Origin of the sequence: Campylobacter sp. CNRCH_2016_3089, assembly GCF_025772505.1 — a bacterium.
Classification (GTDB): Bacteria; Campylobacterota; Campylobacteria; order Campylobacterales; family Campylobacteraceae; genus Campylobacter_D; species Campylobacter_D lari_D.
Genome location: NZ_JAKMSF010000001.1, coordinates 1 through 57114 on the forward strand (window position 1 = coordinate 1; position 57114 = coordinate 57114).

Below are 57114 nucleotides of genomic sequence, written 5' to 3' on the forward strand. Positions count from 1 at the left end.
GTTAACATTTTAATTTTTTTATAATGTTATCTAACTTTTTACTATTTCCATCTTTTAAATCTTCTAAAGCTTCTATGGCTGGAGCAAAGTCTTCTATTTCATCAAGATAATTTTCCAAAGCATTGCGTAAAATTTCAGCTTTTTTCTTTTTAGAAAATTTCGCAGTTTGATTTAAGCGTTCATAAAGCTCTAATGGAATAGTTAAGGTGTAGCGTTTGTTCATTTTATAGCCTTTGTTTTAGTTTGATAGCTTCTTGACAAGTTTTACATTTGTAACTTGCATTGTTTAATTGAATTTTTTGGTGAATTTCGCAAGGAACTTTGTGAATTTTATTTACACAAGAGCAAATATATTCATAAATTTCTTGAGTTTCTTGAAAAGTTATAGTATTGGCATTTTTATTTAGTTGTGCTTGATGCCATTTTTCTATCTTCATATCTTCTCTTAAAATATGTTCTAAAAGCCATTTAGATGCAATGACATTAAGTTTTTCTTTTAAATCATTGGTGCTTTTGAGATTTTGAATTAAATCAATCATAGATTGGATGATACTTTTGTGAATTTTTTGATGGTTAGAAAGTTCAGGATAACCTATTTTTGCCATGTATTTTTCTTCTTCGGCAAAATGCTCTTTCATATAATTAAAAAAATCTGCAAGTAAAAATTTAATTTGTCCTTTATGGACAGGTTTATCTGAAATCATCTCGACATTTGCAGCAAGTTCAAAAAGTTTTTTATGCTGTCTGTCAATTTCTTCATTATGGATACTATATTTACTACACCATTTTGGTAGCATGTTAGCTCCTTGTTTATATTTAGAAGAGTTTTGTAAGCATTATAGTTTACTATATTTTAAATTATTATTAATTTTTATTAGATTTCTATTTTTTCTTTGTATTGTATTAAATTCGCAGAGCATTCTTTACATTTAAACTGCACTTTAGAATATTGCATTTTTAAATGAATATCATAAGGAACCTTGTGTGTTTTTCCTTCGCATTGACATTGATATAAGAATTTTTTTGGTTTTGGAGCTTCTTCTTCGAAAGTATCTGAAGAATTCTTTGCTTGGGTGTTTTGACGCCAATGTTCTATCATCATATCATGCTGAATGATGTGTTCTATCAACCATGAATTAACTACTATATATAATTTTTCTTTTAAATCATTTGTACTTTTTATACTTTGTATGAGTTTTATCATGGATTTTGTGATTTGTTTATGCATGAGTTTGTGTTGATTTAGATAAGGGTAATTAATCTCAGCCATATAGGATTCTTCATCTTGAAAATGAATTTTAATATAGTGAAAAAATTCAGCAACTATCTTTTTAAGCTCGACTTGATAAACTGGCCTATCTGAAATTTCTTCCACTTTGGCAGCAAGTTCAAAAAGTTTTTTATGTTGTTCGTCAATTTTTTCATTATTAATACTATATTTTTGATCCCAATTTGGCAACATAATAAAATCCTAAATTCAATAAAATAGTTAATATTTTATAAATACTTGCCTTTAAATATGCTAAATTCACACTAAATTTACATAAAAAAAATATAATAATCTAAATTAAAATAGCATATAAAGGCTTAAAATGGCTACGCAAATTCTTTTACTAGAAGATGATATTAACTTAGGGGAAATTGTTAGTGAGTTTTTAGAAGAAGAAGGCTTTGAAGTGATTTTGGTGGATAATGCTCAAGATGCACAAGATAAAGCTTATGAGAAAAATTTTGATTTATGGATTTTTGATGTAAAAGTCCCTTTAGGAAATGGTTTTAGTGTGCTTAAAAATTTAAGAGAAGCAGGTAGATATACCCCAGCTATTTTTATGACCTCTTTAAATACTACTATGGATTTACAACAAGGATTTGAATGTGGTTGTGATGATTATATCAAAAAGCCTTTTGAGTTGCAGGAGTTAAAAATAAGGATTAATGCTATTTTAAAGCGTTCTTTTGCGCATAAAAATGAAGATTATGAGGACTTGGGAAATGGTTTTAAATTTGCTTTTATATCGCAAACTTTATATCAAAACGATAAGCCATTGTCTTTACCTTTGAAAGAATTAAAACTTTTATCATTACTTTTGAAAAATAAAGGTAAATTTATAGATACTGCTTATATTTTTGAAGAAATTTGGGAATATGACCAAGAGCCAAGTGAGCTTAGTTTGAGAGCTTATGTGAAAAATTTACGAAAAATTTTAGGAAAAGAAAGCATTATCAATCAAAGAGGAAGAGGGTATTGTTATGCATGAAGCCAAGCGCGTTGCATGGCAAATTCTTTCTTTGTATTTAGTAAGTATAGGAAGTATTCTTATAGTGCTTTTTGGTATATGGTATGCTAAGTTAATAGAAGATTTAATAAGCGAATATAGCATAAAGCTAAGACAAGAACATCGTTTTGTGATTTTGCAAATGGAAAAATCGCGTTTTGAACCCATAGAAAAAAGTGCTAAGAAAATAGCTCAAATTTCTAATATAAAATTTGCAATATTTGATAGAACTAAGGTTTATTTTTCTAATCTTGATTTACCCGCTCAAACAACTTTTTTTAAATCAAATAATGCGAATATTTATAACAATAACACTTTGATTTATGTAGCTGATATAAATTTAAATAGCTTGTTACTTGCTGATAATCAAAATCAAAGTGCTTTAGAAATATTAGGAGATGTAAATCGTTTAAGAGTTTTAATACAAGGTGATGATATTTCTAAAGAACTTGGATTTATAAGATTTAAAGTTGCTTTAGCTATGGTACTTTCTTTGATTTTTGTTAGTTTGGTAGGATATTTAATACTTAAATTTGCACTCAAGCCTTTAGAAGCAAGAATAAGGTTTTTAAATAATTTTATAAAAGATACCACTCATGAGATTAACACCCCAATTAGTGCAATATTAATGAGTGTAGAGAGTTTAGAAAGAAAAAAGAATTTTGAAGAAATTAAGGCTTTAAAGCGTGTAAAAATAGCTGCTTTGACTTTGAGTCATTTGTATTCAGATTTAACTTTTTTAAATTTTTCTCAAGCTTATGAGGCTAAAAAGGATTGGATATTTTTAAAAGACTTGATTAAAGAAAGAATGGAGTATTTCAAGATATTTTTAGAGCAAAAAAATATCGACTTAGAGCTTAGCTTGGAAAATGATGGAAAAATTTATGCTAATAAAGAGCAATTTTTTAAAATGTTTGATAATCTTGTTAATAACGCTATAAAATATAATATAAAAAATGGACATATTAAAATAGCACTTTTAGAGCAAAAACTTATAATAGCAGATAGTGGTTGTGGCATAGCAAAGGAAAATTTGGCTAATATTTTTGAGCGTTATTCAAGATTTAATGAAAATCAAGGTGGTTTTGGTATAGGACTTTCTTTGGTAGATAAAATTTGTAAAGAACATAATATAAAAATAAAAGTAGAAAGTGAGTTAAAGAAAGGAACAAAATTTATTTTAACTTGGAAAAATTAAAATTATTTATTGCTCATTTTAGCTTTTTCTTTGGCATTTATAAGCGTTGTGATAAATTCATTTAAATTTTTAGTATCGTTTTGATTTAGAGTTTGTGGGGTATGATTTAGCATTTGAGTGATTAAAAGTTCATTGCTTAAGTCATTATCACCAAATTCTCTAGCTTTTTGTAGAATTTTTAAAGCAAGTAGATTTTTTACTTCATACATTTTAATCCTTTAAAAAAATCACGCTAACAATGCGCTTTGGAGTTTGATTTTTTCTATAAGAAAAAAATCTCTCATCATCAAAGGTGCAAAGATTGATATCAAAAATATCATTAATACCTAATTCTTTTGCTTGAAATTTAACTAATGCTTTTAAATCAAGCTTATTTTTATGTAAAAAATGTGCAAAATTTTCTTTGCTGTGGTTTAAAACCTCGCCATTAATTTCATAATTTTTAGCACAAATTCCTGCTGAAATGATGAGTTTTAAATTCTTGGTTTGAGTGTTAAAACTTTCTTGCATTTTCAAAACAGCTTCTTTTAAGATATTTTCAAAACAACCTTTTCTGCCTGAATGCAAAGCTGCTATGGTTTTATTTTTATCATCATATAAAAGCAAAGGCAAGCAATCAGCACTTAAAATACACAAAGCTATATTTTTTTCATTGCTAATCATCCCATCGGCGTTAAAATGAAAATTTTTATTATACTGAGTGATGATATTAGAATGAATTTGATTTAAAAATACGCACTTTTTTATAGAATTTTCCCGAGGAAAAATATTATTACAAATTTTTGCTCTAAAAATATTATAATCTTGATCAAAGGCTACAAAAGCTTTTGCGAAATCATTTTCTAATAAAGTGATGTAATCTTGTCTATTTGTTGCCATGAAATTTCTTTTTTATAATTTAATTGTCTGTGTATATATCTTGCTAAAAGATCACTTTCTATATTGACGCGTCTTCCTATGGTGTAATTTTTAAACAAGGTTTCATTAAAGGTTATAGGAATAATAGTCAAACGAATACTATCTTTTAAAACTTCATTGATAGTTAAACTTACTCCATCTATAGCTACGCTTGCTTTATTTGCCATATAAATTTGTATATTATCAGGGCATTTAATATAAAAATCAACTCCGTTTTCTTTTTTAGAAATATTAGTAATTTCACCAATACCATCAATGTGTCCTTGCATTAAATGCCCATCTATTCTATCGCCATAAGCTAATGCAGGTTCAATATGCACATAGTCTTTTAAATTTTCAATAGCTATGTGAGTTCTTGTTTCATAAGAAAGTTCAAGATTAAAGCTATCATCAAAAAGTTTTGTTACGCTCAAGCACGCACCATTAACTGCTATACTATCGCCTAGTTTTGGTTTGTAACTTGCTTTTAATCTTAAAGTGTTGTTTTGATATGATTTGACAAAGGCTAATTCGCGGATTAATCCATTAAACATTCAATACCTTTAATTTTTATGAGATTTTATCTAAAACTTTTAAATTTCAAAAAGTATTTTTAGTGTTTTATTTTAAAAAATATTATATAATTTTTGCCTTTTTTATAAAAATGAGGTCAAAATATGTATGATATAATCGTAATAGGTGGCGGGCATGCTGGAGTTGAGGCTAGTGCTGCTGCCGCTAGAATGGGCAAAAAAACTTTACTTTTAACTACTTTAATCGAGCAAATTGGTGCTGCAAGTTGTAATCCTGCTATAGGCGGCTTAGCAAAAGGACATTTGGTAAAAGAGCTTGATGCTATGGGCGGACTTATGGGACAAATTACCGATGAGGCTGGAATTCAATTTAGAATTTTAAATGAAAGCAAAGGTGTTGCAGTGCGTGGAAGTAGAGCGCAAATTGATATGGACGCTTATAGAATTTGTGCTAGAAATAAGCTTTTAAAACTTGAAAATTTAGAAATCTCTCAAGAGCAAGCTTTGTCTTTACTTATAGAAAATGACGAGGTTAAGGGCGTTAAAACTAATTTAGAAAATACATATTTTGCTAAAAAAATCATACTTACAACAGGAACTTTTTTAAATGGACTTATCCATATAGGTGAAACTAAGCTTCAAGCAGGTAGGGTAGGTGAGCTTGCGTCTGTAAATTTGGGTGAGTATTTAAAACAAAGTGGTTTAAAAGTAGGGAGGTTAAAAACAGGAACTTGTCCAAGAGTAGATGCTAAAAGTATTGATTTTAGTGTTTTAGAAATTCAACCTGGAGATGAAAACCCTAAGGCCTTTAGTTTTAAAACAAAAAACTTCAAGCCTAATCAACTTCCATGTTATATAGCAAGAACAAATTTAAAAACACATGAGATTATAAAAAGTAACTTTTACCGCGCTCCGCTTTTTACAGGACAAATTGAAGGTATAGGTCCAAGATATTGTCCTTCCATAGAAGATAAGATTAATCGTTTTGGTGATAAAGAAAGTCATCATTTATTTATAGAGCCACAAACTAAAGATGCTACTGAATATTATATTAATGGCTTTTCTACTTCACTTCCTTATGAAGTGCAAATTGCGATGTTAAGAAGTATAAAAGGTTTTGAAAATGCTAAAATCACGCGTTTTGGTTATGCCATAGAGTATGATTATATTGATCCAACGGAGTTAAAACATACTTTAGAAACTAAAAAGATTAAAAATTTGTATTGTGCTGGGCAAATTAACGGAACTACTGGTTATGAAGAAGCAGCTGCACAAGGTTTTATGGCAGGAGTGAACGCGGTTTTAGCAATTGATGAAAAAGAGCCTTTTGTATTAAGACGCGATGAGGCTTATATAGGGGTATTAATCGATGATTTAGTAATGAAAGGCACAAAAGAGCCTTATAGAATGTTTACTTCAAGAGCTGAATATAGACTGCTCTTAAGAGAAGAAAATGCTATTTTAAGACTTGGAGAATATGGACATAATTTTAAACTTTTAAGTCAAGAGGACTATGCATATATTGAGAATATAAAGCAAAATGTTAGGAAAGGACTTGAGTTTTTACTTCAAACTACATGGACACCAAGCAATCAAAATAATGAATTTTTACAAAGCATTAAAGAAGAAAAAATTACCTCAATAGTAAGTTTGCAAAAAATTGTTGCAAGAGCGAGTTTTAATATAGAAAAATTAAAAGCTCTAGATGAAATGTTTGCAAAAATGGATGAGTATTCTTTAAATGAAATTTTAAATGAAGCAAAATATTATCATTATATAGCAATGCAAAAAGCACAAATAGAAAAAATGAAAAACTTAAATGACTTAAAAATTCCTGAAAATTTTGACTTTAAAAGTGTAAGTGGTTTGAGTAATGAAGTGGTGGAAAAACTGCAAAAATTTAATCCGCCAACTATTTTTGCTGCTTCGCAAATTAGTGGTATCACCCCTGCTGCTTTAGATATTTTGCATATTTATATCAAAATGAAAAACAATAGATGATATTAACTTATCTATTGTTTTGATTTGAAAATAAATACACTTCTGTTATTTTAAATAAATACTTGCATATCTTAAATAAAGCTTTTTTATATAAAGAAAAAATTTATTATTTTTTAGATAAACTGCTATACTTTACAACAAATAAATCAAAACAAAGGAAGTAAAATGGCTACATCTGAAAGTAGACGAAGCTTTATGGGCTTTGCCTTTGGAACGGTAGCTGCTGTGGGTGGTGCTTTTTCATTAGTTGCAATGAAAAAAACATGGGATCCGCTCCCAAGTGTAAAAGCAGCAGGTATTACTACCGTAGATCTTTCTGGTATGAAAGAAGGCGAATTAAGAACAATCGAGTGGCGTAAAAAGCCTATATTTATCTTAAAAAAAGATGCGGATATGGCAAAAGATAGCAGTAGGGATGTTATTGTAGGTGATGTTGCATATACTGTAGTTATTGGTCTTTGCACGCATTTAGGCTGTATTCCAGCTTATGCTCCAAGTGAGAAATTGTTTAAGTGCGCATGCCACGGTGGCGAATTTGACACTAGTGGTAAAAATGTATTTGGTCCTCCTCCAAGACCTTTGGACATTCCTCCTTTTAGAATTGATGGAACTAAATTAGTGTTAGGTGAAGAAGGTCCAGAATATAAAAAAATGATTGCGGAGGCTTGATATGGCACAGATAAAAAAAGCTAGTGGTATTATAGATTGGCTTGATCAAAGATTAGCTGTAAATAAGCTTTTTAATGTTTTAATGGCTCAGTATTGGATACCAAAACAAATTAACTTCTTATGGGCAATGGGTGTTATCTTGACAACTCTTTTTGCTATTTTATTTATTTCAGGTCTATTTTTAGTAATGTATTATAAGCCAGATGTGGCTTTGGCTTTTGATAGTGTTAATAAAACTATCATGCAAGAAGTAGAGTATGGTTGGCTTTGGCGTCATATGCATGGTGTGGCTGCTTCAGTTGTGTTTTTAATCATATATATCCATATGTTAACGGGAATTTATTATGGCTCTTATAAAAAGGGTCGTGAGATGATTTGGATTAGCGGTATGCTTTTGTTTGTTGTATTTTCAGCAGAAGCATTTAGTGGGTATATGTTACCTTGGGGACAGATGAGTTTTTGGGCTGCTCAAGTTATTACTCAGCTTTTTGGCGGAATTCCTTTTATAGGTGATGCATTAGTTATTTGGATAAGAGGAGATTTTGCAGTATCAGATCCAACTTTAACTAGATTTTTTATGCTGCATGTGTGTTTATTACCTATTGTAATTTTAGCAATTATTGCATTCCACTTTTATTCTTTAAGAATTCCTCATGTAAATAATGAAATTTCAGAAGAAATTGATTTTGATTTGGAAGCTGAAAAATATTTAGCAGGTGATACAAAAGGTTCTAAAGTTATTCCTTTTTGGCCAGGATTTTTAGCTAAAGATTTTATGTATATTGCGTTATTTATGATTTTCTTCTTCTATTTGGTGTGTTTTAAATTTAATTTCGCAATGGATCCAATTAACTTTGACCCAGCAAATTCTTTAAAAACACCTCCTCATATTTATCCTGAGTGGTATTTCTTATGGAGTTATGAAGTTTTAAGAGGATTTTTCTTTGATGTTGGAAGCATTAAAGCTTTTGATATAGGTCTTGCAGCGTTTGGTATAGCACAAATTATTTTCTTCTTGTTACCTTGGCTTGATAGAAGTGATGTTGTAAAACCAGCACACGAAAGACCAATGTTTTTTGTATGGTTTTGGGTGTTATTGATAGATTTAATTGTACTAACAGTTTATGGAAAGCTTCCTCCAACGGGAATTAATGCTTGGATAGGATTTTATGCTTCTATGGTATTTTTACTATTATTGTTAGTAGTCTTACCAATTATTACTATCATGGAAAGAAAAAGGGGCTAATAATGAGAGAATTAAAAATATTTTTTGTAGTTGTCTTTTTCACAGGTTTAGTTTATTGGGGGGTTGAGCCTTATGCACATTCAGTGATGAATCCTCCTTCAACTCCGGTTAATTTTGACTTTGCAAAAGCTGATGTAGAATTTACCAAAGGCGAAGTTGCTTTAAAAGAAAAAGCTGCAATAGATGCTAATGCTTCAGGAAGTGAAAAAGCTATAGCTAATGCTCAAAAAGCACTAGAGCTTGCTAAAAGCCAAGAAGAAGCTACCAAGCAATTATGGGAAAAAATCGCAAAAATTGATTTTAGTAAAGGTAATGCACAAAAAGGAAAAGAGCTTTTTGAAGGAAATTGTATTGCATGTCATGGTGTGAAAGCCGTCGGAATTCCTGCTACTATTACAGATTCTTCTTTAGGTGTAACACCTCCTGATTTAAGTGATGCGGGTGCTATTTATGATGAGAAATTTTTAGCAGCACTGATTGTTGATCCAGTTAAGGCTTTGCAAATTTCACATAAATTTAATGATGAAAATCCATTCTTAATGCCTGCTTATCCTTTAAGTGGTGATGAAGCACAAGATAATCAAGATTTAGCAGATTTAATTGCATTCTTTAAAAATACAGCTAGTGAGTATGAGAAGGAATTTGATACAAAATTAAAAGCAGATTTAGAAGAAAAATATGCTAAAAACCAAGAGCTTTCAGAGCAAGCAAAAACGGCTTTAATTGCAAAAGAATTTGATTTTGCTAAAAACAAACATACATTTGAAAATGCTTGCGGAAGATGCCATGATGTAAAGTATGATGGTTTTGTTTCAAGTTCAAATATGAGTGATTTAAAAAATTATCTTGGTATGACGCCTCCGGATTTATCTATGATGATTCGTTCTAAAGGCGCGCATTATCTTGAAATCTTTATCAATGAACCTCAAAAGAAAATTCATGGAACTGCTATGCCAAGAGTTGGTCTAAATGAAAAAGCACAAACTCAAGTTATTAGTTATCTTGAAAAAGTTGGTGATAGTAAAAAAGAAGAAAGAGAACAAACAGGAATTTATATTATGATATTCTTTGCTATCTTAAGTATTTTTGCTATAGGTTGGAAAAGATCAGTTTGGTCTAAACTACACTAATTTACTCAAAGAACGCCTTGTGGCGTTCTTTTTCTTCAATAATAAGCTAAATATAAAATAAAATTTGATATAATATTTTTTCATTTCACACGCATTAATTTCCTTATTAGGTTGCTTATGGGTTAAAGAATGCGGAGGAATAAACCTAATTATTTTATTTCAAGGAGAATTTCATGGTAAGCATGAGAGATTTGTTAGAGTGTGGTGTACACTTTGGACACCAAACAAGAAGATGGAATCCAAAAATGAAAAAATTTATTTTTGGTGAAAGAAAAGGTATTTATGTAATTGATTTGCAAAAAACGCTTAGATATTTTAGATATACATATAACATTGTTCGTGACGCTGCAGCAGAAGGTAAGACAATTTTATTTGTTGGAACTAAAAAACAAGCAGGTGGAGCGATTAAAGAATACGCTGAAAAATGTGGTATGCCTTATGTAAATCACAGATGGCTTGGTGGTATGATGACAAATTTTGGAACTATCCGCCAATCAATTAGAAAATTAGAAGTTATAGAAAAAATGGAAGAAGATGGAAGTATTAAACTTTTAACTAAAAAAGAAGCATTAATGCTTACTAGAAAAAAAGAAAAATTACTAGCATATCTTGGTGGTATTAGATATATGAAAACTCAACCTGATATGATTTTTGTTATTGATACTGTTAAAGAAAAAATTGCAGTACAAGAAGCTAATAGATTAAAAATCCCTGTAGTTGCTCCACTAGATACAAACTGCGATCCTGATTTAGTTGATTTCCCAATTCCAGGAAATGATGATGCAATTCGTTCGGTTCAACTTTTCTGTCAAGAAATGGCTGAAGCAATCAATGAAGGTAAAGCATTAAGAGAGCAAGATGGTGAAGTTAGCGAAGAACAGCCTATTTCTGAAGAAGAGAAAAAAGAAGTTTTAGAAGAAGCTATGAGTGAAGAAGATTTTGAAGGAGATAAAGAGTAATGGCTGAAATCACTGCACAAATGGTAAAAGAACTGCGCGAGAGTACTGGCGCAGGTATGATGGATTGTAAAAATGCTTTAAAAGATACAGATGGTGATTTTGAAAAAGCAGTGCAACTTTTAAGAGAAAAAGGACTTGGAAAAGCTGATAAAAAAGCTGATCGTTTGGCTGCTGAAGGTTTAGTAAGTGTAAAAGTAAGTGATGATTTTAAATGTGCAACTGTAAGTGAAATTAACTCAGAAACAGATTTTGTTGCTAAAAATGAACAATTTATTGCTTTAACAAAAGATACAACAGCACATATTCAAGCTAAGAGTCTTCAAAATGTTGAAGAATTACATTCAAGTGAGATTAATGGTGTTAAATTTGAAGAGTACTTAAAAAGCCAAATTGCAACTATTGGTGAAAATTTAGTTGTTAGAAGATTTGCTACTTTAAAAGCAGGTGCTAATGGCATAGTAAATGGTTATATTCACACTAATGGTCGTGTTGGTGTAGTTATTGCTGCAGCTTGTGATAGTGAAGCTACGGCTAGCAAGTGTGGAGAATTTTTAAAACATATTTGTATGCATATTGCTGCAATGAAGCCAAGTTATTTATCTTATGAAGAGCTTGATATGGATTTTGTAGAAAATGAGTATAAAGCTTTAGTTGCTGAGTTAGAAAAAGAAAATGAAGAAAGAAGAAGATTAAAAGATCCTAATAAACCAGAGCATAAAATTCCAAAATATGCAAGCAGAAAACAATTAACTCAAGAGGTAATTCAAGCAGCTGAAGAAGCTATTAAGGCTGAACTTCAAGCACAAGGTAAGCCAGAAAAAATTTGGCCTAATATTATCCCAGGTAAGTTGAATAGTTTTATAGCAGATAACTCTCAACTTGATAGCAGACTTACTTTAATGGGTCAGTTTTATGTAATGGATGATAAAAAAACTATCGAACAAGTAATTGCTGATAAAGAAAAGGAACTAGGTGGAACTATCAAAATAGTCGAATTTATTCGTTTTGAAGTAGGTGAGGGCCTAGAAAAGAAAACTGAAGATTTTGCTGCTGAAGTTGCTGCACAAATTGGTTAAAAATGGAACTTTTAAAAGCGGAAAATTTAAACCATAGTTTTGATATTCCGCTTTTTGAAAATTTAAATTTTACTTTAAATACAAAAGATTGTATTGCAGTATGTGGAAGCAGTGGATGTGGTAAATCTACTCTTTTGCATATTTTATCTACCTTATTAAAACCTCAATCGGGAAAAGTTTTTTATAATAATCAAGATTTATACGACTTAGATGATGAAGCTTTGCTAGAAATTCGTAGAAAAGATTTTGGTATTATTTTTCAAATGCATTATTTATTTAAAGGTTTTTTGGCTTTTGAAAATATAGAACTTGCGAGTGTTTTAAGTGGGCAGAATATTGATTATGAATTATTAAAAAAACTTGATATTGCAGATTTAATGAATCAAAAAATCACAAAACTAAGCGGTGGACAACAGCAAAGAGTAAGTATAGCTAGGGTTTTAAGCAAGAAGCCAAAAATTATTTTTGCAGATGAGGCTACCGGAAATTTAGATTTTAAAAATGCTTTAAATGTAATGGATATTTTGATTGATTATATCAAAGAAAATAATGCAGCTTTAATTTTTGTTACGCATGATCAAGAGCTTGCTAAAAAATGTGATAAGGTTTTTCACTTAAACAACCATGGAATTTGTTAAATATTTAGGTGATGAAAATGTAGTTATTTTCATGCTTTTGTTTGCTAGAATGAGTGGGTTGATAGTTTTTTTCCCTTTTTTTTCTCATAATAGTATTCCCTTGGTGGTAAAAACAACTTTGGTAATGTTTTTAACAATGTTTTTATACCCTTTAGCTAAACTTGAAAATAATACACCTGATTCTTTTTTTATTCTATATCTTTTAAGTGAAGTTATTTTTGGGATGATAGCAGGAATGATTTTGCAAATGACTTTTGCCATTTTGCAAATGGCAGGTGAGCAGATTTCTTTTACTATGGGTTTTTCAATGGCTAGTGTTATGGATCCCACAACAGGTGCAAATACTCCTGTAATTTCACAAGTTTTAAATTTATTAGCTTTGCTTGTATTTTTAGCTTTTGATGGACATCATTTGATTTTGCTTTTTATATCTAATTCATTGGAATATATTAGTTTAGGTGGATTTTATCCACATGAAAATTTAATGCTTTATTTAAATAAAGCTATGGTAAATATTTTTGTGCTTGGTTTTTCTATGGCTTTTCCTGTTTTAGCTATTTCTTTGCTATCAGATGTGATTTTTGGCATGCTTATGAAAACTATGCCGCAATTTAATCTTTTAGTGGTTGGTTATCCTATCAAGATATTTTTGTCTTTCGCGGTTCTTATTGCTATTTTACTTATTATGATGCAATATTTTAAAAATTTAATAGTAAAAAGTTTTGAGCATATGGAGTTGTTATTTTTTAATATATAAGCATTAAATAATTAAAAATGTTTTAAAATAATGTATTTTTTATTCTTGGGAGATGATAATGAGGGTTTTGCTAATAAATTCCAATATAGCTGTTTCAAAATTAATTAGTTTGGGGGTTCAAAAATTAGGTTATGATTTTGAGGAGCTCAAGGATATTGAGGAGCTTGAGGGATTTTATGATGTAATTATTATAGATCATGATATTGAGGCTGATTTAGATGATTTAAAAAGTAAATGTGATAGATTGATTTATTTGTTACCTAGAAACCTAGAACAAAAAGAAGGTATAGAGTGTTTGTATAAACCGTTTTTACCTACCGATTTTATAAATCTTCTAAGTGGAGATGGGATTTTGGATGATATTCAAAAAGATGCTTTGAGCGAAGATGAACTAAATTTTGATGATGAGGAAGTTGTTGGTAAAGATATGCCTTTGGATGGAAATGAACTTTTAGAAGGTATTGATTTGTCTGAACATGAAGAAAATTTGAGTGAAGATGATTTAAATTTACAAGAAGATTTTTTTGAAGAGAATTTAGGTGATGGATTAAAAAATGATGATATGTTTGATGCAACAAGTGAGTTAATAGATGAAGAGAAAACAGAAGATGATTTAGTTTTTTCAGATAGTTTAGATAAAGAAAATATAGAAGAAAATATAGAAGAAAATATAGAAGAAAATATAGAAGAAAATATAGAAGAAAATATAGAAGAAAATATAGAAGAAAATATAGAAGAAAATATAGAAGAAAATATAGAAGAAAATATAGAAGAAACCCCTGTTGAATTTGATTCTTTTGATACACTACCTATGGTTGAAGAGATAGGTGAAAAAGAAATGAGCTTTGATGATTTACCTGAAGATGCTCAATTTATTGGTGAGGAAAAAGAAGAAAAAATGGCTTTAGAAGAAAATGAGCCTATGGTTGAAGAAATATTTGAAAATGAAAGTATAGATGATTTTCAACTAGAAGAAGAAGAGCTAAGTACTCAAGATAAGATAAAAGAAGAATTGGCCGCTATTGATGAGCTTGATGAAGAATTTAATGGTCTTGATGGTGAGTTAATGCAAAATTTTGACACTCAAGAAACAGATAACAATGAAAATACGCAAGCTTTAGATTTAGAGGAAAATATAGAGGAAAATATAGAGGAAAATATAGAGGAAAATATAGAGGAAAATATAGAGGAAAATATAGAGGAAAATATGAGCGAAATTTTAGACGATACACAAGATGAGTTTGCAAATTTAAATGAAAATGATATTATGTTGGCTTTAGGCGAAGAGCTTGCTCCAGCTATTGTAGAAAAGAAAGAAGAAAATAGATTAAGCACTCAAGAAAAAATAGAAAATTTACAAGAAGATGAAATGGTAAATGAGCTTAGTAAGAGTATAGCTCAAACCATTACTTCAAGTATTACTGATGATACTTTAAAGGCAGCCTTGAAAGGTATGAAGATGAATATAAACATCAATATAAGCTTTGATGAGGATAAACATTGAGCGGTCAAATTTTAATTATTTCAGGGCCAAGTGGAGCAGGTAAGAGCACCTTGCTTCAAAAACTTTTTAAAGAAAAAGATAATATTTATTTTTCTATTTCAAGCACAACAAGAGCTCCTAGGGAAAATGAAAAAAATGGAGTAGATTATTTTTTTATCAGTGAAGAAGAATTTAAACAAGGTATAGAAAAAGGTGATTTTTTAGAATGGGCTTTAGTGCATAAAAATTACTATGGTACATCGTTAATTCCTGTAAAAAAAGCATTGCAAGAGGGTAAAAGTGTCATTTTTGATATAGATGTGCAAGGCTTTTGCATAGCTAAAGAAAAAATGCCTAATTATATTACTTCTGTATTTATCACAACTAAAGATAAAAAAGAACTTGAAAAAAGATTGCTTAAGCGAAATACTGATAAAATAGAAGATATTAGCAAAAGATTAGAAAATGCTAGTGATGAAATGGCTTATTTGGATCGATATGATTTTTTAATCATAAATGATGATCTAGAAAAAAGTTATAGGGAGTTAGAAGCAGTTTTTGAAGCTTCAAAATTAAAAAGTACAAAACATGATTTAAAACAAATTCAAATTCAATGGAATAAAGGAGAATAAAATGCATATGCCAAGTGGAACCCAATGGTTAATCATATTACTTATTGTAGTATTACTTTTTGGTGCTAAAAAAATTCCAGAGCTTGCTAAAGGTTTAGGAAAAGGTATTAAAACTTTTAAAGATGAAATGAATACTGATGATGATAAAAAAATCGTTCAAGAAGATGCACAAAAAATTGAAAAAATCAACGAGAAAGATGTGCTGGTAAAAGAAAATAATGAAGAAACAAAAAAAGCTTAAGGCGATATGTTGAAAACTTTAGTTTATAAAGAAATTAAAGAGAAACTAGGAAGAGATTTTATCTTAGAAAATCCTAAGAATAAAAATCTAGCCCATTTTGCTACACCTTTGGCTTTTTCTTTAGCTAAAGAATTAAGGCAAAACCCTATAATAATTGCTAATGATATTGTTGCTAAGTTAAAAGATTGTGATTGTTTTGAAAGTGTAGAGGCTTTAAATGGTTATGTAAATTTTAAGCTTTCAAAGGCTTTTTTAAATTCTTTGGCTACGCAAGCTTTGAGTGATAGTGAAAATTTTGCAAAAGATGAAAAAAAAGAGCAGAGTTTTTTACTTGAATATGTTAGTGCAAATCCAACAGGACCTTTGCACATAGGCCATGCTAGAGGGGCTATTTTTGGTGATACTTTAACTAGAGTTGCTAGACATTTAGGATATAAATTTGATACAGAATATTATGTTAATGATGCGGGTAATCAAATTTATCTTTTAGGTCTTTCTATATTGCTTGCAGTAAAAGAACATTGCCTAAAAGAGCAAGTTCAATATCCTGATGAGTATTATAAAGGTGAATATATCATAGATGTGGCAAAAGAGGCTTTTGCTGAATTTGAAAAAGATTTTTTTATAGAAGGAAATATTCCACAATTAGCGCTTTGGGCTAAGGATAAAATGCTAAAAATTATTAAGCAAAATTTAGCCGATGCTAAGATATTTATTGATACTTATGTGAGCGAAACAAGCTATTATAGTGAATTAGAAAATACTTTAAAAGCCTTAAAAGAGCATGGTGGTACTTATGAGCAAGATGGTAAAATATGGCTTGCATCAAGTGCTAAAGGTGATGAAAAAGATCGTGTGATTATCAAAGATGATGGAAAAGGAACTTATCTAGCTGCTGATATAATTTATCATAAAGATAAAATGAGTCGTGGTTATGATAAGTGTATCAATATATGGGGGGCTGATCATCACGGCTATATTGCTAGAATGAAAGCTGCTATGGAATTTTTAGGTCATGATAGTCAAAATCTTGAAATTATCTTAGCGCAAATGGTTTCACTCTTAAAAAATGGCGAGCCTTATAAGATGAGTAAAAGAGCAGGAAATTTCATTTTAATGGGTGATGTTTTAGAAGAACTTGGTAGTGATGTGCTAAGATATATTTTTATCAGTAAAAAATGTGATACGCATTTGGAATTTGATGTAGATGAGTTTAAAAAAGAAGATAGCTCTAATCCTGTGTATTATATTAATTATGCTCATGCGAGAATTCATCAAGTATTTGCCAAAGCAGGTAAGAGTGTAAATGATGTTATATATGCTAAATTTGAGAGTTTAAATGAAGATGGTATGAATCTTTTGTTTGAAAGCTTAAATTTGAAAGCAGTACTTAATGATGCATTCGAATCAAGAGCCTTACAAAAAATTCCTGATTATTTAAAAAATTTAGCCTCTTTATTTCATAAATTTTATAATGAAAATAAAGTTGTTGGCTCAAGCAATGAAGATGAGCTTTTAAAACTTTTTGCCATATGTGCCTTGAGTATTAAAACAGCTTTTGCACTCATGGGAATAGAGGCAAAGAATAAAATGAATCACGATTAATTTTGATCGTGATTTTTGCTTTTTTTAATACTTCTTGTCATCATAAAGCTTTGTTCAAAAAATAAAAGCAAGGTTATGCTTACTCCTACTGCTAGAGCTAATGTTACCGAAAGTGTTGTAAAGAAATAATCAAAAAAATGAATCAAAAAATTAGTTTTTTCGCCAATATCCTCTGAGCGTATAAAAGAAATCAAATACAATATAGCTTTGTATGCGTAAATTCCGGGTATCATAGGGATAAGAGCAGGAAAAGCTATAATTTCAGCAGGTGTTTTAAAAATCTTAGCCAAAAACAAACCAAGACAACCTATGCTAAAAGAAGCTATAAAGGTCGCAATAGCTAAAGTTTGAAAGCCAAAATACCCCATTAGAGTAAAACGCATACCATGTGCTATGGCGGCTAATATGGCTGAGAGTATGAGTGTTTTAAAGGGCGGATTACACACATAAGCAAAACCAAATCCTGTTAAAGCTGCAAAAAACATATCCCAAAGTATAGAAGAATAATCAATCATCTTAAAATTCCAAAGTCACTAATGCTAAGAGTGGTATAAATTCCAATAGCAATACAGCATACCAATATCGCCACACTAATAATACGACTAAAACCCATAAGTATGTGATCTTTTAAAATATCTATAATTGAGTTTATAAAATAAACTCCAGGTATTAAATACAAGATACTAGAACCCAAAGCAATATTTGCTTCTTGTATAAGCTTTAAATCCACTCCAAAAAACACAATAAAAGAAGATAAAAAAGAGCAAAAAATATATTGAATTCTTAAATCAATTTTTATTCTAGTGAGTAAAACTCTCAAACTAAAACCCACCAAAGTAGCTAAAAATACAAATAAACATCCATAAAAATCTCCCCCAAATAGCTTACAAAAGGCCGAATTTGCTGCTGAAACTAAAAATAAATTAGCTAAAAAAGGATTTCTTTTGGTTTGTTTGAGTTTTAAAAGAGAAATTTTGGCTTCTTCTAGGTTATATTTATGATCATGAATTTGCCAACTTAATGCACTAAGTTCTAAAATAAGTTTAAAATTAATATGATTGTGTTTGTTAGGTATGATGTAGGTTCTTTGTATAGAATTGTCATCTTTATCAAAAATATTTAGCGTAGTATGATGAAAGAAAAAATTCATATTAATTTCATAACCATACGCATTAGCTATCCTTCCAACGCATTTTGCTACTCTTGCTGTGTAAGTTCCAGCACTTAGAAAAACGCTAATATATTCGATTAAAAAATTAGTTAAATTTTGAATTGATGGTTTTTGCATAAATATTCTTTAAAATAGTTTTTAAAGATTTTATCAAAATTAAAATATAAAATCTTATAAATTTAAAATATTTTTGTAAAAATATTAAAAATATATGCACTAGGTAATTTAAGGAAGTTAAAAAAATTAAGTGCGATTTTTCTTTTTTTGTATATAAATATAAATTGCTAAAAGCATACTTATAAAAATAATACAAGCAATAATAACAAAATGTAGATATTCTTTAAGTAAGTCTTCATTTTTACCTAAAATATAACCTAATATAAGTAAAATCAAACACCAAATTCCAGCTCCCAAACTAGTATAAAATATAAATTTTTTCAAATTCATTCTTGCAAGTCCAGCAGGTAAAGAAATGTATTGACGCAATCCAGGGATTAATCTACCACTAAATGTTGATATTTCACCATGTTTATTGAAAAAGGTTTCAAACTGAGCAAATTTTGTTTCATTAACTCCAAAATATTTACATATTTTTAAAACAACATTACGCCCTAAAAAATAACATAAGTAATAATTTAATAAAGCACCCAAAAGAGCTCCAAAAGTCCCACAAAGTAGACATAGCCAAAAGTTAAGTTCGTTTTGATGAGCTAAATATCCAGCAGGTATCATGACTACTTCACTAGGAAAAGGAAAAAAGGAGCTTTCTATAAACATAAGAAAGATAATCCCCCAATAACCCCAATCTTTTGCAAGAGTAAGTAAAAAATCTATAATATCACCAAGCATAAACACCCTTTAATTTTTTAAACTAATGATATAAATTTAGTTTTAATGTTTTAAAAATATAGCATGGCTTTTGCACAAATGACTATTAAAATGCATAAAATCAATGCAATCAAGTGAGATTTTAAGGGATCTTTTCTTTTTAAAATTTTTATAAAAAACAAAGAATAACAAGTTAAAGCTAACATTGTTATTAGTAGCAAAAGCTTGATAAATAAAAATACTCCAAAATTGCTTGCAAAAAAATCCCAAAAAGAATTAAATTCATAAAAACTTAAAAGATAAAAACCACTCAATAAAAGTAAGATAAAAATACTAGCAAAAATAAAAATACTTGATTTGGTATAGGCTTTTTTAATTTTATCGCAATCTTCTTTGCTTTCGTGTTTATAAGCAAAGCAATAAACACAAACATCAAAAAATACATAGGCTATAAAAAATATAGCACAGATAAGATGAATACAAATAAAAATAAAATGCATAACTAATCTCCTTAAAAAATCATAGCACAATTTTAAGGAGATGTAAAATTAAAGTTTTTCTAAAATTTGGATAGTTTTGATTTTATCTCCTGCTCTAATGCTATCTAGTACTTCTAAACTTTCTTTGTCTTCAGGATTGATTTGTCCAAAGATAGTATGCACTCCATCTAAATGAGGTTGTGGGCTGTGACAAATAAAAAATTGTGAACCACCTGTATCTCTACCAGCATGAGCCATGGATAAACTACCTCTTAAATGTTTGTGTTTTTGATCGTCACATTCACATTCTATCTCATAGCCAGGACCACCTGAACCTATACCATAAGGACAACCACCTTGTATTACAAAATTTGGAATCACACGGTGAAAAATAAGCTCATCATAAAAACCATCATTAGCTAAATTAGCAAAATTACACACAGTTTGTGGTGCTTCATCGGGAAATAATTCTAATTTCATATCGCCTTTTTCGGTGCTAATGATAGCAAAATTGTATTTTTTTACATCTTTTATGTCGATTTTTTTAAGCATTTTTTTGCTCCTATTCTATGTTGGTATAAACTGCTTGTACATCATCATCATCTTCTAATTTATCAAGCAATTTTTCAATATCAAGAAGTTGCTCTTCACTAAAGCTTACGGGGTTATTAGCAAGATATTCAAGTCCTGCTTTTTTAAGCACTAAGCCTTTTTTTTCTATGGCGTTACTAAGTTCACCAAAAGCAGTGTAATCACCTATAATTAGTAATTCTTCATCATTTTGTTCAAGTTCTTCAAGTCCTGCATCAATGAGTTCAAGTTCAAGTTCTTCTAGATCTCCATCATATTTTTCAAGATGAAAAACAGCTTTATGTGAAAACATAAAAGTTAAAGAGCCATTTTGTAAAATTTCTCCACCATTTTTGCTAAAAATTGCTTTTACATTAGCCACTGTGCGTGTAGGATTATCACTCATACACTCAACAATGATTAAAGCTCCATGTGCTGCTTTTCCCTCATAGTGGATATTTTTAATATCAGCACTATCTTTTCCACTTGCTCTTTTAATAGCTGCATCGATATTGTCTTTTGGCATATTATTAGCTTTTGCAGTAGCTATGGCACTACGAAGCTTTGGGTTCATATCAGGATCAGCTCCGCCTTCTTTTGCTGCTACTTGTATAGCCTTTGCAAGTTTTGGAAAAAGTTTGCTCATTTTATCCCATCTTGCTTCTTTAGAGGCTCTGCGATATTCAAACGCTCTTCCCATAAATTCTCTCTTTCTTATATTGTTTTAAAGTTAAAAGTATAAACTAAGAAGTCTAAATTTGATTTTAAAGGAGCAAAAGAGTGATCAGAAAAGCTAGGAAAGATGATGTTAAAAAATGTATACAATTGCTTGCTTTGGCAATGGATCATTTTATATATAAACTTAGTGGCTATAATGATCATCAAAAAGCCATAGAGGTTTTAGAAAATTTCTTCACTCAAGAAAATAATCGTTTAAGCTATGGAAATATATATGTTTATGAAGAAGATAATGAAATTTTAGGTGTGATTTGTTTTTATGATGGGGTTTTGGCAGATGAGCTAGATAAGCCTTTAAATGAGCATTTAGAATTTTTAGGAATTAATGAAAAAGTTTTAAAAGAATGTGATAATGAGTTTTATTTAGATAGTATTTGCGTGGATGAAAAGGCAAGAGGGAAAGGTATTGCTAAGAAATTGATTGAATATGCCTTCAATGAAGCTTTGAAAAATGGCAAAAAGCTTTCATTAATCGTAGAAGATGAAAATATAAATGCAAAAATACTTTATGAAAAAATGGGTTTTAAATTTATAAAAAATAAAATTTTTCACACTCATAAATATGAATATAGAGAAAAAGGAGAATAAATGATTATAAAAACTAAAAATATTAATTGTCAAAGTTGTGTAAATTTAATCAAAGCTTCATTGGAAGATGAATTTGGTGCTATGCAAATAAGTGTTGAAAATAAAAGCATAGAGATTGATTTAAAAGTAGAGCAAGTTGAAGAGTTTAAAAAACAATTGCAAGATTTAGGTTTTGAGACAGATGAAGCATGAGTTAAAGTTAAAAATAGGCAATATGACTTGTGTTAATTGCTCTAATGCTATAGAAAAAGTTTGTGCAAAAATTGATGGGGTAGAAGATGTAAGTGTTTCTTATGTCAATTCTAGTGGAGTGTTTTTGCTTAAAGATTTATCTTTAGAAGCAAAGATCAAAGAAAAAATCAAAGCTTTGGGTTTTGAGATATTGCACGAAGAACAAAATTTATACGAATTTAAACTCAAAGAGCTTAAAAATATGAAAACAAAGCTTATTATGAGTATAATTTTAAGCTCTATTGTGATGTATTTTGAAATGTTTGTTCAAGGAAATGTTTCTGCTTTAATTCAAATGTTTTTATCTATGATAGCGATTTTTTATTGCGGAAAAGGTTTTTTTATCCACGCTCTTAAAGGATTAAAACATAAAAATTTAGATATGAATACCTTGATATCTTTAGGAGCTTTTATTTCTTTTATATATTCTTTTTTTGTGTATTTTGAGGTATTTAGTAAAGATGGTTATTTGTATTTTAGTGGCGGAGCGATGATTGTAAGTTTTGTTTTATTAGGTAAATACTTAGAAGAAAAGGCTAAATTTAAATCCTTAGAATATCAAAACAAACTAAAAAATATAGATATTAAAAAAGCTAATATAATCTTAGAAGATGCAAGTATAAAAAGCATACCTAGTGCTTTTGTAAAAGAAAATGATGTGATTTTAGTGAAAGAGGGTGAAAGCGTTGTTGTTGATGGGGTGATTATAGCAGGCGAGGCTGAGGTTGATGTGAGTTTTTTAACAGGAGAATTTTTACCACTTTTGAAAAAGCAAAATGATGAAATTCTAGCAGGAAGTGTGTTGATTAATGGAAGCTTAAAGATTAAAGCTAGTAAAAAGGCGATTGAAAGCTCATTAGAACAAATTAAAGATCTTGTTTTTAAAGCAGGCAATATCAAAACACCTTTAGCAAATTTAGCTAATAAAATTTCAGCTTATTTTGTAGCTTGTATTATTGTTTTATCGCTTTTTGTGTTTGTTTTTTGGTATTTTAAAGAAGGAGTCAACGCAGCATTTTTACATGCTTGTGCCACTCTTTTAATCTCTTGTCCTTGCGCTTTGGGCTTAGCAACCCCTATAGCTATAGTTAGTGCTTTAGCAAATGGTGCAAGAAATTTTATCTTAGTAAAAAATCCAGCGGTATTAGAGAATTTAGCTAGTATAAAACTTGCTATTTTTGATAAAACAGGCACTTTAAGTCAAGATGATTTAAGTGTTTATAAGCATGATCTAACTCAAGAAAATTTTCAAAAACTCACGCAAATTGAAAATTTAAGCTCACATCCAATCGCAAAGGCTTTTACTAAAAAATTGAATGTAAATTTAAATTTACAAGGAAAATTAAGTGTTTTAGTGGGTAGTGGTTTGCTTTATGAGGAAAATGATGATAAATATTTAATAGGCAATGAAAAATTAATGCTTGAAAATAGTGTTGATATACAAAAAAGCAAGCAATTTTTGCAAGAATTTGAAGATCAAGCACCTATATGTTTGTATTTTGCAAAAAATAATATTTGTCTTGGCGGGGTTTGTTTAAAAAATGAACTTAAAAACGAAGCTAAAAATTTGATAGCAAATTTAAAACAAAAAGGTATAAAAAGTATTATTTTAAGTGGTGATAATAAAAAAAGTGTTACTAAAATAGCAAATGAGCTTAATGTTGATGAATATTATTCTGATTTAAAACCTGAGCAAAAACTTGATTTCATAAAAGAAAAAATCAAAAAAGAAAAAGTTCTTTTTGTAGGAGATGGTATCAATGATGCTCCTGCTTTAAATTTAGCTAGCGCAAGCATAAGTTTTTCTAAAGCAAGTGAGCTTGCTAAAAAAAGCGGAGATTTGATTTTGATAAAAGATGATTTATCTTTAGTAGCTTATTGTTTTGAGCTTTCTCAAAGAACTAAAAATATCATCAAACTTAATCTTTTTTGGGCTTTTGTCTACAATGCTTTATGTATTCCCATTGCGGCAGGTCTTGTGCCATTTATAAGTCTTAGTCCGCATTTGGCAGCTTTAGCAATGTGTTTTAGTTCGGTAACGGTTGTAGTCAATTCTTTAAGATTGCGTTAGATATTTCAGTTTTATTTAATATTTGTTGTATTATATTAATATAATTTTAACAAAAAGGAGTATTTAATGAATTGCAATTGTAGTTTTTCTATGATGAGTGTAATAAGATATTCTAAAATGATTATCTTGCTTACCGTTGCCTCTTTGGCTGCTATTGTTGTTTTTGGTAATATAACTGATTATAATTCAAATTTTCAGTTTGTAAAACATGTTATGAGTATGGATACTAAGCCTGATTATTTAGGTAATGCTATTGTTTATAGGGCTATTACAAATTCTACGATCCATCATATTGCCTATATCTTTATTATTTGTTTTGAAGCTTTTATTATGCTGACTGCTTTAAAAGGTGCTTTAGATATGTTTAAAGCAAGAAATTTAGATGCAAAAACTTTCCATGAAGCTAAAAAATTTGGAATCATTGCTTTAACTTGTTGTTGTTTGTTATGGTTTTTTGGTTTTCAAGTGGTGGCTGCAGAGTGGTTTGGCATGTGGATGAGCAAAACTTGGAATGGTTTGCCTGATGCTACTAGATTAGTAACCTATATGCTTTTAGCGTTAGTTTATATTAGTATTAAAAACGATGATTAAATCACAAACTCTCTGTTGAGGGTTTGTGGAAAATATAAAATGTTTTTATAATGATTGAGCTTGTAAATATTTACTTCTTCTTTTTTTTGTAATTGTTCCATAATTTAAAAAACAAAAAAAATAAAGCTAGGCTCAGTGCTAAAAAATGTGGAATTTGCGGTATTTTTGCAGATAAAAAATAATGCCAAGATACTAGTAAAAAGCAAAAATAGCCAAATTTTCTTATCTTACTTAATTTTTTAAAAAGCTTAAATGAGCTTATAAACATAAGTGTGAGTATAAAAAAGCTTATAAAACCACTAAATTCTAAATTTTTACTAAAAGTATCTTTGAAAAAAAGCATTAAATCTAAATTTTTACTAAAAGCAAAGTAATTAAAAAAGTGAATCAAAACCCAAAAAAATGCATAAAAACCTAAAAATTTAGGGTAATCTTTTGTGTGTTTATACTTTAAAAGTGAAAAAAATAGGCTTAATCCAAAAAAGATTAAGCCAAATACACCACTATAAAAATATACAGATTTTACAATATCAAATTCTTGCATGATTTGATAAACACTAAAAACAATACTTAAAACAAAAGCTAAAAATCCACTGATATTATAAACTTTTTTGCTCATTAAAAATTAACCTTTAAATCCATATCTTTATACAAATGCGCTACTTCTTTTTCATAGCCATTAAACATTTGCGTAGGCTTAGTGAAAAAATCTCCCAAAGGACGCTCGTTTGCTTGAGACCATCTTGGGTGAGAGACATTTGGATTAACATTAGCATAAAATCCATATTCTCTAGGGTTTGCTAACTCCCATGTGGTTTTAGGTTGTTCTTTGGTAAATTCTATTTTTACAATAGATTTTATACTTTTAAAGCCATACTTCCATGGAACTACAAGGCGAATAGGTGCTCCATTTTGTCCTAATAAAGGCTTTTTATACATGCCCACAGCCATAAGTGTTAGTGGGTGCATAGCCTCATCTAATCTTAAGCCTTCTACATAAGGATAATCAAGAGTTGGAAAAAATGAGGCTTGATCGGCAAATTGATTTTTATCAAAAAGAGTGGTAAATTTTATAAATTTAGCTTCACTTTTAACTTTACATTTTTCTATTAAAGCACGCAATTCAAAACCAACCCAAGGCACCACCATGGACCAAGTTTCAACGCAGCGAAATCTATAAATTCTCTCTTCTAATGGAAAAGCCAATAAATCTTGCATAGTTAAAGTCAAAGGTTCTTCAACTTCCCCGCTAACTTCTATTTTCCAACCATTTGTGTTGAAATTTTTTGCAAGCTCAACAGCTCTTTTTTTATCAGTAGAAAATTCATAAAAATTAACATAATTAGTTGCAATTTTTTCTTCACTTAAATTTAATTTTTCATTGTTAGGATCAGGAAAGAAATTTAATGCCATTAATTCAGATTGAACTAAAGCTGAACTAACTAAAGCTCCAGCACCTAGTTTTAAAAAATGGCGTCTTTTGTTATATAATTGTTCGTTTGTGATATTCATGAAGCATCCTTTATATATTTTGTTATATTAAAACATATAAAGGAAAATAGAAGGATAATTTTTATTATTTTATAAAAAATATTTTTAAAAAATTACCTCATTATTTTCAGATAGAGCAGGGTTGTTTTTTGGAAATGGAGAAGTATTGGTGTAGTACTCTCTTTGTTTTTCATAAATTCCTTGATAAACCCCTTTTGGGATGATAAATTTTCTAGCGCTATCAGGATAAAGTTCTAAGTATTTTGTTAAAAATTCTTTAAAAACCGGCGCAGCAGTTCTTGCCCCACCTTCTATTTGTTTCATAGGCTTATTATCATCATTTCCATACCAAATGATAGCTTCTATTTCAGGAGTTAAGCCACAAAACCACGCATCAATGCTTTTATTTGAAGTGCCTGTTTTTCCAGCTATTTCAATCCCTTCTACTCTAGCATTACGCCCAGTGCCTTTTTTTACAACATTTTGCATCATATCATTGACTAAAAAGGCTTGTTCAGGTTCGCTGATTTTTTTTTCTCCGGAATTAAATTCTACTACTATTTTACCATTTTTATCGATTACTCTTTTAATGAGTAATAAGTCTTTTTGCACACCATAGTTTCCAAATACCGTGTAAAGTTTAGCATAATCATAAATGGAAATTCCAAAGCTACCCAAAACTATAGATAAATCAACTGGTATGTTTTCAAAGCCCATAAATTGAAGCTTATCGTGGATTACATCAAGTCCTAGGGCAAGAGCTAAATTTATGGTAGCTAGGTTTCTTGAGCCAGTTAGCGCTTCTTTTAAACTTATGAGTCCTAGAAATTTTCCACCATAATTTTTAGGTTTCCAATCTTTCTCATCTTTTTTAGTACTTTCAAAAATTCTTGAAATATCAGCAACCTTACTCATAGGAGAATAGCCCATGTCAATGGCAATTTGATATAAGAAAGGCTTAAAAGAACTCCCCGGTTGTCTTAAGCTTTGAGTGGCGCGGTTGAAATTACTTTTTGTGTAATTTACCCCGCCAACTAAGGCTAAAATGTCTCCATTTTGATGATTTGCTACTATCATAGCTCCATTGAGTGTGCTTAAATTTGCATCTTTATCTCTTTTAACTATTTCATCATAGCCAAATTTTAAAGCTTCTCTTGCAATATTTTGCACATCAAGATCAATGGCAAGCTCTATTTTGTAGCCACCACTTTTTAAGTCTTTAATCCCGCTTAGTTGTTTTAAAACTTCTTGAGTAACATAAGGGGCTGCATTTTGTGTTAAAGTATCATCATATACTTTTGGAATTTCTTTTAAGGCGTTTTCATACTCTTCTTTAGAAATCCAACCAAGATTATACATTCTTTGTACTACGCTATTTGCTCTAGCTAAAGAAAGATCTAAATGTCTAGTAGGATCATAAGTACTTGGAGCCTTTGGCATACCTACCAAAATAGCAATCTCTTTCAAACTAAGCTCATCTAAATTTTTTCTAAAATACCCAAGCGCAGCAGTTTTTACTCCATAATATCCATGTCCAAAGAAGATGAAATTTAAATATCTTTCTAAAATTTGCTCTTTAGTTAAAGTATTTTCTATCTTATATGCAAGCAAAGCTTCTTTTAGCTTTCTGCTCAAAGTACGCTCAGGAGTTAATTCTGTATTTTTTATGAATTGTTGAGTAAGAGTGGAAGCTCCTTCCATAGTTTTTCCACCGCTTCTTATGATTTTAATAGCTGCTCTAAAAATTGCATCTATATTAACCCCGCCATGTTCAAAAAAGCTAGTATCTTCAATGGCTACCAAAGCTTCTATAAGTCTTGGTGGAAGTTCTTCATAAGGAGCATAAAAGCGGTGTTGCTCGAAAACATTTGCAACTAATTTTCCATTTTTATCAAAAATTTGTGTTGTAAGAGGTGGTTTATAATCTTTAAAAGTGTATTGATTTAAATCAGAATCAGAAAATAAATATGCAATAAATATAAAAACTCCAACCGCACACATTATACAAAAAGAAAGAAATATTTTTAAAATTTTTATCATAAAAATGCTTTCAAAAGTTCTATATTAAGCCCTAGCGCTGTACTTTGATGACCTATGATTTTTTTAATGTATTTTTTATGAAATCCCTCACACATCACAGCTCCGGCTTTACCTTGATAAAGTTTTGAATCAATGTATTCTTGCATATCTTTTAAATCAAATTTATCTAAGATCAAATCACATTTGCTAAGATTGAAAATCTTTTTATCTTCTAAAACTAAAATCATCGCGCTTAAAACGCTAATACTTTTACCACTTTGTAAATTGAGCATATTAAAAGCTTCATTATCGCTTTTAGCTTTAGTAAGAATGATATTTTGAGTACAAACTATACTATCAGCAAATAAAACATTTTTAAAATCAGGATATTTTGTAAAAAATTGTCTTTCTTTTTCTAAAACAATTTTTTGCACATAAGAGCTTGGATTATCTTTTTTTACCAAACTCTCATTATAATCTATAATAATTTGTTCAAAAGCGATATTTGCTTCTTTTAATAAAGCAACGCGTGAAGGCGAACTTGAAGCTAAATAAAGCATTAAGCAAGACTTTCTTCTATGATTTTTTTAGCATGATCAAGTGCTTGTTCTATTTTACTTGTATCTTTACCGCCAGCTGTTGCAAAATCATCTCTACCGCCACCGTTTCCACCAAGCATTTGTGCAATTTCTTTTACCAAAACACCAGCTTTTAACGAAGTGTCTTTAACACCTGCTGCTATGATAATCTTACCTTCTTTTTCTTGTAAAAGTAAAATTACAGCTTTGTTAAATTTGTTTTTAAACTCATCTATCATAGTTTTTATATCACCATTATCTATTTTTTGCACACAATATTGAATACCATTTAGTTCTTTAGAGTTTAATTCTGTTTTGTTTGAATTTTTTAATTCATTTTTTAAACTGGCTATTTCATTTTTTAATTTTGCTACATAGCTTAAAATATCTTGAGTTTTTAACTCTTCTTTAACTTGGTTTAGCTCTTTTAAATTTTCACTAACATAATCAAGTGCAGCTTTACTTACCACCGCTTCTATCCTTCTAACCCCAGCACTAACACCACTTTCTTTGATGATGTAAAAACTTCCTATTTCAGAGCTATTTTTCACATGAGTACCACCGCAAAGCTCTTTGCTAGCTCCTAGGGTTAAAACTCTTACTTTTTCTTGATATTTTTCACTAAATAAAGCTATTGCACCACTTTTTTTAGCTTCATCTAAAGCTAAAATTTCAATTTTAGCTTCATTTGCTTGCATGATGTAAGTATTTACCAAAGCTTCTATTTGCTTTAATTCTTCTTTATTTAGAGCTTTTGGATGAGTAAAGTCAAATCTTAATTTATTATGTTCTACCAAAGAACCTGCTTGGCTAATGTGTGAGCCAAGAATTTCTCTTAAAGCATGGTGTAATAAATGTGTCGCACTATGATGTCTAGCAATTTGTTCTCTTTTTTTAGTATCTATGCAAGCTAACACTTCATCGTTTGTTTTAAGATCTTGTTTTAATTTCACTTGACTAAGATTAATATCAAAGAATTTTTGTGTATCTAAAACCTCATTTTCATTGATAAAGCCTATATCAGCACTTTGCCCTCCACTTGTTGCGTAAAATGGAGTTTTTTCAAGCATTAACCACGCTATATCTCCTGCCTTAGTTTCGGTTATGATTTTAAAATTTTCATCCAAAATAGCCATGATTTTAGTTTTTTCTTCATAATTTTCATAACCACTAAAAGTATTTTTGCCAAATTTTTCTAATAAAACTTTAAAGTCCCCGCTAACTGCTTTATCCCCACTTCCTTTCCAAGAAGCCTTAGCTCTATCTTTTTGTTCTTGCATAAGCTCATTGAATTTAGCCTCATCTATACTAAGATTTTTTTCTCTTAGCATATCTTGGGTTAAATCAAGCGGAAAACCATAAGTATCATAAAGTTTAAAAGCTACTTCACCGCTAAAAATATCTTTAGTTTTTTTAAGTTCTTCATTAAAAATTTCTATACCATTTTCAATAGTGCTTAAAAATCTTTCTTCTTCTAGTTTGATTTGTTCTTTAATAAATTCTTTTTTTTCATTTAAGTAAGTATAATGCCCACCCATTAACTCACAAACTACATCTACAAGCTCATACATAAAAGCTCTTTTAAGACCTAACAAATATCCATGTCTTAAGGCACGACGCATAATTCTTCTTAAAACATAACCCCTGCCTTCTTTATCAAAGCCAACTCCTTGAGCAAGTAAAAATACACTTGATCTTATATGATCAGCAATTACTCTATAACTAGCTCCGCTTTCATAGGTATAAGTTTTACCGCAAAGTTTTGCAATACTCTCAATAATAGGCATAAACAAAGAACTATCAAAATTACTAAATTTTCCTTCTTTTATAGCACTAACTCTTTCAAGCCCCATGCCTGTATCAATACTTGGTTTTGGTAATGGAGTAAGCGTTCCATCTGCACTTCTTTCATACTGCATAAAAACTAGGTTCCAAATTTCTAAGAACCTATCTCCATCTCCACCCATATAATCTTCACTAGAATTAAAATGTTCAGCGCCTTGATCATAAAAAATTTCACTACAAGGCCCGCATGGTCCAGTATCGCCCATTTGCCAGAAATTATCTTTATCGCCAAATTTATAAATTCTTTCTTTTTCTATATGCTTTTGCCAAAGCTCATATGCTTCATCATCACTTTCATGAACGGTTACATATAATTTTTCTTTAGGTAATTTTAAAACTTCAGTTACAAATTCCCAAGCATAAGCAATGGCTTGTTCTTTAAAATAATCTCCAAAACTAAAATTCCCAAGCATTTCAAAGAAAGTATGATGTCTTGCCGTATAGCCTACATTGTCTAAGTCATTATGTTTTCCACCGGCTCTTATACAAGTTTGACAGCTTGTTTTACGCGGAGGATTAGGGCGTGGCACTTCTCCGGTAAATATGCTTTTAAAAGGTACCATACCTGCATTAGTAAAAAGTAAAGTTGCATCATCAGGCACCAAAGGGCTTGAAGGAGTGATTTCATGTCCTTTTGATTTAAAAAATTCTAAATATTCTTTTCTTATATCCATAGATTTTCCTAGCTAGTTTTTTGCTTAAAATAATACCAAAAATACTTTAAATTAAGTAAAACTATCTTATAATCATGATTTTAAATTTATAAGGTTAATATAATGAAAATTCCTTTTATAGACTTAAATGCTCAATATAATGCTTATAAAAATGAAATCGATGAGGCTATTGGCGAAGTTTTACAAAGCACCTCTTTTATAGGTGGTGCAAAATTAGAAGAATTTGAAAATAATTTGGCTAAATATGTAGGTGTCAAACATGCAATAGGCTGTTCAAGTGGCACAAGTGCGTTATTTTTAGCCTTAATGGCTTTGGGTGTGGGTAGGGATGATGAGGTAATAGTGCCAAGTTTTACCTTTATAGCTACAGCTGAAATGGTTGCTCTAATCGGCGCTAAGCCCGTTTTTGTAGATATTGATTTTAAAGATTATAATCTTAGTTTAGAAAAAGTTCAAAGTGCTATCACGCCTAAAACTAAAGCTGTAATCGCTGTGAGTATTTTTGGGCTTATGCCTGATATGTTTGCTTTAAAAGAACTTTGTAAAAGTCAAAACATCGCTTTGATAGAAGATAGCGCACAAAGTTTTGGAGCTAGTCAAAAGGGTGTAAAATCATGTGTTATAGCTGATATATCTTGCACAAGCTTTTTTCCGTCTAAGCCTTTAGGTGCTTATGGAGATGGCGGGGCGATTTTTACCCAAGATGATGAATTAGCGCAAAAAATAAAAATTTATTTAAATCATGGACAAGTGCAAAGATATAAGCATAAATACATCGGTATTAATGGAAGGCTTGATACCATCCAAGCAGCTGTTTTAAATGTGAAATTAAAATACTTAGATGAAGAGATTAAAAAAAGAGAAGTAATAGCAAAAGTTTATGATGAAAATTTAAAAAATTGTATTTTGCCGCCAAGAAAAGATGATTTTGTGAGTGCTTGGGCTCAATATAGCGTGCGTGTAAAGAATAGAGAAAAATTCATGCAAAAATTACAAGAGCAAGGTATACCTACTGCGGTGCATTATCCTTTGGGGCTTCATTTGCAAGAAGCTTTCGATTATCTTGCTTATAAAAAAGGTGATTTGCCAAATACAGAGCTATTAAGTGATGAAATTTTATCCTTACCTATGAGTGCGTTTTTAAAAGAAGAACACCAAATTAGAGTGATTGAGGCTTTTAAATGAAAATAGGGCTTATAGGCCTTGGTAAAATGGGTAAAAACCATTTAAGAGAACTCGAGCGTAATTTAAAAGTAAAAGAAATTCATCTTTATGATCCTTTTTGTAAAGATAAATTTAAACACTTTTTTCATAAAAATTTTGATGATTTTTTAGCACAAAATCTTGATGGTGTTATCATTGCTACGCCTACTCATACGCATTTAGATATAGCTTTAAAGGTTTTTCCTAAAATAAAAAATATTTTGATAGAAAAACCTTTGGCATTAAATGTAGATGAAATTTTAATTTTAGAGCAAAAAGCTAGAGAAAATAAAGTCAGAGTAGGGGTGGGCTTTTGTGAGAGATTTAATCCGGCTATTTTAACTTTAAAAGAAAAACTTTTAGAAGATGATATTATAAGTATTAACATACAAAGAATTTCTCCTTATCCACAAAGAATAAATGATGTGGGTGTTTTAAGTGATCTTAGTGTGCATGATATTGACTTAGTTAGATTTTTAAGTCAAGAACAAATTTTAAAAGCAAATATTTATAAAAGCTTTCATCATGATAAATTTGAAGATGAGGTAATGATAGGTTTAAAATTGGAAAATATTTTAGCAAATATCCATGATAGTTGGAATGGACAATGCATTATAAGAAAGATCACACTTTTAGGTAAAAAACATACTTATGAACTTGATCTTAAAAATTTTGAACTTTTTATTAATATGCAAAAAATTCCAAATTTATATAAAAATTCTCCTTTATATGCTGAGCATGAGGCTTTTTTTGAGTTTTTACAAAATGGGGTTTGCGAAAATTTGGCTAGCATTGAAGATGCTTTGAGAGTACAAGAAATTTTAGAAGGTGTTTGATAGTGAAATATGTCTTTTTTTTAAATATGGGCGGGGTTAATAAACTTGATGAATGTGAAGTTTTTTTAAAAAATATGTTTAATGATCCTTATATTTTAGGGATAAAAAATGTTTTTTTAAGAAAATTTGTAGCCTTTATGATAAGAAAATCAAGATTAAAAGCTATGAAACAAAACTATGAAAAAATGGGTGGAAAATCCCCACTTACTCAAATCACACAAAGTTTATGTGATAAATTAAATTCTAAAACTAGAGAATATAAATTCGATTTTATTAGTCTTTATGTACCACCTTTTGCAAATGAGGTTTTTTCAAAATATGATTTTCAAAAAAATGATGAAATTATTTTATTTCCTCTGTATCCTCATCATTCTAAAACCACTGTAACTAGTTCTTTAGAAGTAGTGGAAAATGAGCTAAGAAATATCCAAAACCAAGCTAATGTAAAAATCATTGATGTTTTTTATAAAGATGAACTTTATAATGAAATGATTATAAAGCATATTTTAGAAAAAAAAAGAGAATACGATTATAAAACTTTGATTTTTTCTGCCCATTCTTTACCGCTTTCAGTGATTAAAAAAGGTGATTTGTATGAAAAACATGTGCAAGAGCATGTGGATATTTTAAAAGGAAAACTTAAAAATAAATTTGACCAAATCATTTTATCATATCAATCAAAACTAGGTCCAGTTAAATGGCTTGAGCCTAACACAAGTGATATTTTAGAAAGTTTAGATCAAAAAGCTTTGATTTATCCTATATCTTTTTGTATAGATTGCTCTGAAACGATTTTTGAGCTTGGAGTTGAATATAGGCACTTAGCAAAAAGCGATTATGAGCTTATTAAATGTCCTAATGATAGTGATGAGTTTATAGAGTTTATTTTAAATCAAGTAAAAATATAGTTTTTATATTAATGTTTTATAGCGGTATTAAAAAACATATATTTTTTCTCGGGATATTTTCTAAATTCCAGTTTGATAGTTTTTGATTGAAATTTATACATCCACTAAACGTACTTTGTGTGTTTATAACACTATCAATATTCCAATTGTTTAAATCTTGATTAAATTTTGGAGTTTTTGAAAAAGGAATTTTGAAAATAGATTCACAAAAAAATGCATATTCCATCCATAATACATTTGAAACATCCCAGCAATGAATTTTAAGCTTTTTGTTGTAGTTATTTAGAGCTTGTTGGATCTTATATCCTAAAACACTCCTTCAATATTGTCAACATTGCTTGTATCTATATTTTTAAGCGGAATATCTGATAGTATCAAATATTTAAGAGTTTCTTTTGTTTTTGGTTTGTGGATTATCTTTTTTGATTGCAGTTTGAGTAAATATAATATAACTAAAAACACAAGTAAAGTTATAAATAATAAAACCCAATACTTTAAATAAGCGAAACAAAAAATCAATATAAAAAAAGATTATTATTGTAATTTTATTTTTTAATGTCATTGTTTTTGCTTTCTATGGGTTTTAAATAACTTTCTTTAATCAAAAGATTTACTGTATCTTTAAACATAGGTAAAGCACTTTGTGCGGCATAATAACTATAAGCTTTGGTAGGATGTCTTACTAAAACTCCAATGGTATAGGTATTTTTCTCATCATTTGCAAAGCCAAAAAACGAGGCATTATAGCGATTTGAAGTATAGCCTTTTCTTTCAGCAATCCTAGCTGTACCCGTTTTTCCACCTATAATGATACCTTGAGTTCGTGCTTTTTTACCGGTTCCTTTTTCTATAACATTAATTAAAATTTGCTGCATTTCTTTGGCAGCTTTGCTTGAAAGAATTTTTTCTTTCTTAACTTCATCATCAAGTTTTATTAAACGCCCATCTTGATAAATTTTATTTGCAATTTGTGGGGTGATGTAAATTCCATCATTGTTAAATACATTATAAGCAGCTAAAAGTTGTATAAAAGTTGTTTTCAAGCCATAACCATAACTTAATACAGATTTTTCAACTTCTCTTAATCTTTTTGGATTTGGTATTTCTCCTTTTTGCTCATAAGGAAGATCAATACCGCTTTTTTCTCCAAAACGAAAAATTCTAAGTCCTGAGATGATTTCAAGATTACTTAATCTTTGAGCAATTTTAATCATACCGACATTTGAAGAGTAAGTAATAACTTCTTCCATGCTCATTTTGTTTTTTTTGTGATCGTCGCGTATAGTAAAACGACCAAGTTTGTATTGTCCACCTTGAGTATCAATGATTTCATCAACTTTGATTTTATCAAGCATTAATGCAGTGGTAAATATAAAAGGTTTTATAACAGATCCTGCTTCATAGCCATATTCTATGGCACTTGCATTGAGTACAGATAGATCTTTTCCGCGATTTTGCGGATCATATCTTCTTGAGCTAGCAAGTGCTAGAATTTTTCCGCTTTTACTTTCCATGATGGCAACTATAATTTCATTGGCTTTTAGATCTTCATTTCTTTTATCGATAGCTTTTTCTAAACCTTTTTGAAGTTTTAAGGAAATATTTAAGTATAAATTACAACCATCTATTTTGCGTTGTTCATAAGAATGCAAATTCAAGATGATATTACCACCTATATCTCTTAAACCTTGAATTTTAGCATTTTGCAAAGGATTTAAACATTCATTATAGTATTTTTCCAAACCTTTTATGCCGACATTTTTAAAAATTTCACTTTGCTCATCCATATAGGTTCTTGTGTAGCCTATGATTGGAGTAAGTGAATCTTTTGGCATATATACACGATCTTCTTTGTGTTCTATAATATCAAGCCCTCTTGTCTCCACTCTGCCATTATTATTTGTGAAGGATTTAAAAAAACCTTGAGTATAAAGTTTTTTAGCTAGTTCTTTTAAATAACTTGCGTCTTTTGAGTTAATATCTTGGAGTAAAATAAAATTATAACTTCTTTTTTTCTTTGCAAGCATTCTTTTTTTTATATCTTGCATTTGTTCATCACTTGCGCCACTATAAATTTGAAAAAGAGTTAAAAACAAATCCTTTTTATCGGGATTTAAGCTCCTTAGATCAATTTCAGCTCTATAAATTTGCCTACTAGAAGTTACGGTAAAATTATCGCTTGTGATGATATTACCTCTAAGAGCGGAAAAATATTGTTCTTTTTGAGTATTTGGTATATGGCGTTTTGAGGTTAGAAAAAAAGTAGAAAGTAAAAATAAGGCCATAAAAAACAGAGCCATGCAAAAAGCAAAAGCTACTTTTGAAACCCTATTTCTAATGGTGTTTGAAAGCATATATTAAATTTGGGTTCTTGAAATTTCTTTATATGCGTTTATAGCCTTATTTCTAACTTCAAGCATAAATTTCATACTTGATTCAGCTTTGCTAATCGCAATTGCAGCTTGATGTAAGTCTTTGACTTCGCCTGTTGCAATGTCTACCATAGCAGCTTCGGCAGTTTCTTGAGTTTTATTAAGATCGTTGATGGAATTTTTTAATAAACTCGAAAACTCATCTCCTATGTTGTTTGTGTTGTTATTGTTGTTTTTGTTATTAACATTGTTAAATTGATTTATACCATTAATAGTGTTCATTTATTAACCTCTTAGTAAATCTATCGCACTTTGTGCTATAGTTTTGGTGCTAGTAAAGGCACTTACATTAGCTTGATAAGCTCTTGTTGCTTCTATTAAATCGGCCATTTCAATAACAGGATTTATATTTGGATAAGCAACATAACCTTGTTCATTTGCATCTGGATGAGATGGGTCAAATTTCATACGAAAATCTTTATCATCTCTTACAACTTTATCAACTACTACGCTCATTATAGCAGGTTTTGCATCTTTTTGTGAAGCAGGATCATTTAAAGGATTTTCATATTCTAAAAAATTATTATCTTTAGCTATTTGCTTGTTTAGCAATTCGTTAAAGTCAGTTGCTTTAAAAATCACTTCTCTTCTTCTATATGGACCACCTTCTGCTGTTCTAGTAGTATTAGCATTAGCTATATTTGAGCTAATTACATTCATTCTAAAGCGTTGAGCACTAAGTCCATATCCACTAATATCAAAATCACTTAAATAAGCCATTATTTTTCTCCTAGCCTAATTTAGAGCTTGTTTCTATGATGGTTGAAAAAATATTACTTTGTCTTCTTAAAATACCATCTAAAGCAGAAATCATCATAGTATTTTTGCTCATTTCAGTAGTTTCTACATCAAGATCTACTGTATTTGCGTCATTTCTTGCCAAATGCCCATCTCTTAAATAAATAGTTGATTTATTAGGATCTGGAAATTTCCAAGGTTTTTGATGATTCGTATTTGTGCTTGCTAATTCAAGCTCTTTAGTATCTTTCTTTTTAAAAATTTCATTTGCTCTATTAACTAAAGCAGTTTCAAATTCTATATCTCTTGCTTTATAAAAAGGAGTATCAACATTTGCAAGGTTAGAATTAATCATTTGACTTCTTAGATTTCTTCCTGCTAAAGCATCAACAATAAGTTCTTTTGATTTAAAAGGGCTTATCATAATTTTTCCTTTAAAATAAAGCTTTTATAGACTAAAAGCAAAAATCATTCCAAAATATTTATGCAATTTTGTTTATGTATAAGTATATCTTTTTATAGTAAATTTTTGAAATTTTTAAAGCCACTTTCAAGCGAAACTTTTTTTTCTAGTGTTTTTAAAAAATCTTTTTTTGTCATTTCTTTAGCACCCATAAATTTTAAATGCTCATTAGGCACTTGACAATCTATTAAAAAATCATATGGTTTTAAAAGCTCACAAAGTCTTATTAGGGCTACTTTTGAGGCATCTTTTTTAAGACTTATCATGCTTTCGCCAAAAAATATTTTACCTATTATAAGTCCATATAAACCACCGATTAAAACATTATTTTCATAAACTTCGACACTATGAGCTAAATTTTGCTCAAAAAGCTTTGTGTAAACTTGTATAAATTCTTGACTTATCCAAGTTTTTTTTCTTTTTGCACAATGACTTATAAGCGAGTTAAAATCAAAATCAAGTCTTATTTCATAAGTTTTTAAAGCTTTTTTTATGCTTTTTTGTATGCGCACTTCATCAGGTAAAAGTACCATTCTAGGAGAAGGACACCACCAAGTAACAGGATTGCTAGTCCATGGAAAAAGCCCTAAGCTATAAGCATGAGGTATAAAGTCTACCTCTAGTTTTTCACTAATAAAAACAGGCGCATCATCAGGGCTTTTTAAAAGTTTAGAATACAAATTCGATTTTTTCATTTTTGGAAAGTTTGAGTTTTAATTTACCACCATTTTTTAATTTTCCAAATAAAATCTCATCGCTCAATCTCTCTCCTAATTCTTCAGCAATAATGCGTTTTAGCAATCTTACTCCAAATTCTTTATTATTGGTTTTTTTAGCAAGAAATTCTTTTACTTTTTTATCAGCTTCTATGGTGATGTTATTTAAATTTTTTGCCATTAAATCTAGTTCTTTTTGGACGATTTGTTCTAAAATTTCTTGACTTAAGTCGTTAAAATGAATGATTTTATCTATACGGTTGATAAACTCAGGCGCAAAAAAATCTTTTATGGCTTTATTGCTTTTTTCTTTATCACTGCTTAAAAAACCAAGCTCATTACTTTCTTTGAGACCTAAATTTGAAGTCATAATGATAATGGTGTTTTTAAAATCAGCTTTTAATCCACTATTATCTGTCAAGCTTGCATTATCAAAAATTTGTAAAAAAGTATTAGTTAAATCAGGATGAGCTTTTTCTATTTCATCAAATAAAACCACACTAAAAGGATTTTTTCTAATACTATTACTAAGCAAGCCACCATCTTCATAGCCCACATAGCCTGCTGAAGTTCCTATGAGTTTACTCACATCATGTTTTTGTGAGTATTCACTCATGTCAAATCTTTCAAGGTTAAGGTTTAAAATTTGTGCTAAATTTTTAGCAAGTTCAGTTTTACCAACTCCACTTGATCCGGTAAATAAAAACACACCTTTTGGGGTATTTTTGCCTTTTAACCCCGCATAGCTTTGTTTTAAAATAGAACACAAAGCTTTAATAGCTTCATCTTGTCCAAAGATGTTTTGTTTTAAATCATGCTCTAAGTTCTTAAGAATTTTACCTTGATCGCTTTCATAAATTTTATGAGAATGTGTCATTCTTGCTAAAGTATTTTCTAAATCTTTTATTTTTACTATTTTTTTGGTTTTTTTATCTTCTAAAGCAAAGCTTGCACCAAGCTCGTCGATTAAATCAATCGCACTATCGGGTAAAAATTTATCATGTAAAAATTGTTTTGCTAGCTTTATACTTGTTTGTAAAATTTCATCACTGATTTTGATTTTGTGAAAATTTTCATATTTGCTTTTTAAGCCTTGCAAGATCAAAAAACACTCTTCTTCGCTTGGCTCATCTATATCAATTTTTGCAAATCTTCTACTTAGAGCTTTGTTTTTATCAAAGGTATTTTTGTATTCTATGAAAGTAGTTGCACCTATGCATTTGATGTTGCCATTACTTAATGCAGGTTTTAATAAATTTGACATATCTGCATGACTTTCATTGCTTGCGCCGGTTCCTACTATGGTGTGAATTTCATCTATAAATAAAATAGCATTAGGGATATTTTCTAATTCTTTAATGATATCTTTTAACCTTTTTTCAAAATCACCCCTATATTTTGTCCCCGAAAGCAAGCTTGTCATATCAAGGCTATAAATTTTTGAGTTTTTTAAATGTTTTGGCACTTTTTCTTCAGCTATAGCTAGTGCTAGCCCATCTATAATAGCACTTTTACCAACACCTGGTTCACCAACTAAAATAGGATTATTTTTCTTACGACGGCTTAGAATTTGCATCATTCTTTCAAGTTCAAATTTCCTACCTATAACAGGATCTATTTTGCCTTTTTTTGCAAGCTCAACTAGCTCTATGGTATGGGTTTTTAAATTTTCAAATTCAGCATTTTGTAACAATTCTTTTATTTTTTCTTCTTCTATTAGGTGTTTTTTTAAGATATTATAAGAATAAGCTTTTTCTTCTTTGCAAAGTGCAATGATAAAATCAATCACACTTGTTTGATTTTTTGCATTTAGCTTGTGTAATATATTTTCCAAGATCACAGAAAAAATAGGTTCTATTTCTTTTTTTAAAATTTCATTATTTTTAGCTAGATAATTTTTTAATTCATTTTCAAAGCCTTGTAAATCACCATCTCCGATTTCTTCAAGTAGATTTTTAAAATCATTGCTAAGCTTAACTAAAGCAAAAAGTAAATGCTCACAAGTGATAAATTCATGATGATTGATAAAGCTTAAATGTCTTGCATTTGGTATAAATGAGTCAATCAATTCTTTATATTTCATTGTTCTTCTATCCTTGTTTGGAGTGGAAAATCATTATTTTTTGCTGCCATGTCAACTTGCTGTTTTTTGCTAAGCGCAATTTCTTCTGTGTATATGCCACAAACTCCGCTTCCTTGATGATGGATTTCAAGCATAATTGCACTTGCTTTTTCAAAATCATGATGAAAAATATTCATTAAAATTTCAATTACAAAATCCATGGTGGTAATATCATCATTTAAAAGCAAAACCTTAAACATTTTAGGTTCTGCTAGTTTTTGTTGTTCTAAAATTTCATTTTTTAGACTCATTTAATATCCTAGTAATATCTTCTTGCATAATCTCAGTAGAAACTTTTCCAAGATAATATTTCACATAACTTTTTGAGTCTTTATTCCAAAAATCTGTTAGATCTTGATAATTTCCATCTTTTAAAACTACTTTAAAAGGAAGTTGTTCCATGCTTTGATAGTTGATATCTTTTAATGCTTGTGCAACAATTCTATCATTTTCTTTAGAATTGCTTAAGAAATAATAAGCCCCATATTTAATGGCAAAATCTTTTACAGCTTGATCGCTAACATTTTCAAAATGACTTAGTCCTATGATGATAAAATTGTCAGCATTTTTTTGCCACAAACTTGTTAGATGAGTGGCTTCTTCTTGACAAGGTGTGCAAAAGGTTCCAAAAAAATCAAACATTAAAATTTTACCCTCTTCACCTTTTACTACAAAACCATTTTGTGTTCTTACTAGGGTTTTCTCGCCACCATTGACACTTTTTAAAAGAATTTCATCACCCATTTTATACTCAGCAAATGCAAATTCATTTTCGATTTTTTCTTCACTTGAGCAAGCACTTATTAAAAATGCAAAAGCAAATGTAAAAAACAAATAAGTAAATTTTTTCATCAAAATCCTTTTTTAATAATGATTTTTCATAGCAGCTCTTGCTTCAAGATCTGCTTGTTTTTTCTTTAAGCTTTCTCTTTTATCGTGTAAGTTTTTTCCTTTGGCTAAGGCTATTAAGACTTTTGCTTTATTTTTTTCATTAAAATAAAGCTCTAATGGCACTATAGTAAAGCCTTGGGTGCTAATTTTACCAAAAAGCCTATCGATTTGCTTTTTATGCATTAAAAGTTTTCGTGCACCTTTTTCATCATGCTTATAAAAAGAATGTGTAGTGCTAAGATGAGAAATATGAGCATTAAGTAAGAAAATTTCACCTTTGATAATACGCACAAAAGAATCTTTCAAATTTGCTCTACTAGCTCTTAATGCCACTACTTCAGAACCTTTTAAAACAATACCTGCTTCAAATTTTTCCAAAATTTCATAATCAAAAAAAGCTTTTTTGTTTTTTACTATAGTTTTTTTCATCATTTAGCCTTAAAAACTCCACTTCCACTTCCACTTAAAAAATAAGCCTCATTAAGAAAAGTTTGCATTTTAGGATAAATTTTTACACAAGGAGCAAATAAGTCGTTTAAATCAGTATTTTTATACTCTAAAATTTCACTTGTTTTAAGTGTTTTAAGTGTTTTAGACAAATTTAAATTCGCTGTTAAATCATATGAGCTTTCATCAAAAGCTTTATATACTTTTGCGCTTGAGCATTCAATGGCAGGAAAAGTAAAATCAAGTTGACTAAAATCATCTTCAAAATATTCTACAATCTCGCCACACCCGCTAACATTTGCACTATCATATCCGCTTAAAAAAAAGATTAAATCAGAGCCAAGTTTTTGGCAGATTCGTTCAAGTTGTTGTTGATTGAGTTTTAAATTTAAAGTTTCGTTGATCATTAATAAAAATACAACCGCATCGGTACTGCTTCCACCAAGGCCTCCACCTATGGGAATGTTTTTGATAAGCTTTAAACTTTTGTCTTTAAAAAATTCATTTAATTCATTAGAAAAACCTAAATTTTCTAATTCTTTATAAGCTTTGTGTATGATGGTATCTTGAGTAAAATTTCCAATAATTTCAAATCCTTCTTTAGTTTTTTCATCACTAAAGCTTAACTCATCAAAAATATCTTTTAATAAAACAAAGCGTGATTGTAATAAATGATAAGATCTTAAATCAATTCCTATAATTTTTAAAAAAATATTAGCTTTTGCGTAAGCTTTCATTTTTTAAGCTTTTTACTTAGATCGTCAAGTTTTATCGTTTCATCGCTAATTGCATGTAAATTTTCACTTTTTACTTGCTCGATAAGCTCTTTGCGTAGTATCATTAAAGACTTTGGAGCTTCGATGCCTATTTTAGCATAGCCTTTGCCTGTTTGAACTACTTTGATTTCTATATCATCTCCGATTTTTATACTTTCATTTTCTTTTCTTGATAAAATTAACATTTTAATACCTTATTTAAATAATATTGCACTTGATTATCTTGGATAGAAATGATAGAAAAAAAATCTTTTTCTTCTAAAATATAGCTACCTTCTTCTTGAATTTCCAAATCGTCCAAAAATATTTTTTGTCCATTGTGTAATTTTTGGGGGTATTTTATCGTATTTTTTCTAAGATTTAAATAAGCTAAAGGATTTAACTCTTTTTCATTCTCATAAAAAAACCTTCCCTCGCTTAAACGCTCTAATGAGCTTAATGTGGCTTTAATACCAAGTTTTCTAGCAAATAATTCACAATAAGAGCGTATATAAGAACCCTCACTAACTGCTATTTCTATGGTTAAAAAGGGGTGGTTATAGTGTAAAATTTTAGTATAAAAAATTTCCATAACGCAGGATTTTAAATTGACTTCAAAACCTCTTTTTGCAAGCTCATAAGAGCGCACTCCATCTATTTTTTTTGCACAAAATGCGGGTGGGGTGTAGGTGATTTTACCTAAAAGTTCATTTTTAATTTGTTCTAAAATTTGCTCATCAAAAGCATTTATAAGATTGATTTCTTTGATATTTTGATTATCAAGGCTTAGTGAATGCACGCCTAGCCAAAGTGTTGCTTTATAAACTTTTGGATTTTTATCAAAAAAACGAAAAAGTTTTGTGTATTGATCAAAGGCTATGAGTAAAACACCTTTTGCAAAAGGATCAAGTGTTCCTGAAAAACCTGCTTTTTTATTTTTATATTTTTTCTTGAGTTTGCCTAAAAAAGTATTAGAACTCATACCACTTGGTTTGTAAGCTACAAAAAGTTTATTCATATCACTTTTTCCACAAAACTTGACATTATCATTCTTTCTATGCCTCCAAAATTAATCGTGAGTTTTTCTTCAGCACCTATTTTACTTACCCCAGTGACTCTGCCTATGCCAAAAATTTTATGTTTGATTAAATCGCCTTTTTTGTAGCAATTTTTTTGATGATCTAGTGTTAATTCTTTTTTGATTACATTACTCTCGCCAAAAAATCTACTTTTTTCTAATCTTGTGCGACTTCCTTTATAAAATCTAGAATTAGCATAACTTAAATAAAGTTTTTTCTTGGCTCTAGTGATTGCTACATAGGCAAGTCTTCTTTCTTCTTCTATATTGCTTGATTCGCTAGTGAGTGGGAAAAATCCTTCTTCTAAACCTATGATAAAAACATAATCAAACTCAAGTCCTTTGCTTGCATGAATACTCATAATACAAATACTTTCTTTATCAAGTCCATCTTGCTCATTAAGTAAAGAAATTTCATTTAAAATATCATCTAAGCCATTATAATTTCCATGAGTAATTTTATCTTTTAAATTAGCATAAAGTTCATCTATATTTAAAAGTTTATCTTCACCCTCTGGATTATCTTTGTAAAATTCTTTGATTTTAAATTCTTCTTCTAAGGCTAAAATCATTGCAAGCAAATCATCTTTTTCTTTGATTTTGTGTATGCTTAGTATGAATTTTTCTAACTCTTTGTCTGTTTTTTTACTAAAAAAACCACTTCCTTGCAAAGCACATAGACTTTCAAATAAAGACAAATGATTTTCTTTAGCATAATTTTCTAGCTTTTCTAAACTTGCATTACCAAAGTTTCTTTTAGGGCGGTTGATAATGCGTTTAAAAGAATAATCATCATTTAAATTTGAAAGCAATCTTAAATAAGAAATAATATCTTTAATTTCAGCTCTTTCATAAAAACGAATTCCACTTAGCAACTTAAAAGGAATTTTTTCTTTGCTAAAAGCTTCTTCAAGAGCACGAGATAGGGCATTTACTCTATAAAGTATGGCTATTTCACTAGGATTAATCCCCGAGTTTAAAAGTTTTGAAACTTCTCTTGCGACCTTAAAACTTTCAATTTTTTCATCATCATTTTGTAAAATTGTAATTTCTTCGCCCTCATCTTTGGTACAAATCAAAGTTTTTCCTAATCTTTTTCTATTATGCTCTATAAGCTCATTTGCAGCTTGCAAAATAGCGCTAGTTGAGCGATAATTTTGCTCTAGTTTTACTAATTTTACATTGTTAAATTGTTCTTTGAAATTTAAGATATTTTCTATTTTAGCTCCACGCCAACCATAAATACTTTGATCATCATCACCCACCACGCAAATGTTTTCATGAGACACGCAAAGTTTTTTTAGAATTTGATATTGCAAGACATTGGTATCTTGATACTCATCTACTGTTATATAAGTATATTTTTGACTTTGTTCTTGTGCAAATTGTTCATCTTCTAAAATTTTATTAGTTAGCATGAGTAAATCATCAAAATCCATGAAATTATTTTGGATTAAAAAATGCTCATATTGCTCATATAAATGAATGATTTCTTCGTAATTTTTGTTTTTTTCATCTTTTAAAAATTCTAATTCTTTGCGTATTTCTTGAGCGCTTTTGCTTTGATTTTTAAAATTTGAAATATAAGCACCTATGCTTGCTAAAGAGCTTTGCAAATTTTCGCTAGCTAAATCTTTTAGTATTTTCTTTTTATCATCTGTATCAATAATGACAAAATTATTTGCTCTATTAATTCTTTCGCTATAAAGTCTTAAAAATAACAAACCAAATTTATGAAAAGTACATAAAAGGGGATTATGTAAATTTTGATCTTGTAAAAGTGCTAAGGCTCTTGTTTTCATTACATTAGCAGCTTTATTTGTAAAGGTTAGTGTGAGGGTATTTTGCGCAGGAATACCTACATGATCAATCAAATAAGCAAGTCTAGTGGTAATGGTTTTAGTCTTTCCACTACCTGCACCTGCTAGTATTAGCATAGCTCCATCAATATGCATGATAGCTTCTTTTTGGCTATCATTTAAACCTTCAAAAAAACTCATTTTTTAAATAAATCTTTATTGTTAGGATTATTTAAAAAAGCATTCATAGATTTTTCTTTTAATTTTTGATCATTTTGCTTTTTGAAATAGTTTGAAAAATTAACAAAAATGATATTATCTTCAACTTGAATTTGAGTAATTGCTCCCAAATCTACTTTCACAAAGGTTGCAAAATCATCAGGTCCAAAACCTGCATGAAATTCTATATGCTCATTTGTTAAAACTATGGATTTAAAAGTATAACCACCAAGTGCAAAAAGACAATAAGGATTTTTGCTCACTACATCTAATTCTGGTGGCAAAGGAGGTTCTAGTGTAACAAATTTAGTATTTACAATGATATTAAACTCAATATCTTCTTGAATTAAAATTTGCAAGCATTCATAAATGCTTTTTTGCATTAAACTTATAAAATTTCTATTATTTAAAATTTTATCAATCATTGCTTAGCCTTAAAAATTCATCTACTAGTATCCTAACTTGCTCTAAGCCTATATTCCAAAATTCATCACTTTCTATATCAAAGCCAAACATAGCTACAAGTTCTTTTGGGCTTTTGCTTCCCCCACTACTTAAAAACTCAATATAAATTGAAGTAAAATTAGAGCATTTGCCACTTTTATATAGACCATAGAGTGCTAAAACTAAAAGTTGTGCATAAGCATAAGCATAGCAGTAAAATGGAGAGTGTATAAAATGTGGTATATAAGAATACCAAAGGCCATAATTTTTGGTTAAAATTACGCTATCTTGAAACATTTTTCTTGATTCTTCAAGCCAAATTTCACTTAGTTCTTGAGCGCTTAGCTCTTCTTTTTTAGCATGAAATCTGCGTTCAAAAGTAGTAAAATTAATTTGTCTATAAAGAGTAGCAAAAATATCTTCAATTTTTGCTGCATATAAAGATAAAAGCTCTTCTTTGTCTAAATTTTCTTTAATATAGTCAAAAATCAACATTTCCGCAAACACTGAAGCAGTTTCTGCTGTAGTTAGAGGTGTATCTTGATTTAAAAAACTTACTTTATAAGAAAGTTTTTGATGTATAGTGTGGCCTAGCTCATGTGCTAGGGTGAAAAGATCGCGTCTTTGGTTAGTATAGTTTAAAAGTATGAAAGGATGGCTTAGCGGCGTGCTTGAGTGAGAAAAAGCACCACTTTGTTTAAATTCTTTAGGATAGATATCAATCCAATTATTCTCAAAAGCTTCTTTTGCTATCATATAAAAATCTTTAGAAAATTTTTCAAAGGCTTTTAAAACGATATCCTTTCCTTGATCAAAATCAACTTGCATTTCTTTTCCAATAGGTGCATAACGATCATAATCTTTTAGCTTTTTATACCCTAGAATTTTTTTCTTTGTATTATAAAATTTAGAAACAATATCAAAGCTATTCTCGCTAGCGCTAATAAGTGCATCAACACTTTTTTTAGAAATTTGATTTCTTATGTGTCTTGGAGTTTCAGGACTTTCATAAGATCTTAACTCACAAATGCTAGCAAGTTCACTTTTAATCATATTAAAAATATATACTAAAAGCTTGTTTTGTTTTTTTAAGGTTTTACTAAAGCATTTTGAAGCTTTTTTTCTAATGCTTCTATCTTTATCATAAAGCTTGCTTAGAATTTCTTCCTCGCTTAATTTTTGTCCTTCAAAATTAAATTTTAAAGCACTAAAGGTTTCATCAAATAATCTTGCAAATGCATTTGAACCTGTACTTGATAGAGCTAGGATAACTCTTTCTTCTTTTTTAGAAAGATTGTGTTTTTTGTTTTTGATAAGATTATTTAAATAAAACTCATAATCTTTGCAAAATGTGATGAAAGTTTTACTTTTTTCTTCTTTTAACTCACAAAATTCAAGTTCAAAAAATAAAAGATTTTCTTCTATTTTTTTACTTAAATTTTCATATTTTGCATAAAAAGCACCTTTGGTAGTATCTTGAGCAAAATTTAAATACACATAGGTTAGTATGTGAGAAAGTTTTAAGATTAATTCTTCATAGTTTTTTAAAGCTTGTAAAAATTGTTCATTGCTTAAACTATGAAGATTATTTTCATATTGTTTTTTAAATTCACAAGCTTCATCTTGGGTTTTTTGTAAAAAAAGATTTAATTCTTGCTCATCTTTAAATAATGTACTTAAGTTCCAATTTTGCATGATTTTAGCTTTCTAAAATGAGTTTTTTTAATACAGCCATTCTAATGGCAACACCATTTTTAACTTGAGTTAAAACCTTACATCTTTTATCAGCCATTACTTCATCGCTAATATCGATATTTCTATGTACAGGACCAGGATGTAAGATAATGAGATTTTTATCTTTTATTAAATCTTTGCTAATACAAAAATCATTTGCATAATCTTTAAGCGATGCATAGGTTGGAATATTGTGTCTTTCAGTTTGTGTTCTAAGGCTCATGATAATATCTACATCATCAATAACTTCTTTTAGTTTATTTGTTTTTTTAATAGGATAATTTGGCATAAAATGAGGTGGGGCTACTAGGGTAATGTCTATACCAAAACGAGGTAATAATTCTAAATTTGAAGCAGCAACGCGTGAGTTTTTAATATCTCCTACTATGGCTATTTTTTTACCTTTGACATTATAATCAAAATGCTCCATTATGGTAAAAAGATCAAGTAAAGCTTGGGTAGGATGAGCGTGTTTACCATCACCTCCATTAACTATAGGACAATGAGTATAATTTGCTAAAGTATGAGGTACACCTGAGTTTTTGTGTCTAACTACAATAGCACTTGGTGCCATTGCATCTAAATTCGCAGCAGTATCAAAAAGTGTTTCACCTTTGCTTGAACTACTTCTTGAAACATCTAATTTTAAAACTTTAGCACCTAGTCTTCTTGCGGCTGTTTCAAAGCTTGATTGAGTGCGTGTTGAATTTTCAAAGAAAATTGTTGTAACACTTTTTCCTTCTAAAAATGTACGCGGTTTTTCATCCAAAAATTCTTTTGCTTCTTTAAATAAAGCCAAGATTTCATCATTGTTAAAATCTTTTGTAGTAATTAAATGCCTCATAAGTCCTCCTTAAATTTTTAAATTAAGCTCATTATCTGAACAAATAGCACTAAATAAAACATCTGTTGAGCTATTTAATGCAGTTTCAACACTATCTTGGATAACCCCTATGATAAAACCAACCGCAACTACTTGCATAGCTATGTCATAATCAATATTAAACAAAGAGCAAGCAAGTGGTATAAGTAAGAGTGAACCCCCAGCAACCCCGCTAGCTCCACAAGCTGCAAATGCAGCTAAAACACTCAAAAGTATAGCTTGTAAAAAATTTATTTCAATACCTACTGTGTGAGCTGCTGCAAGACTTAATATAGCAATAGTTACAGCTGCTCCTGCCATATTAATCGTAGCACCTAGTGGAATAGAAATGCTATATAGGTTATTATTGATATTTAATTTGGAGCAAAGTGCCATATTTACAGGAATATTTGCTGCAGAACTTCTTGTAAAAAATGCAAAAACAGCACTATGTTTTAAACAAATAAAAATCAAAGGATAAGGATTTTTCTTTGTATAAGCAAAGACAATTAAAGCATTAATCACAAAAGCTACAAAAAACATAGTCAAAACTAAAATTATTAATAATTTAATATAACTAAAAAGTCCTGCTGCTCCTGTTTGAGCAACTGAATTAGCCACAAGTCCAAAAATTCCAAAAGGAGCAAGCTTGACTATAAATTTAACGATTTTTAATACACCCTCGTTTATATCAGTAAAAAGTTGTTTTGCATCATTAGAACAATGTCTTAGAGCAAAACCTCCACCAATAGCCCAAGCTAATATGCTTAAATAATTTCCTGAAGATAAGGCATGGATCGGATTGTCTACTACTTGAAAAAGTAAGGTTTTAAATACTTCGCCTATATGCGCAGGGCTTGTAGTGGAAGCTTTTTCAATATCGGTTAATACTAATTCTACAGGAAAGATAAAACTTATACTAACTGCGCTTAAAGAAGCTAAAAAGGTTCCAAAAATATACAAGAAAATAATGTGTTTTATTTTCTCACTTCCATGATTAAATTCTTTTGTGCAAATGGTTGTTAAAATTAAAATAAAAACTAAAATTGGCGCTATAGCTTTTAACGCACCTGTAAATAAAGCACCAAAAATATTTGCAAAAATAGCTAAATCTTTAGAAAAAATACCTACTAAAATTCCTAAAACAATACCTATGCAAATTTGTAAAATAAGATTTCCATCTTTATAGCGTTTGATTGCATAAGAAAATAAACTCATTTCTTACCTTTTTTTGTAGTGATAAATTTAAATTTATTCTAGCAAAGTAAAGCTTAAATAAGCTTTTTGATTTTTAAGTTAGCTTATGTTATTATATTTTAGAAAATTTTTAATTTAACGAAAAAGATGATGCAAGGAATATAAAATATGTATTTATTTACTTCTGAAGTTGTTAGCGCAGGACATCCTGATAAATGTGCTGATATTATAGCTGATTCTATAGTTGATGCTTTTTTAACTCATGATAAAGACTCAAGGGTTGCTAGTGAGGTTTTTGTAGCAGGAAATAAAGTAGTAATTGGTGGTGAGATTAAATCAAAATATAAATTAGAAAAACAAGATTGTGAAAATATTGTAAAAAAAGCTCTAGCAGATATTGGTTACAATGGAAATCCGCATTTTAGCAAAAAACAATGTTTACACCCTGATGATTTAGATGTAATGGTATTTTTAAATGAGCAAAGTCCTGACATCAATCAAGGTGTTGATCAAGAAGATGGAGAGATTGGAGCAGGTGATCAAGGTATAATGTTTGGTTTTGCAAGCAATGAAGCAAAAGAATATATGCCAGCAGCTATTTCTTATGCTAGAATGCTTTGTGATAAAGTATATGAGTTTGCAAAAAACAATCCTGATAAACTTGGAGTAGATATTAAAACTCAAGTTACAATTGATTATGCAAATAAAGAAAATTTTGAAAATTGCAAACCTCAAAGTATCCATACTATTGTAGTTTCAGCTCCTTGTGTTGAAAGTATGAAAATAGAAGATTTAAGAGCTTTGGTGATGGATTTGATTTTGGATTCGAATTTACCAAAAGAGCTTTTTTGTCCAGAAAAAACAAGAATTTTAATCAACCCAACGGGAAAATATGTAAATCACAGCTCATTACATGATAGTGGTTTAACAGGAAGAAAGCTTATAGTAGATAGCTTTGGTGGCTATGCTCCAATAGGAGGTGGTGCACAATCTTCTAAAGACTATACTAAGGTTGATAGAAGCGGACTTTATGCTGCAAGATGGCTTGCTAAAAATATTGTAGCAGCAGGGCTTGCTAAAAAATGTATAGTACAACTTTCTTATGCTATAGGTGTGGCTAAACCAACTTCTGTAAGTGTGGATTGCATGGGAACAAATACAAGATTAGATGATGATATTTTAAGTGATTTTGTGATGAAAACTTTCCCATTAACTCCAAATTGGATTAAAAATAAATTCAATCTTGATAAACCAAGTAAAGATACTTTCATGTATGCTGATGTAGCTGCTCGTGGTCAAGTGGGTCAAGCTGATTATCCTTGGGAAAAATTAGACGCACTTGATGAATTTAAGGCATTATAAAATGAAGCTTTTAAGCTTCATTTTGCTTTAAAAGTTTTTCTTTTATCTTTAAAATCAATACTTCTTTTGGCTTAATTACTGCATTTTCTTTTCCATTAACTGCATGATATATACTTACATTATAATTATTTGCATAAAAACGCATTAGAAAATTTTGTAATTTATACTCACTTGAAAAATTAAACCAAGCATTGTTTGAAATAGCGATGATGATTTTTGAGTGTTTGTAAAGTTTTTCTTTTGTAGCTTCAAAGCAGATAGCATTAGTGATGAGCTGATTATTTAGAGTGTATTGATTTAATTCTTTTCCTTTTGAAAATTCATCAATATTTAAAAGATATTTTTTAAAAAAGTTTTTAAATATAGGAATTTCTTCTCCAAAAGGTACAAGATAATGTTTGTTAAAAACTTGTATGTTGCCATTGTCAAATACATAAGTACTATTGTATAGATGATTAGGTGTAGTGCTTATAGCACCTGTGATGATGATGATTTGTTTTGATAAATCTTTTAAGGCTTGTAAATAACTTGGTGCTTTATTTAATGCAAAAGCAAAAGCAGTTTCAGGAAAAATAATTGCTTCTTTACCTTCTTTTATGGCCTTGTTGATTTGATAAAATATATCTTTAGAATGAGTTTGTAAATTTTCTTGTATGAATTTTTGATCTTGGGAGATATTAGTTTGGATTAATTTATAGTCTAATTTTAGTGTTTGTGATTGTTTTTGATTATATTGAGCTCCGATTAGAATAAGGATTAGAATAATTGCTATTTTATAATATCTTGAAATATATTTTTCATAATAAAAATAAGCAATCAAAAACATAGCTATAATACCTTGGTAACTTGCATCAAAGATTCCATATACACTTAAAACACCCCAATTTAGCCAATCAAAGCCAAAAGGATGAATAAAACAAAGTAAAAAAATTCCACAAAGCCTTAAAAAATCATATTTAAGAAAAAAACATATAAAAAACAAAAACCCATAAATTAATCCAATTAAGATAATTTCTAAAGGAATTAAATAAGCTAAATTAAAATAAATTGATGATAAACCTATCCACCAAAACCATAAAATTCCTATAAAAAAACCGGTGTAAAAATATCCTGCTTTACTTTTGTTTCTTAGTAATAAAATTAAACCATATATGCTTAAAAATGGTGAGATAAATTCGAAAAGTAAATTTTCAAAAAAAGAAAAATAAATAAAATTTGACAATAAAAGTGCAGAAAAAAAGGCTTTTATTATTTTAAAAGTGGTAGAATTAGAATTTATGAACTTTAAAAAAAGGGGAAGAAATGGCAGAAAACGGAAATATTTGGACTTCATTGTTGCCTCTCATTGTGCTTTTTGCGATTTTTTATTTTTTGGTTATTAGACCACAACAAAAACAAGCAAAAGACCATAAATTGATGGTTTCATCTTTAGAAAAAGGAGATAAAATCATCACAAATGGTGGGATAATTTGCGAGGTGGTAAAACCAGAAGAGGATTTTATCAAAGTTAAGCTTAATGATGAAAATGTAGTTGTAAAAATTTCTAGAGATTTTATAGCAAAGAAAATTGATGCGTAGTGGAAAAATTACTTATAGAAGTATTATTTTCTTTGTAGTTTTTCTTATAGGGCTTGTTTTTTCTATACCTTCTTTTATGCAAACCCAAAGTGGTGCTAAGATTAACCTAGGACTTGATTTGCAAGGTGGTTTGCATATGTTATTAGGTGTAGAAGTGGAAGAGGCAGTTAAGTCAAAGGTTAAATCCATAGCCTCTTCTCTTAGTTATTCTATCAATAAAGAAGATATTATTGTTGATAAAATCAAAGTAAATGATACTAGTATTGAATTTAGTTTATTGGATGAAAATGATGTAGCTAAGGTTGATTTGTTGTTAAAAGACATTAAAGGCTTGGCTATTACACACGAAAATTTACACTACACACTTTCTTTAACCCAAGAAGAAATTAAATTAACTCATGAGCAAGCTATTTTGCAAGCTGTAGAAACAATTAGAAATAGACTTGATCAATTTGGTCTTGCAGAGCCAAATGTAGCAAGATCAGGTGAGGATAAAATTTTAGTCGAACTTCCAGGTATTAAAACTGCTGCAGATGAGGCTAGAGCTAGAGAACTTATTGCAAAAGCTGCACATTTGCAATTAATGGAAGTAGATGATGTTAGAATGGATCAGGTAAATAATCTTACTCCAGCTCAGGCTGCTGAATATGGAGATTTAATTTTTGAAGATGCAAAAAATCCTCAAATTAAATATCTAGTAAAATCTATACCTATTCTTGATGGTTCTATGCTAACAGATGCAAAAGTAGGTTTTGCACAAAGTAATAATCTTCCTGTTATTAATTTTACCTTAAATTCAGAAGGTGCTAAAAAATTTGGAGACTATACAGGAAATAATGTAGGTAAACGCTTAGCTATAGTTTTAGATAATAAAGTATATTCAGCTCCAAGAATTAATGAAAGAATAGGTGGAGGTAGTGGCCAAATTAGTGGTAGCTTTACTGTAGAAGAAGCTCATGATGTGGCCATTGCTTTAAGAAGTGGAGCGCTTTTAGCACCGGTTAAAATGCTTGAAAAAAGAAGTGTTGGACCATCTTTGGGTGCTGATAGTATTAAAATGAGTATGATAGCCCTAGCAGGTGCTTCTATATTAGTTATTGCATTTATGGTGATGTATTATGGTATAGCAGGAATTTTTGCTAATATTGCTTTAGTGGCAAATATTTTAGTGATTATTGCTGTAATGGCTATGTTTGGTGCAACCTTAACTTTACCTGGTATGGCAGGACTTGTACTGACTGTGGGTATGGCAGTAGATTCTAATGTTATTATTAATGAAAGAATTAGGGAGTTATTGCGAGAAGGTGCTAGCATAAGGCAAAGTGTTGAAAATGGTTATAAGCATGCAATGAGCGCGATTTTAGATTCTAACATTACTTCGCTTATTACTTCAGTGGTACTTTATGCTTATGGAACAGGTGCGGTAAAAGGTTTTGCGGTGACTTTAAGCATTGGAATCTTAGTTTCAATGATTACTTCTATTGTTGGAACTCATGGTATGTTTGAAATGTTTATGAACCGTATGGAAAAAAGCAATAACACAAGATTATGGTTTGGATATAGGAGACCTTAATGCAATTTTTTAGTCAAAAACATATTTATGATTTTATGAGAATGAGATTTGCAGCCATCTCTTTGTCTTTTATTTTATTTTTTGGTTCTATTTTTATCCTTTTTACTAAGGGTTTGAATTTTGGTATTGATTTTACCGGTGGAACTTTGGTACAGCTTCAATATGAGCAAAAAGCACCCTTGGCTGAAATTCGTAAAGCTTTATCTATAAATGAAAATTTAAAAGGAGCTAGTGTTACCGAATTTGGTAGTGCTAATGAAGTTATTATTCGTTTTTCAGGAAGTAGCGATAGCTTGGGAAGTGATATTGGAGTAAGTATTGCAAATTTGTTAAAAGATACAGGTAAATTTGAAGTGCGCCGCGTGGATGTAGTAGGTCCAAAAGTAGGAGATGAACTGCGTAATAAAGGTCTTATGGCGGTTGGAATTTCTTTGATTGCTATTTTGATTTATTTGGCAGTGAGATTTGAATGGCGTTTTGCTATGGCTTCTATTGTGTGTGAAATTCATGATATAGTCATTACTTTAGGCGCTATTGCATTATTTGAAATAGATGTAAATTTAGATATTTTGGCGGCTGTTTTAACTGTGCTTGGATATTCTTTAAATGATACGATTATTATTTTTGATAGGATTAGAGAAGGTGTTAAAACAAGTAAAAATTCAAAACTTGATTTAATTATTAATGAATCAGTTTCTGCAACTTTATCAAGAACTACTTTAACAACAGGTTTAACTTTAATCACTGTTGTAGTGCTTTATTTCTTTGGTGGATCTATGATAGAAGGTTTTGCTCTAACTATGATAGTGGGTATTGTGGCAGGTACTGCAAGTTCTATATTTGTAGCAAGTCCAGCACTTTTATGGTTTAAATTTAGTGTTACGCAGTATCGTCAAAAAGAATTAGAAAAAGTAAAGAAAAAACAAGAAAAAGAGAAATTAAGAGCGATGTATGAAAAAGGAACGGTGTAAAAATGAATTGGGGTAAGGTTATTTATATCTTTTTTGCTCTAATGAGCTTAACTACAACCGCAGGATTTTTATATGATCAAAATGAAGTTGCATTATTTATTGCAGCTTGTGTGAATTTAATTTCTACTTTATTGAAAATCGGAGTTAGAAATTTCTTAGCAGCTGAATTATTTGCTAGTTCTTTAGTGGCTGATTTGCATTTAATTCCAGCTTTTGCTTTAATACAAATTAATCCAGAAGCTAATATTATGGTTTATACTTTAGCAATTGGTGCTTTGATAGCTAATATCTTTTCAATGATTTTAGTTATAGTTGATTCAGTAAAAAGTCAAGAAGAAAATTAGGAGTTAAAATGGCATATGAGGCAGGTAAAATAGAAAAAAAATGGCAAAAAATTTGGCAAGAAAAAGAATATTTTGAGCCAAAAGATGATTTTTCTTTACCAAAAAAATACATTTTATCTATGTTTCCATATCCAAGTGGTAGAATTCATATGGGACATGTGAGAAACTATAGCATAGGTGATGCTATGGCTAGATATTATAGAAAAAAAGGTTTTAATGTCTTACATCCTATAGGTTTTGATAGTTTTGGTATGCCTGCTGAAAATGCTGCGATAAAACACGGTATTCATCCTAAGAAATGGACTTATGAAAATATTGATTATATGCAAAATGAACTTGCTTCTTTGGGCTTTTCCTTTTCTAAAAAAAGAATGTTTGCTACTTCTGATCCTTTATATACTAAATTTGAGCAAGAATTTTTTATCAAAATGTATGAAAAAGGACTTGTTTATACTAAAGAAGCTGAAGTTAATTGGTGTGAGAATGATAAAACAGTCTTAGCAAATGAGCAAGTTGAAGATGGCAAATGTTGGCGTTGTGGACATGAAGTCATTAGAAAAAAAATGCCAGGATATTATGTAAAAATTACCGCTTATGCAGATGAATTATTGCAAGATCTTAAAAAATTAGAAGGAAAATGGCCAAGTCAGGTTTTGACTATGCAAGAAAATTGGATAGGTAAAAGCACAGGGCTTAGCTTTGATTTTGATATAGAAGAAAATGATAAAATCAGCGCAAAAAAGATCAATGTTTTTACAACAAGAGCTGAGACTATTTATGGAGTGTCTTATATTGCTTTAGCACCTGATCATGAAATAGTAAACGAATTAATTGATAAAAAATTACTAGATCAAGATACTATTATAAAAATTCAAAATATACAAAATCAAACACCCCGCCAAAGACAAGCTGCACCAAAAGAAGGATATTTTTTAAATCTTCATATAATCCATCCACTAAGTAAAGAAAAAATTCCTTTATGGGTAGCTAATTTTGTTTTAAGTGATTATGGTAGTGGGGCTGTTATGAGTGTGCCTGCTCATGATGAAAGAGATTATGAGTTTGCAAAAACTTATAATTTAGCTATAAAAAAAGTAATTTATAAAGATGAAAATGACGCACAATGTTACACTTTAAAAGAAGGTGTTTTAACCAATAGTGGCGAATTTGATCAATTAGAATGTAATGATGCTAGAGAAAAAATTAGTTTAAAAATTGAATCTTTGG

63 protein-coding genes (1 of these 63 only partly in view) are annotated in these 57114 nt (G+C 29.6%); 27 read left to right on the top strand and 36 right to left on the bottom strand.

Features of this window, described 5'->3' with window-relative positions:
* Position 1: 1 nt before the first annotated feature.
* The 3 genes from L8W69_RS00005 to L8W69_RS00015 all read right to left on the bottom strand — a co-directional run bounded on the left by L8W69_RS00005 (position 2) and on the right by L8W69_RS00015 (position 1462).
* Positions 2-223 carry a CopG family transcriptional regulator gene (locus tag L8W69_RS00005; RefSeq protein ID WP_263666114.1) on the bottom strand — a complete coding sequence of 74 codons (222 nt, stop codon included), beginning with the start codon at positions 221-223 and terminating at the stop codon, positions 2-4.
* A gap of 1 nt (position 224) precedes the next feature.
* Complete coding sequence (locus L8W69_RS00010) at positions 225-797, bottom strand: bacteriohemerythrin (protein ID WP_263666115.1); 573 nt, start codon at positions 795-797, stop codon at positions 225-227.
* 77 nt (positions 798-874) lie between these two features.
* Positions 875-1462: a bacteriohemerythrin gene (locus L8W69_RS00015; protein WP_220567131.1), complete on the bottom strand. Its 588-nt coding sequence runs from the start codon at positions 1460-1462 to the stop codon at positions 875-877.
* A gap of 130 nt (positions 1463-1592) precedes the next feature.
* On the opposite strand from L8W69_RS00015, the gene L8W69_RS00020 reads away from it, so the two are divergent.
* Both L8W69_RS00020 and L8W69_RS00025 read left to right on the top strand, forming a co-directional pair.
* The gene (locus L8W69_RS00020; RefSeq protein WP_263666116.1) at positions 1593-2258 is read left to right on the top strand and encodes a response regulator transcription factor; all 666 of its coding nucleotides are present in this window, start codon (positions 1593-1595) and stop codon (positions 2256-2258) included.
* A complete protein-coding gene (locus tag L8W69_RS00025; RefSeq protein ID WP_263666117.1) occupies positions 2251-3474 on the top strand; it encodes a sensor histidine kinase in 1224 nt (407 codons plus the stop codon). The genes L8W69_RS00020 and L8W69_RS00025 overlap by 8 nt, the downstream gene beginning before the upstream one ends.
* A 2-nt stretch (positions 3475-3476) precedes the next feature.
* On the opposite strand, the gene L8W69_RS00030 is transcribed toward L8W69_RS00025, so the two are convergent.
* Genes L8W69_RS00030 through ribE form a run of 3 tightly spaced genes read right to left on the bottom strand, consistent with a single transcriptional unit; the run spans position 3477 to position 4925 of the window.
* Positions 3477-3683 carry a hypothetical protein gene (locus L8W69_RS00030; protein WP_133318661.1) on the bottom strand — a complete coding sequence of 69 codons (207 nt, stop codon included), beginning with the start codon at positions 3681-3683 and terminating at the stop codon, positions 3477-3479.
* A gap of 1 nt (position 3684) precedes the next feature.
* Entirely contained in the window at positions 3685-4353 is a 669-nt protein-coding gene (gene pgeF, locus L8W69_RS00035) for a peptidoglycan editing factor PgeF (protein WP_263666118.1), read from the bottom strand.
* Positions 4317-4925, bottom strand: a complete 609-nt coding sequence (gene ribE / locus L8W69_RS00040; protein ID WP_263666119.1) for a riboflavin synthase — start codon at positions 4923-4925, stop codon at positions 4317-4319. Before ribE ends, pgeF begins: the two co-directional genes overlap by 37 nt.
* Positions 4926-5048: 123 nt before the next feature.
* Between ribE and mnmG the strand changes: the two genes are divergently transcribed.
* The 12 genes from mnmG to argS all read left to right on the top strand — a co-directional run bounded on the left by mnmG (position 5049) and on the right by argS (position 17341).
* Complete coding sequence (mnmG, locus tag L8W69_RS00045; protein ID WP_263666120.1) at positions 5049-6905, top strand: tRNA uridine-5-carboxymethylaminomethyl(34) synthesis enzyme MnmG; 1857 nt, start codon at positions 5049-5051, stop codon at positions 6903-6905.
* A 165-nt stretch (positions 6906-7070) separates the two neighbouring features.
* Positions 7071-7574, top strand: a complete 504-nt coding sequence (gene petA / locus L8W69_RS00050) for a ubiquinol-cytochrome c reductase iron-sulfur subunit (RefSeq protein WP_133318665.1) — start codon at positions 7071-7073, stop codon at positions 7572-7574.
* A 1-nt stretch (position 7575) separates the two neighbouring features.
* Positions 7576-8820, top strand: coding sequence for a cytochrome b (locus L8W69_RS00055; RefSeq protein WP_220567136.1), 1245 nt, complete (start codon positions 7576-7578; stop codon positions 8818-8820).
* A 2-nt stretch (positions 8821-8822) separates the two neighbouring features.
* Positions 8823-9950 (top strand): c-type cytochrome, encoded by a 1128-nt coding sequence (locus L8W69_RS00060; protein WP_263662483.1) that lies wholly within the window; start codon positions 8823-8825, stop codon positions 9948-9950.
* Positions 9951-10123: 173 nt separating this feature from the next.
* On the top strand, positions 10124-10909 hold the full coding sequence (rpsB, locus tag L8W69_RS00065; protein WP_087700911.1) for a 30S ribosomal protein S2: 786 nt from the start codon (positions 10124-10126) through the stop codon (positions 10907-10909).
* Entirely contained in the window at positions 10909-11985 is a 1077-nt protein-coding gene (gene tsf, locus L8W69_RS00070) for a translation elongation factor Ts (RefSeq protein ID WP_039626638.1), read from the top strand. Before rpsB ends, tsf begins: the two co-directional genes overlap by 1 nt.
* A 2-nt stretch (positions 11986-11987) precedes the next feature.
* Entirely contained in the window at positions 11988-12623 is a 636-nt protein-coding gene (locus tag L8W69_RS00075) for an ABC transporter ATP-binding protein (RefSeq protein ID WP_133318668.1), read from the top strand.
* The gene (gene fliR, locus L8W69_RS00080) at positions 12610-13380 is read left to right on the top strand and encodes a flagellar biosynthetic protein FliR (protein WP_133318669.1); all 771 of its coding nucleotides are present in this window, start codon (positions 12610-12612) and stop codon (positions 13378-13380) included. Before L8W69_RS00075 ends, fliR begins: the two co-directional genes overlap by 14 nt.
* A 58-nt stretch (positions 13381-13438) precedes the next feature.
* The gene (locus L8W69_RS00085) at positions 13439-14884 is read left to right on the top strand and encodes a hypothetical protein (RefSeq protein WP_263666121.1); all 1446 of its coding nucleotides are present in this window, start codon (positions 13439-13441) and stop codon (positions 14882-14884) included.
* Entirely contained in the window at positions 14881-15495 is a 615-nt protein-coding gene (gmk, locus tag L8W69_RS00090; protein ID WP_220566902.1) for a guanylate kinase, read from the top strand. The genes L8W69_RS00085 and gmk overlap by 4 nt, the downstream gene beginning before the upstream one ends.
* A gap of 1 nt (position 15496) precedes the next feature.
* Positions 15497-15736 carry a twin-arginine translocase TatA/TatE family subunit gene (locus L8W69_RS00095; protein ID WP_133318671.1) on the top strand — a complete coding sequence of 80 codons (240 nt, stop codon included), beginning with the start codon at positions 15497-15499 and terminating at the stop codon, positions 15734-15736.
* 6 nt (positions 15737-15742) lie between these two features.
* Complete coding sequence (argS, locus tag L8W69_RS00100; RefSeq protein WP_412175466.1) at positions 15743-17341, top strand: arginine--tRNA ligase; 1599 nt, start codon at positions 15743-15745, stop codon at positions 17339-17341.
* Here argS and L8W69_RS00105 read toward each other — a convergent pair.
* From L8W69_RS00105 to L8W69_RS00130, 6 genes are all read right to left on the bottom strand, one after another.
* On the bottom strand, positions 17338-17856 hold the full coding sequence (locus tag L8W69_RS00105) for a threonine/serine exporter family protein (protein ID WP_133318673.1): 519 nt from the start codon (positions 17854-17856) through the stop codon (positions 17338-17340). The two genes, argS and L8W69_RS00105, sit on opposite strands and share 4 nt — an antisense overlap.
* Positions 17853-18629: a threonine/serine ThrE exporter family protein gene (locus L8W69_RS00110; protein ID WP_220566900.1), complete on the bottom strand. Its 777-nt coding sequence runs from the start codon at positions 18627-18629 to the stop codon at positions 17853-17855. Before L8W69_RS00110 ends, L8W69_RS00105 begins: the two co-directional genes overlap by 4 nt.
* A 126-nt stretch (positions 18630-18755) precedes the next feature.
* Positions 18756-19361, bottom strand: coding sequence for a DedA family protein (locus L8W69_RS00115; RefSeq protein WP_263665274.1), 606 nt, complete (start codon positions 19359-19361; stop codon positions 18756-18758).
* A 50-nt stretch (positions 19362-19411) separates the two neighbouring features.
* The gene (locus tag L8W69_RS00120; protein ID WP_220566898.1) at positions 19412-19840 is read right to left on the bottom strand and encodes a trehalose-6-phosphate synthase; all 429 of its coding nucleotides are present in this window, start codon (positions 19838-19840) and stop codon (positions 19412-19414) included.
* Between the two features lie 48 nt (positions 19841-19888).
* Positions 19889-20371 carry a peptidylprolyl isomerase gene (locus tag L8W69_RS00125; RefSeq protein ID WP_263666123.1) on the bottom strand — a complete coding sequence of 161 codons (483 nt, stop codon included), beginning with the start codon at positions 20369-20371 and terminating at the stop codon, positions 19889-19891.
* A gap of 10 nt (positions 20372-20381) precedes the next feature.
* On the bottom strand, positions 20382-21089 hold the full coding sequence (locus L8W69_RS00130) for a YebC/PmpR family DNA-binding transcriptional regulator (RefSeq protein WP_133318678.1): 708 nt from the start codon (positions 21087-21089) through the stop codon (positions 20382-20384).
* A gap of 80 nt (positions 21090-21169) precedes the next feature.
* Between L8W69_RS00130 and L8W69_RS00135 the strand changes: the two genes are divergently transcribed.
* The 4 genes from L8W69_RS00135 to L8W69_RS00150 all read left to right on the top strand — a co-directional run bounded on the left by L8W69_RS00135 (position 21170) and on the right by L8W69_RS00150 (position 24608).
* The gene (locus tag L8W69_RS00135) at positions 21170-21715 is read left to right on the top strand and encodes a GNAT family N-acetyltransferase (protein ID WP_263666124.1); all 546 of its coding nucleotides are present in this window, start codon (positions 21170-21172) and stop codon (positions 21713-21715) included.
* Complete coding sequence (locus tag L8W69_RS00140) at positions 21716-21907, top strand: cation transporter (protein WP_263661033.1); 192 nt, start codon at positions 21716-21718, stop codon at positions 21905-21907.
* Complete coding sequence (locus L8W69_RS00145; protein ID WP_263666125.1) at positions 21897-24017, top strand: heavy metal translocating P-type ATPase; 2121 nt, start codon at positions 21897-21899, stop codon at positions 24015-24017. The genes L8W69_RS00140 and L8W69_RS00145 overlap by 11 nt, the downstream gene beginning before the upstream one ends.
* Before the next feature lie 66 nt (positions 24018-24083).
* Positions 24084-24608 carry a DUF2165 family protein gene (locus tag L8W69_RS00150; RefSeq protein ID WP_263666126.1) on the top strand — a complete coding sequence of 175 codons (525 nt, stop codon included), beginning with the start codon at positions 24084-24086 and terminating at the stop codon, positions 24606-24608.
* A gap of 70 nt (positions 24609-24678) precedes the next feature.
* Here the strand turns inward: L8W69_RS00150 and L8W69_RS00155 are convergent, their stop codons facing one another.
* The 5 genes from L8W69_RS00155 to alaS all read right to left on the bottom strand — a co-directional run bounded on the left by L8W69_RS00155 (position 24679) and on the right by alaS (position 31215).
* The gene (locus L8W69_RS00155; protein WP_220566892.1) at positions 24679-25227 is read right to left on the bottom strand and encodes a sulfite oxidase heme-binding subunit YedZ; all 549 of its coding nucleotides are present in this window, start codon (positions 25225-25227) and stop codon (positions 24679-24681) included.
* Positions 25227-26120: a protein-methionine-sulfoxide reductase catalytic subunit MsrP gene (gene msrP, locus L8W69_RS00160; RefSeq protein ID WP_220566891.1), complete on the bottom strand. Its 894-nt coding sequence runs from the start codon at positions 26118-26120 to the stop codon at positions 25227-25229. The genes L8W69_RS00155 and msrP overlap by 1 nt, the downstream gene beginning before the upstream one ends.
* 84 nt (positions 26121-26204) lie before the next feature.
* Positions 26205-28136, bottom strand: coding sequence for a PBP1A family penicillin-binding protein (locus tag L8W69_RS00165; RefSeq protein WP_263666224.1), 1932 nt, complete (start codon positions 28134-28136; stop codon positions 26205-26207).
* Positions 28136-28678 (bottom strand): septum formation inhibitor Maf, encoded by a 543-nt coding sequence (gene maf / locus L8W69_RS00170; protein ID WP_263666127.1) that lies wholly within the window; start codon positions 28676-28678, stop codon positions 28136-28138. The genes L8W69_RS00165 and maf overlap by 1 nt, the downstream gene beginning before the upstream one ends.
* Entirely contained in the window at positions 28678-31215 is a 2538-nt protein-coding gene (gene alaS, locus L8W69_RS00175; RefSeq protein WP_263666128.1) for an alanine--tRNA ligase, read from the bottom strand. The genes maf and alaS overlap by 1 nt, the downstream gene beginning before the upstream one ends.
* A 108-nt stretch (positions 31216-31323) precedes the next feature.
* Between alaS and L8W69_RS00180 the strand changes: the two genes are divergently transcribed.
* The 3 genes from L8W69_RS00180 to hemH are packed head-to-tail and all read left to right on the top strand — an operon-like array spanning position 31324 to position 34162.
* On the top strand, positions 31324-32400 hold the full coding sequence (locus L8W69_RS00180) for a DegT/DnrJ/EryC1/StrS family aminotransferase (RefSeq protein ID WP_263666225.1): 1077 nt from the start codon (positions 31324-31326) through the stop codon (positions 32398-32400).
* Positions 32397-33254, top strand: a complete 858-nt coding sequence (locus L8W69_RS00185) for a Gfo/Idh/MocA family protein (protein WP_263666129.1) — start codon at positions 32397-32399, stop codon at positions 33252-33254. Before L8W69_RS00180 ends, L8W69_RS00185 begins: the two co-directional genes overlap by 4 nt.
* Before the next feature lie 2 nt (positions 33255-33256).
* A complete protein-coding gene (gene hemH / locus L8W69_RS00190; protein ID WP_263666130.1) occupies positions 33257-34162 on the top strand; it encodes a ferrochelatase in 906 nt (301 codons plus the stop codon).
* A gap of 16 nt (positions 34163-34178) precedes the next feature.
* Here the strand turns inward: hemH and L8W69_RS09325 are convergent, their stop codons facing one another.
* The 18 genes from L8W69_RS09325 to sstT all read right to left on the bottom strand — a co-directional run bounded on the left by L8W69_RS09325 (position 34179) and on the right by sstT (position 50080).
* Positions 34179-34460 carry a BspA family leucine-rich repeat surface protein gene (locus L8W69_RS09325; RefSeq protein ID WP_412175467.1) on the bottom strand — a complete coding sequence of 94 codons (282 nt, stop codon included), beginning with the start codon at positions 34458-34460 and terminating at the stop codon, positions 34179-34181.
* Between the two features lie 247 nt (positions 34461-34707).
* Positions 34708-36516 carry a peptidoglycan D,D-transpeptidase FtsI family protein gene (locus L8W69_RS00195; protein ID WP_263660141.1) on the bottom strand — a complete coding sequence of 603 codons (1809 nt, stop codon included), beginning with the start codon at positions 36514-36516 and terminating at the stop codon, positions 34708-34710.
* A 3-nt stretch (positions 36517-36519) separates the two neighbouring features.
* Complete coding sequence (gene fliE, locus L8W69_RS00200) at positions 36520-36816, bottom strand: flagellar hook-basal body complex protein FliE (RefSeq protein WP_263660140.1); 297 nt, start codon at positions 36814-36816, stop codon at positions 36520-36522.
* Positions 36817-36819: 3 nt separating this feature from the next.
* A complete protein-coding gene (gene flgC, locus L8W69_RS00205; protein WP_133318691.1) occupies positions 36820-37314 on the bottom strand; it encodes a flagellar basal body rod protein FlgC in 495 nt (164 codons plus the stop codon).
* Between the two features lie 10 nt (positions 37315-37324).
* Positions 37325-37756, bottom strand: a complete 432-nt coding sequence (gene flgB / locus L8W69_RS00210; protein ID WP_263666131.1) for a flagellar basal body rod protein FlgB — start codon at positions 37754-37756, stop codon at positions 37325-37327.
* Between the two features lie 92 nt (positions 37757-37848).
* Complete coding sequence (aat, locus tag L8W69_RS00215; protein ID WP_263666132.1) at positions 37849-38490, bottom strand: leucyl/phenylalanyl-tRNA--protein transferase; 642 nt, start codon at positions 38488-38490, stop codon at positions 37849-37851.
* Entirely contained in the window at positions 38465-40594 is a 2130-nt protein-coding gene (locus L8W69_RS00220) for an AAA family ATPase (protein ID WP_263666133.1), read from the bottom strand. The genes aat and L8W69_RS00220 overlap by 26 nt, the downstream gene beginning before the upstream one ends.
* On the bottom strand, positions 40591-40884 hold the full coding sequence (locus L8W69_RS00225) for an ATP-dependent Clp protease adaptor ClpS (RefSeq protein WP_220566880.1): 294 nt from the start codon (positions 40882-40884) through the stop codon (positions 40591-40593). Before L8W69_RS00225 ends, L8W69_RS00220 begins: the two co-directional genes overlap by 4 nt.
* Positions 40868-41485 carry a TlpA family protein disulfide reductase gene (locus tag L8W69_RS00230; RefSeq protein WP_263661836.1) on the bottom strand — a complete coding sequence of 206 codons (618 nt, stop codon included), beginning with the start codon at positions 41483-41485 and terminating at the stop codon, positions 40868-40870. The genes L8W69_RS00225 and L8W69_RS00230 overlap by 17 nt, the downstream gene beginning before the upstream one ends.
* 12 nt (positions 41486-41497) lie before the next feature.
* A complete protein-coding gene (smpB, locus tag L8W69_RS00235; protein WP_039668585.1) occupies positions 41498-41953 on the bottom strand; it encodes an SsrA-binding protein SmpB in 456 nt (151 codons plus the stop codon).
* Complete coding sequence (locus tag L8W69_RS00240) at positions 41953-42708, bottom strand: 4-(cytidine 5'-diphospho)-2-C-methyl-D-erythritol kinase (RefSeq protein WP_263666134.1); 756 nt, start codon at positions 42706-42708, stop codon at positions 41953-41955. Before L8W69_RS00240 ends, smpB begins: the two co-directional genes overlap by 1 nt.
* Positions 42705-42932: a carbon storage regulator CsrA gene (gene csrA, locus L8W69_RS00245; RefSeq protein WP_012661763.1), complete on the bottom strand. Its 228-nt coding sequence runs from the start codon at positions 42930-42932 to the stop codon at positions 42705-42707. The genes L8W69_RS00240 and csrA overlap by 4 nt, the downstream gene beginning before the upstream one ends.
* Positions 42926-43744: a tRNA pseudouridine(55) synthase TruB gene (truB, locus tag L8W69_RS00250; RefSeq protein ID WP_263659033.1), complete on the bottom strand. Its 819-nt coding sequence runs from the start codon at positions 43742-43744 to the stop codon at positions 42926-42928. The genes csrA and truB overlap by 7 nt, the downstream gene beginning before the upstream one ends.
* Positions 43741-45804 (bottom strand): ATP-dependent helicase, encoded by a 2064-nt coding sequence (locus L8W69_RS00255; protein ID WP_263666135.1) that lies wholly within the window; start codon positions 45802-45804, stop codon positions 43741-43743. The genes truB and L8W69_RS00255 overlap by 4 nt, the downstream gene beginning before the upstream one ends.
* Entirely contained in the window at positions 45801-46247 is a 447-nt protein-coding gene (locus L8W69_RS00260; protein WP_087700757.1) for a hypothetical protein, read from the bottom strand. Before L8W69_RS00260 ends, L8W69_RS00255 begins: the two co-directional genes overlap by 4 nt.
* Positions 46240-47961 (bottom strand): M3 family oligoendopeptidase, encoded by a 1722-nt coding sequence (locus tag L8W69_RS00265; protein WP_263666136.1) that lies wholly within the window; start codon positions 47959-47961, stop codon positions 46240-46242. The genes L8W69_RS00260 and L8W69_RS00265 overlap by 8 nt, the downstream gene beginning before the upstream one ends.
* A gap of 4 nt (positions 47962-47965) precedes the next feature.
* The gene (locus tag L8W69_RS00270; RefSeq protein WP_039664243.1) at positions 47966-48844 is read right to left on the bottom strand and encodes an aspartate carbamoyltransferase catalytic subunit; all 879 of its coding nucleotides are present in this window, start codon (positions 48842-48844) and stop codon (positions 47966-47968) included.
* A gap of 9 nt (positions 48845-48853) precedes the next feature.
* On the bottom strand, positions 48854-50080 hold the full coding sequence (gene sstT, locus L8W69_RS00275; protein ID WP_263660132.1) for a serine/threonine transporter SstT: 1227 nt from the start codon (positions 50078-50080) through the stop codon (positions 48854-48856).
* A 147-nt stretch (positions 50081-50227) separates the two neighbouring features.
* Between sstT and metK the strand changes: the two genes are divergently transcribed.
* Positions 50228-51421 carry a methionine adenosyltransferase gene (gene metK, locus L8W69_RS00280; protein ID WP_263666137.1) on the top strand — a complete coding sequence of 398 codons (1194 nt, stop codon included), beginning with the start codon at positions 50228-50230 and terminating at the stop codon, positions 51419-51421.
* A gap of 10 nt (positions 51422-51431) precedes the next feature.
* On the opposite strand, the gene L8W69_RS00285 is transcribed toward metK, so the two are convergent.
* Positions 51432-52754 carry an apolipoprotein N-acyltransferase gene (locus L8W69_RS00285; protein ID WP_263666138.1) on the bottom strand — a complete coding sequence of 441 codons (1323 nt, stop codon included), beginning with the start codon at positions 52752-52754 and terminating at the stop codon, positions 51432-51434.
* On the opposite strand from L8W69_RS00285, the gene yajC reads away from it, so the two are divergent.
* The 5 genes in view from yajC to leuS are tightly spaced (at most 8 nt apart) and all read left to right on the top strand, a layout consistent with a single transcriptional unit that may run on beyond the window.
* On the top strand, positions 52724-52999 hold the full coding sequence (gene yajC / locus L8W69_RS00290; protein WP_039618686.1) for a preprotein translocase subunit YajC: 276 nt from the start codon (positions 52724-52726) through the stop codon (positions 52997-52999). The genes L8W69_RS00285 and yajC overlap by 31 nt on opposite strands.
* Positions 52992-54572 (top strand): protein translocase subunit SecD, encoded by a 1581-nt coding sequence (secD, locus tag L8W69_RS00295; protein ID WP_039628546.1) that lies wholly within the window; start codon positions 52992-52994, stop codon positions 54570-54572. The genes yajC and secD overlap by 8 nt, the downstream gene beginning before the upstream one ends.
* Complete coding sequence (gene secF / locus L8W69_RS00300; protein ID WP_220566868.1) at positions 54572-55543, top strand: protein translocase subunit SecF; 972 nt, start codon at positions 54572-54574, stop codon at positions 55541-55543. Before secD ends, secF begins: the two co-directional genes overlap by 1 nt.
* A gap of 2 nt (positions 55544-55545) precedes the next feature.
* Positions 55546-55887, top strand: coding sequence for a DUF6394 family protein (locus L8W69_RS00305; protein WP_263665251.1), 342 nt, complete (start codon positions 55546-55548; stop codon positions 55885-55887).
* An 8-nt stretch (positions 55888-55895) separates the two neighbouring features.
* On the top strand, positions 55896-57114 hold the 5' portion of the coding sequence (leuS, locus tag L8W69_RS00310; protein ID WP_263666139.1) for a leucine--tRNA ligase. 1211 nt of this gene lie beyond the right edge of the window; 1219 of the gene's 2430 nt are visible here — the first part of the coding sequence; it begins with the start codon at positions 55896-55898; the stop codon falls past the right edge of the window.

Bases quoted from the DNA above. Each gene is read 5' to 3' on its own strand.
- secD (WP_039628546.1), top strand. From the start codon at position 52,992: ATGCGTAGTGGAAAAATTACTTATAGAAGTATTATTTTCTTTGTAGTT.
- fliR (WP_133318669.1), top strand. From the start codon at position 12,610: ATGGAATTTGTTAAATATTTAGGTGATGAAAATGTAGTTATTTTCATG.
- L8W69_RS00085 (WP_263666121.1), top strand. From the start codon at position 13,439: ATGAGGGTTTTGCTAATAAATTCCAATATAGCTGTTTCAAAATTAATT.
- L8W69_RS00195 (WP_263660141.1), bottom strand. From the start codon at position 36,516: ATGCTTTCAAACACCATTAGAAATAGGGTTTCAAAAGTAGCTTTTGCT.
- smpB (WP_039668585.1), bottom strand. From the start codon at position 41,953: ATGAAAAAAACTATAGTAAAAAACAAAAAAGCTTTTTTTGATTATGAA.
- L8W69_RS00255 (WP_263666135.1), bottom strand. From the start codon at position 45,804: ATGAGTTTTTTTGAAGGTTTAAATGATAGCCAAAAAGAAGCTATCATG.
- L8W69_RS00030 (WP_133318661.1), bottom strand. From the start codon at position 3,683: ATGTATGAAGTAAAAAATCTACTTGCTTTAAAAATTCTACAAAAAGCT.
- L8W69_RS00185 (WP_263666129.1), top strand. From the start codon at position 32,397: ATGAAAATAGGGCTTATAGGCCTTGGTAAAATGGGTAAAAACCATTTA.
- L8W69_RS00130 (WP_133318678.1), bottom strand. From the start codon at position 21,089: ATGGGAAGAGCGTTTGAATATCGCAGAGCCTCTAAAGAAGCAAGATGG.
- metK (WP_263666137.1), top strand. From the start codon at position 50,228: ATGTATTTATTTACTTCTGAAGTTGTTAGCGCAGGACATCCTGATAAA.
- L8W69_RS00125 (WP_263666123.1), bottom strand. From the start codon at position 20,371: ATGCTTAAAAAAATCGACATAAAAGATGTAAAAAAATACAATTTTGCT.
- L8W69_RS00230 (WP_263661836.1), bottom strand. From the start codon at position 41,485: ATGAAAAAATTTACTTATTTGTTTTTTACATTTGCTTTTGCATTTTTA.
- L8W69_RS00005 (WP_263666114.1), bottom strand. From the start codon at position 223: ATGAACAAACGCTACACCTTAACTATTCCATTAGAGCTTTATGAACGC.
- L8W69_RS00015 (WP_220567131.1), bottom strand. From the start codon at position 1,462: ATGTTGCCAAATTGGGATCAAAAATATAGTATTAATAATGAAAAAATT.
- L8W69_RS00225 (WP_220566880.1), bottom strand. From the start codon at position 40,884: ATGAGTCTAAAAAATGAAATTTTAGAACAACAAAAACTAGCAGAACCT.
- flgB (WP_263666131.1), bottom strand. From the start codon at position 37,756: ATGATAAGCCCTTTTAAATCAAAAGAACTTATTGTTGATGCTTTAGCA.
- flgC (WP_133318691.1), bottom strand. From the start codon at position 37,314: ATGGCTTATTTAAGTGATTTTGATATTAGTGGATATGGACTTAGTGCT.
- csrA (WP_012661763.1), bottom strand. From the start codon at position 42,932: ATGTTAATTTTATCAAGAAAAGAAAATGAAAGTATAAAAATCGGAGAT.
- aat (WP_263666132.1), bottom strand. From the start codon at position 38,490: ATGAAAAAATCGAATTTGTATTCTAAACTTTTAAAAAGCCCTGATGAT.
- L8W69_RS00140 (WP_263661033.1), top strand. From the start codon at position 21,716: ATGATTATAAAAACTAAAAATATTAATTGTCAAAGTTGTGTAAATTTA.
- rpsB (WP_087700911.1), top strand. From the start codon at position 10,124: ATGGTAAGCATGAGAGATTTGTTAGAGTGTGGTGTACACTTTGGACAC.
- L8W69_RS00020 (WP_263666116.1), top strand. From the start codon at position 1,593: ATGGCTACGCAAATTCTTTTACTAGAAGATGATATTAACTTAGGGGAA.
- L8W69_RS00075 (WP_133318668.1), top strand. From the start codon at position 11,988: ATGGAACTTTTAAAAGCGGAAAATTTAAACCATAGTTTTGATATTCCG.
- sstT (WP_263660132.1), bottom strand. From the start codon at position 50,080: ATGAGTTTATTTTCTTATGCAATCAAACGCTATAAAGATGGAAATCTT.
- mnmG (WP_263666120.1), top strand. From the start codon at position 5,049: ATGTATGATATAATCGTAATAGGTGGCGGGCATGCTGGAGTTGAGGCT.
- L8W69_RS00115 (WP_263665274.1), bottom strand. From the start codon at position 19,361: ATGCTTGGTGATATTATAGATTTTTTACTTACTCTTGCAAAAGATTGG.
- L8W69_RS00155 (WP_220566892.1), bottom strand. From the start codon at position 25,227: ATGAGCAAAAAAGTTTATAATATCAGTGGATTTTTAGCTTTTGTTTTA.
- msrP (WP_220566891.1), bottom strand. From the start codon at position 26,120: ATGAATATCACAAACGAACAATTATATAACAAAAGACGCCATTTTTTA.
- L8W69_RS00120 (WP_220566898.1), bottom strand. From the start codon at position 19,840: ATGCATTTTATTTTTATTTGTATTCATCTTATCTGTGCTATATTTTTT.
- L8W69_RS00145 (WP_263666125.1), top strand. From the start codon at position 21,897: ATGAAGCATGAGTTAAAGTTAAAAATAGGCAATATGACTTGTGTTAAT.
- L8W69_RS00060 (WP_263662483.1), top strand. From the start codon at position 8,823: ATGAGAGAATTAAAAATATTTTTTGTAGTTGTCTTTTTCACAGGTTTA.
- truB (WP_263659033.1), bottom strand. From the start codon at position 43,744: ATGAATAAACTTTTTGTAGCTTACAAACCAAGTGGTATGAGTTCTAAT.
- L8W69_RS00265 (WP_263666136.1), bottom strand. From the start codon at position 47,961: ATGCAAAATTGGAACTTAAGTACATTATTTAAAGATGAGCAAGAATTA.
- alaS (WP_263666128.1), bottom strand. From the start codon at position 31,215: ATGGATATAAGAAAAGAATATTTAGAATTTTTTAAATCAAAAGGACAT.
- L8W69_RS00270 (WP_039664243.1), bottom strand. From the start codon at position 48,844: ATGAGGCATTTAATTACTACAAAAGATTTTAACAATGATGAAATCTTG.
- L8W69_RS00025 (WP_263666117.1), top strand. From the start codon at position 2,251: ATGCATGAAGCCAAGCGCGTTGCATGGCAAATTCTTTCTTTGTATTTA.
- tsf (WP_039626638.1), top strand. From the start codon at position 10,909: ATGGCTGAAATCACTGCACAAATGGTAAAAGAACTGCGCGAGAGTACT.
- L8W69_RS00110 (WP_220566900.1), bottom strand. From the start codon at position 18,629: ATGCAAAAACCATCAATTCAAAATTTAACTAATTTTTTAATCGAATAT.
- L8W69_RS00240 (WP_263666134.1), bottom strand. From the start codon at position 42,708: ATGAAAGCTTACGCAAAAGCTAATATTTTTTTAAAAATTATAGGAATT.
- fliE (WP_263660140.1), bottom strand. From the start codon at position 36,816: ATGAACACTATTAATGGTATAAATCAATTTAACAATGTTAATAACAAA.
- L8W69_RS00010 (WP_263666115.1), bottom strand. From the start codon at position 797: ATGCTACCAAAATGGTGTAGTAAATATAGTATCCATAATGAAGAAATT.
- ribE (WP_263666119.1), bottom strand. From the start codon at position 4,925: ATGTTTAATGGATTAATCCGCGAATTAGCCTTTGTCAAATCATATCAA.
- L8W69_RS00260 (WP_087700757.1), bottom strand. From the start codon at position 46,247: ATGATTGATAAAATTTTAAATAATAGAAATTTTATAAGTTTAATGCAA.
- L8W69_RS00095 (WP_133318671.1), top strand. From the start codon at position 15,497: ATGCATATGCCAAGTGGAACCCAATGGTTAATCATATTACTTATTGTA.
- petA (WP_133318665.1), top strand. From the start codon at position 7,071: ATGGCTACATCTGAAAGTAGACGAAGCTTTATGGGCTTTGCCTTTGGA.
- L8W69_RS00055 (WP_220567136.1), top strand. From the start codon at position 7,576: ATGGCACAGATAAAAAAAGCTAGTGGTATTATAGATTGGCTTGATCAA.
- L8W69_RS00105 (WP_133318673.1), bottom strand. From the start codon at position 17,856: ATGATTGATTATTCTTCTATACTTTGGGATATGTTTTTTGCAGCTTTA.
- argS (WP_412175466.1), top strand. From the start codon at position 15,743: ATGTTGAAAACTTTAGTTTATAAAGAAATTAAAGAGAAACTAGGAAGA.
- pgeF (WP_263666118.1), bottom strand. From the start codon at position 4,353: ATGGCAACAAATAGACAAGATTACATCACTTTATTAGAAAATGATTTC.
- L8W69_RS00150 (WP_263666126.1), top strand. From the start codon at position 24,084: ATGAATTGCAATTGTAGTTTTTCTATGATGAGTGTAATAAGATATTCT.
- L8W69_RS00285 (WP_263666138.1), bottom strand. From the start codon at position 52,754: ATGAAGTCCAAATATTTCCGTTTTCTGCCATTTCTTCCCCTTTTTTTA.
- L8W69_RS00220 (WP_263666133.1), bottom strand. From the start codon at position 40,594: ATGAAATATAAAGAATTGATTGACTCATTTATACCAAATGCAAGACAT.
- yajC (WP_039618686.1), top strand. From the start codon at position 52,724: ATGGCAGAAAACGGAAATATTTGGACTTCATTGTTGCCTCTCATTGTG.
- secF (WP_220566868.1), top strand. From the start codon at position 54,572: ATGCAATTTTTTAGTCAAAAACATATTTATGATTTTATGAGAATGAGA.
- L8W69_RS00305 (WP_263665251.1), top strand. From the start codon at position 55,546: ATGAATTGGGGTAAGGTTATTTATATCTTTTTTGCTCTAATGAGCTTA.
- maf (WP_263666127.1), bottom strand. From the start codon at position 28,678: ATGCTTTATTTAGCTTCAAGTTCGCCTTCACGCGTTGCTTTATTAAAA.